The 56012-nt window shown below is 71.0% G+C and carries 54 protein-coding genes (1 of these 54 cut by a window edge); 30 read left to right on the top strand and 24 right to left on the bottom strand.

Translation table 11 applies throughout. The features are described 5' to 3' along the window. Window positions 1–6: 6 nt before the first annotated feature. Window positions 7–1713: a threonine/serine exporter ThrE family protein gene (locus ACFWWR_RS11855; RefSeq protein WP_383864710.1), complete on the bottom strand. Its 1707-nt coding sequence runs from the start codon at window positions 1711–1713 to the stop codon at window positions 7–9. Between the two features lie 103 nt (window positions 1714–1816). Continuing rightward, the gene (locus ACFWWR_RS11860) at window positions 1817–2308 is read right to left on the bottom strand and encodes an inorganic diphosphatase (RefSeq protein ID WP_217234996.1); all 492 of its coding nucleotides are present in this window, start codon (window positions 2306–2308) and stop codon (window positions 1817–1819) included. A 124-nt stretch (window positions 2309–2432) separates the two neighbouring features. Between ACFWWR_RS11860 and dacB the strand changes: the two genes are divergently transcribed. From dacB to folE, 6 genes are all read left to right on the top strand, one after another. Continuing rightward, entirely contained in the window at window positions 2433–4019 is a 1587-nt protein-coding gene (gene dacB / locus ACFWWR_RS11865; protein ID WP_384303078.1) for a D-alanyl-D-alanine carboxypeptidase/D-alanyl-D-alanine-endopeptidase, read from the top strand. A 62-nt stretch (window positions 4020–4081) separates the two neighbouring features. Continuing rightward, on the top strand, window positions 4082–5206 hold the full coding sequence (locus tag ACFWWR_RS11870; RefSeq protein WP_383864532.1) for a zinc-dependent metalloprotease: 1125 nt from the start codon (window positions 4082–4084) through the stop codon (window positions 5204–5206). Window positions 5207–5397: 191 nt separating this feature from the next. Beyond that, on the top strand, window positions 5398–6462 hold the full coding sequence (gene tilS / locus ACFWWR_RS11875) for a tRNA lysidine(34) synthetase TilS (protein WP_383864528.1): 1065 nt from the start codon (window positions 5398–5400) through the stop codon (window positions 6460–6462). Window positions 6463–6534: 72 nt separating this feature from the next. Then, entirely contained in the window at window positions 6535–7095 is a 561-nt protein-coding gene (hpt, locus tag ACFWWR_RS11880) for a hypoxanthine phosphoribosyltransferase (protein WP_383864707.1), read from the top strand. Between the two features lie 186 nt (window positions 7096–7281). Beyond that, window positions 7282–9321 (top strand): ATP-dependent zinc metalloprotease FtsH, encoded by a 2040-nt coding sequence (gene ftsH / locus ACFWWR_RS11885; RefSeq protein WP_383864526.1) that lies wholly within the window; start codon window positions 7282–7284, stop codon window positions 9319–9321. A gap of 149 nt (window positions 9322–9470) precedes the next feature. Further along, on the top strand, window positions 9471–10076 hold the full coding sequence (gene folE / locus ACFWWR_RS11890; protein WP_383864523.1) for a GTP cyclohydrolase I FolE: 606 nt from the start codon (window positions 9471–9473) through the stop codon (window positions 10074–10076). A 12-nt stretch (window positions 10077–10088) separates the two neighbouring features. On the opposite strand, the gene ACFWWR_RS11895 is transcribed toward folE, so the two are convergent. From ACFWWR_RS11895 to ACFWWR_RS11920, 6 genes are all read right to left on the bottom strand, one after another. Continuing rightward, window positions 10089–10574, bottom strand: a complete 486-nt coding sequence (locus ACFWWR_RS11895) for a DUF3180 domain-containing protein (protein WP_383864519.1) — start codon at window positions 10572–10574, stop codon at window positions 10089–10091. A 105-nt stretch (window positions 10575–10679) separates the two neighbouring features. Next, the gene (gene folK, locus ACFWWR_RS11900) at window positions 10680–11291 is read right to left on the bottom strand and encodes a 2-amino-4-hydroxy-6-hydroxymethyldihydropteridine diphosphokinase (protein WP_383864516.1); all 612 of its coding nucleotides are present in this window, start codon (window positions 11289–11291) and stop codon (window positions 10680–10682) included. Further along, entirely contained in the window at window positions 11288–11647 is a 360-nt protein-coding gene (gene folB / locus ACFWWR_RS11905) for a dihydroneopterin aldolase (protein WP_217235004.1), read from the bottom strand. The genes folK and folB overlap by 4 nt, the downstream gene beginning before the upstream one ends. Window positions 11648–11940: 293 nt before the next feature. Beyond that, complete coding sequence (locus ACFWWR_RS11910) at window positions 11941–12444, bottom strand: nuclear transport factor 2 family protein (RefSeq protein ID WP_383864511.1); 504 nt, start codon at window positions 12442–12444, stop codon at window positions 11941–11943. Then, window positions 12441–13349: a dihydropteroate synthase gene (folP, locus tag ACFWWR_RS11915; protein WP_383864508.1), complete on the bottom strand. Its 909-nt coding sequence runs from the start codon at window positions 13347–13349 to the stop codon at window positions 12441–12443. Before folP ends, ACFWWR_RS11910 begins: the two co-directional genes overlap by 4 nt. Before the next feature lie 176 nt (window positions 13350–13525). Continuing rightward, window positions 13526–15337: a phosphatidylglycerol lysyltransferase domain-containing protein gene (locus tag ACFWWR_RS11920; RefSeq protein WP_383864505.1), complete on the bottom strand. Its 1812-nt coding sequence runs from the start codon at window positions 15335–15337 to the stop codon at window positions 13526–13528. 188 nt (window positions 15338–15525) lie between these two features. Between ACFWWR_RS11920 and ACFWWR_RS11925 the strand changes: the two genes are divergently transcribed. Further along, entirely contained in the window at window positions 15526–16653 is a 1128-nt protein-coding gene (locus ACFWWR_RS11925; RefSeq protein WP_384303080.1) for an alpha/beta hydrolase, read from the top strand. Window positions 16654–16815: 162 nt separating this feature from the next. After that, the gene (locus tag ACFWWR_RS11930) at window positions 16816–18129 is read left to right on the top strand and encodes a hypothetical protein (protein WP_383864499.1); all 1314 of its coding nucleotides are present in this window, start codon (window positions 16816–16818) and stop codon (window positions 18127–18129) included. 29 nt (window positions 18130–18158) lie between these two features. Here the strand turns inward: ACFWWR_RS11930 and ACFWWR_RS11935 are convergent, their stop codons facing one another. Both ACFWWR_RS11935 and ACFWWR_RS11940 read right to left on the bottom strand, forming a co-directional pair. Next, window positions 18159–19496, bottom strand: coding sequence for a PH domain-containing protein (locus ACFWWR_RS11935; RefSeq protein ID WP_383864496.1), 1338 nt, complete (start codon window positions 19494–19496; stop codon window positions 18159–18161). Next, window positions 19493–19996, bottom strand: a complete 504-nt coding sequence (locus tag ACFWWR_RS11940) for a PH domain-containing protein (protein WP_383864493.1) — start codon at window positions 19994–19996, stop codon at window positions 19493–19495. Before ACFWWR_RS11940 ends, ACFWWR_RS11935 begins: the two co-directional genes overlap by 4 nt. A gap of 31 nt (window positions 19997–20027) precedes the next feature. Between ACFWWR_RS11940 and ACFWWR_RS11945 the strand changes: the two genes are divergently transcribed. Next, entirely contained in the window at window positions 20028–21179 is a 1152-nt protein-coding gene (locus ACFWWR_RS11945; RefSeq protein ID WP_383864490.1) for an NADH-quinone oxidoreductase subunit D, read from the top strand. Here ACFWWR_RS11945 and ACFWWR_RS11950 read toward each other — a convergent pair. Continuing rightward, on the bottom strand, window positions 21144–22250 hold the full coding sequence (locus ACFWWR_RS11950; RefSeq protein WP_383864487.1) for an SAM-dependent methyltransferase: 1107 nt from the start codon (window positions 22248–22250) through the stop codon (window positions 21144–21146). The two genes, ACFWWR_RS11945 and ACFWWR_RS11950, sit on opposite strands and share 36 nt — an antisense overlap. Window positions 22251–22368: 118 nt before the next feature. Here ACFWWR_RS11950 and ACFWWR_RS11955 point away from each other — a divergent pair, with 118 nt between their 5' ends. Both ACFWWR_RS11955 and ACFWWR_RS11960 read left to right on the top strand, forming a co-directional pair. Next, complete coding sequence (locus ACFWWR_RS11955) at window positions 22369–23571, top strand: sensor histidine kinase (protein ID WP_383864484.1); 1203 nt, start codon at window positions 22369–22371, stop codon at window positions 23569–23571. A gap of 73 nt (window positions 23572–23644) precedes the next feature. Further along, a complete protein-coding gene (locus tag ACFWWR_RS11960; protein ID WP_383864481.1) occupies window positions 23645–24316 on the top strand; it encodes a response regulator in 672 nt (223 codons plus the stop codon). Window positions 24317–24411: 95 nt separating this feature from the next. Here ACFWWR_RS11960 and ACFWWR_RS11965 read toward each other — a convergent pair whose 3' ends face one another. Further along, a complete protein-coding gene (locus ACFWWR_RS11965) occupies window positions 24412–25620 on the bottom strand; it encodes a threonine aldolase family protein (RefSeq protein ID WP_383864479.1) in 1209 nt (402 codons plus the stop codon). A gap of 185 nt (window positions 25621–25805) precedes the next feature. Here ACFWWR_RS11965 and ACFWWR_RS11970 point away from each other — a divergent pair, with 185 nt between their 5' ends. The 10 genes from ACFWWR_RS11970 (at window position 25806) to ACFWWR_RS12015 (ending at window position 34210) form a co-directional block, all read left to right on the top strand. Then, window positions 25806–26759, top strand: a complete 954-nt coding sequence (locus tag ACFWWR_RS11970; RefSeq protein WP_383864476.1) for a Rossmann-like and DUF2520 domain-containing protein — start codon at window positions 25806–25808, stop codon at window positions 26757–26759. Further along, entirely contained in the window at window positions 26756–27799 is a 1044-nt protein-coding gene (panC, locus tag ACFWWR_RS11975; RefSeq protein WP_383864473.1) for a pantoate--beta-alanine ligase, read from the top strand. Before ACFWWR_RS11970 ends, panC begins: the two co-directional genes overlap by 4 nt. After that, the gene (locus ACFWWR_RS11980; RefSeq protein ID WP_384303082.1) at window positions 27796–29523 is read left to right on the top strand and encodes an L-aspartate oxidase; all 1728 of its coding nucleotides are present in this window, start codon (window positions 27796–27798) and stop codon (window positions 29521–29523) included. Before panC ends, ACFWWR_RS11980 begins: the two co-directional genes overlap by 4 nt. 5 nt (window positions 29524–29528) lie before the next feature. Next, window positions 29529–30506 (top strand): carboxylating nicotinate-nucleotide diphosphorylase, encoded by a 978-nt coding sequence (gene nadC / locus ACFWWR_RS11985; protein WP_383864467.1) that lies wholly within the window; start codon window positions 29529–29531, stop codon window positions 30504–30506. Between the two features lie 5 nt (window positions 30507–30511). Continuing rightward, window positions 30512–31309 (top strand): type III pantothenate kinase, encoded by a 798-nt coding sequence (locus ACFWWR_RS11990; RefSeq protein ID WP_383864464.1) that lies wholly within the window; start codon window positions 30512–30514, stop codon window positions 31307–31309. A 187-nt stretch (window positions 31310–31496) separates the two neighbouring features. Continuing rightward, entirely contained in the window at window positions 31497–32210 is a 714-nt protein-coding gene (locus ACFWWR_RS11995) for a hypothetical protein (RefSeq protein WP_384303100.1), read from the top strand. A gap of 66 nt (window positions 32211–32276) precedes the next feature. Next, complete coding sequence (locus ACFWWR_RS12000) at window positions 32277–32462, top strand: hypothetical protein (protein WP_383864461.1); 186 nt, start codon at window positions 32277–32279, stop codon at window positions 32460–32462. 162 nt (window positions 32463–32624) lie between these two features. Further along, complete coding sequence (locus tag ACFWWR_RS12005) at window positions 32625–33032, top strand: BlaI/MecI/CopY family transcriptional regulator (RefSeq protein ID WP_383864458.1); 408 nt, start codon at window positions 32625–32627, stop codon at window positions 33030–33032. A 9-nt stretch (window positions 33033–33041) separates the two neighbouring features. Next, a complete protein-coding gene (locus tag ACFWWR_RS12010) occupies window positions 33042–33602 on the top strand; it encodes an amino-acid N-acetyltransferase (RefSeq protein WP_217235025.1) in 561 nt (186 codons plus the stop codon). 272 nt (window positions 33603–33874) lie between these two features. Next, complete coding sequence (locus ACFWWR_RS12015; RefSeq protein WP_383864455.1) at window positions 33875–34210, top strand: Lsr2 family protein; 336 nt, start codon at window positions 33875–33877, stop codon at window positions 34208–34210. Between the two features lie 16 nt (window positions 34211–34226). On the opposite strand, the gene ACFWWR_RS12020 is transcribed toward ACFWWR_RS12015, so the two are convergent. After that, entirely contained in the window at window positions 34227–34883 is a 657-nt protein-coding gene (locus ACFWWR_RS12020) for an SCO3374 family protein (RefSeq protein WP_384303084.1), read from the bottom strand. A 430-nt stretch (window positions 34884–35313) separates the two neighbouring features. On the opposite strand from ACFWWR_RS12020, the gene ACFWWR_RS12025 reads away from it, so the two are divergent. After that, window positions 35314–37839, top strand: coding sequence for an ATP-dependent Clp protease ATP-binding subunit (locus tag ACFWWR_RS12025; protein ID WP_383864448.1), 2526 nt, complete (start codon window positions 35314–35316; stop codon window positions 37837–37839). Between the two features lie 63 nt (window positions 37840–37902). Here the strand turns inward: ACFWWR_RS12025 and ACFWWR_RS12030 are convergent, their stop codons facing one another. Beyond that, window positions 37903–38538, bottom strand: a complete 636-nt coding sequence (locus ACFWWR_RS12030) for an HAD family acid phosphatase (RefSeq protein WP_383864446.1) — start codon at window positions 38536–38538, stop codon at window positions 37903–37905. A 458-nt stretch (window positions 38539–38996) separates the two neighbouring features. Here ACFWWR_RS12030 and ACFWWR_RS12035 point away from each other — a divergent pair, with 458 nt between their 5' ends. Continuing rightward, on the top strand, window positions 38997–39599 hold the full coding sequence (locus tag ACFWWR_RS12035; protein ID WP_383864443.1) for a M23 family metallopeptidase: 603 nt from the start codon (window positions 38997–38999) through the stop codon (window positions 39597–39599). Window positions 39600–39613: 14 nt separating this feature from the next. Here the strand turns inward: ACFWWR_RS12035 and ACFWWR_RS12040 are convergent, their stop codons facing one another. After that, complete coding sequence (locus tag ACFWWR_RS12040) at window positions 39614–40222, bottom strand: TetR/AcrR family transcriptional regulator (protein ID WP_383864441.1); 609 nt, start codon at window positions 40220–40222, stop codon at window positions 39614–39616. 136 nt (window positions 40223–40358) lie between these two features. On the opposite strand from ACFWWR_RS12040, the gene ACFWWR_RS12045 reads away from it, so the two are divergent. The 3 genes from ACFWWR_RS12045 to ACFWWR_RS12055 all read left to right on the top strand — a co-directional run bounded on the left by ACFWWR_RS12045 (window position 40359) and on the right by ACFWWR_RS12055 (window position 42974). Then, window positions 40359–41933 (top strand): MDR family MFS transporter, encoded by a 1575-nt coding sequence (locus tag ACFWWR_RS12045; RefSeq protein WP_383864438.1) that lies wholly within the window; start codon window positions 40359–40361, stop codon window positions 41931–41933. Window positions 41934–42038: 105 nt separating this feature from the next. Continuing rightward, complete coding sequence (locus tag ACFWWR_RS12050; RefSeq protein WP_384303086.1) at window positions 42039–42470, top strand: helix-turn-helix transcriptional regulator; 432 nt, start codon at window positions 42039–42041, stop codon at window positions 42468–42470. 57 nt (window positions 42471–42527) lie between these two features. Continuing rightward, on the top strand, window positions 42528–42974 hold the full coding sequence (locus ACFWWR_RS12055; protein ID WP_383864433.1) for a VOC family protein: 447 nt from the start codon (window positions 42528–42530) through the stop codon (window positions 42972–42974). A 1-nt stretch (window position 42975) separates the two neighbouring features. Here the strand turns inward: ACFWWR_RS12055 and cseC are convergent, their stop codons facing one another. From cseC to ACFWWR_RS12080, 5 genes are all read right to left on the bottom strand, one after another. Beyond that, a complete protein-coding gene (gene cseC, locus ACFWWR_RS12060; RefSeq protein WP_383864430.1) occupies window positions 42976–44346 on the bottom strand; it encodes a two-component system sensor histidine kinase CseC in 1371 nt (456 codons plus the stop codon). A 145-nt stretch (window positions 44347–44491) separates the two neighbouring features. Next, the gene (gene cseB, locus ACFWWR_RS12065; RefSeq protein WP_383864427.1) at window positions 44492–45199 is read right to left on the bottom strand and encodes a two-component system response regulator CseB; all 708 of its coding nucleotides are present in this window, start codon (window positions 45197–45199) and stop codon (window positions 44492–44494) included. A 102-nt stretch (window positions 45200–45301) separates the two neighbouring features. Next, a complete protein-coding gene (locus ACFWWR_RS12070; protein ID WP_383864424.1) occupies window positions 45302–45898 on the bottom strand; it encodes a hypothetical protein in 597 nt (198 codons plus the stop codon). A 104-nt stretch (window positions 45899–46002) separates the two neighbouring features. Next, entirely contained in the window at window positions 46003–46542 is a 540-nt protein-coding gene (locus tag ACFWWR_RS12075) for a SigE family RNA polymerase sigma factor (protein WP_383864422.1), read from the bottom strand. 225 nt (window positions 46543–46767) lie between these two features. Beyond that, the gene (locus ACFWWR_RS12080; RefSeq protein ID WP_383864419.1) at window positions 46768–47697 is read right to left on the bottom strand and encodes an A/G-specific adenine glycosylase; all 930 of its coding nucleotides are present in this window, start codon (window positions 47695–47697) and stop codon (window positions 46768–46770) included. Between the two features lie 278 nt (window positions 47698–47975). Here ACFWWR_RS12080 and ACFWWR_RS12085 point away from each other — a divergent pair, with 278 nt between their 5' ends. After that, window positions 47976–48524 carry a phosphatase PAP2 family protein gene (locus ACFWWR_RS12085; RefSeq protein ID WP_383864416.1) on the top strand — a complete coding sequence of 183 codons (549 nt, stop codon included), beginning with the start codon at window positions 47976–47978 and terminating at the stop codon, window positions 48522–48524. A 3-nt stretch (window positions 48525–48527) separates the two neighbouring features. On the opposite strand, the gene ACFWWR_RS12090 is transcribed toward ACFWWR_RS12085, so the two are convergent. After that, a complete protein-coding gene (locus tag ACFWWR_RS12090; protein WP_383864413.1) occupies window positions 48528–48824 on the bottom strand; it encodes a hypothetical protein in 297 nt (98 codons plus the stop codon). A gap of 175 nt (window positions 48825–48999) precedes the next feature. Here ACFWWR_RS12090 and ACFWWR_RS12095 point away from each other — a divergent pair, with 175 nt between their 5' ends. Further along, window positions 49000–49848 carry a hypothetical protein gene (locus ACFWWR_RS12095; RefSeq protein WP_383864410.1) on the top strand — a complete coding sequence of 283 codons (849 nt, stop codon included), beginning with the start codon at window positions 49000–49002 and terminating at the stop codon, window positions 49846–49848. A 34-nt stretch (window positions 49849–49882) separates the two neighbouring features. Here ACFWWR_RS12095 and disA read toward each other — a convergent pair whose 3' ends face one another. Together disA and radA are read right to left on the bottom strand one after the other, a co-directional pair. After that, window positions 49883–51007, bottom strand: a complete 1125-nt coding sequence (gene disA, locus ACFWWR_RS12100) for a DNA integrity scanning diadenylate cyclase DisA (protein WP_383864407.1) — start codon at window positions 51005–51007, stop codon at window positions 49883–49885. Between the two features lie 81 nt (window positions 51008–51088). Further along, entirely contained in the window at window positions 51089–52498 is a 1410-nt protein-coding gene (gene radA / locus ACFWWR_RS12105; protein WP_383864404.1) for a DNA repair protein RadA, read from the bottom strand. Between the two features lie 227 nt (window positions 52499–52725). Here radA and ACFWWR_RS12110 point away from each other — a divergent pair, with 227 nt between their 5' ends. Further along, window positions 52726–54453 (top strand): hypothetical protein, encoded by a 1728-nt coding sequence (locus tag ACFWWR_RS12110; RefSeq protein WP_383864401.1) that lies wholly within the window; start codon window positions 52726–52728, stop codon window positions 54451–54453. Window positions 54454–54477: 24 nt separating this feature from the next. On the opposite strand, the gene ACFWWR_RS12115 is transcribed toward ACFWWR_RS12110, so the two are convergent. Continuing rightward, window positions 54478–55326 carry a hypothetical protein gene (locus ACFWWR_RS12115; RefSeq protein ID WP_383864398.1) on the bottom strand — a complete coding sequence of 283 codons (849 nt, stop codon included), beginning with the start codon at window positions 55324–55326 and terminating at the stop codon, window positions 54478–54480. An 83-nt stretch (window positions 55327–55409) separates the two neighbouring features. Between ACFWWR_RS12115 and ACFWWR_RS12120 the strand changes: the two genes are divergently transcribed. Continuing rightward, window positions 55410–56012, top strand: partial view of a Ppx/GppA family phosphatase gene (locus tag ACFWWR_RS12120; RefSeq protein WP_383864395.1) — the 5' portion only. It continues 330 nt past the right edge of the window; the window shows 603 of its 933 coding nt (coding positions 1–603); the start codon lies at window positions 55410–55412; its stop codon lies beyond the right edge, outside the window.

Below are 56012 nucleotides of genomic sequence, written 5' to 3' on the forward strand. Positions count from 1 at the left end.
CGGCGCTCAGAACCCCCGCGTCCGTTTCGCGGCCCTTCGCCCCGCCGCACTCCCCGCCCCCGGCAACCGCAGGAACAGACGCGAGATCTCCGACCCGAGATTGACCCCGATGGCGATGGCCATCGCCAGCGCCGCCGCCTTCGACAGCGACACCAACCCCTCGTCGACCTGGTTCTGCGCGATGGACAACAGCCCGAAATACGTCGCGGAACCCGGCAGCAGGGGCCCGATCGCCGCCGTCGTGTAAGGCAGCGCGGAAGCGAACCGGTACCGGGACAGCATCTGGCCGAACAACCCCACCAGCCCCGCCGCCACCGCCGTGGAGGCGACCGGCGAGAGACCGCCCGCGTAGTGCATCGCGCCGTACACCGACCACGCGACACCGCCGTTCAGGGTCACCGCCAGCACGGTGGATCGTTCCTGCTGGAGCAGCACCGCGAAGGTCAGCGACAGCAGCATCGACGCGCCGATCTGCCACAGCGGCCGTTCGGAGTCGCCCAGTCCGGCGTCCGGGTTGAGGTGGGCGCCCAGTTGCACACCCACGTAGAGCATGATCAGCACCCCGACGACGATGCCGACGAAGAAGTACATGACCTCCAGCAGGCGCGCGGACGCGGTGATGTAGAAGCCGGTCAGACCGTCCTGGACGCCCGCCACGAGCGCCCGCCCGGGCAGCAGGGCGAAGAGTCCACCGGTGACGACCGCGGCGGCCTGCACGTCCACGTGCGCGAGCGTCAGGGCGATCCCGATCGCGGCCGGCGGCATCGCGGCGACGGTGAACTGGTAGAACTCCGGCAGTCCGCGTCCCGCGCACAGCCACGCCAGCCGGTCGCCGAGCATCGCGCCGAGCGCGGCCGCGATGAAGACGATGTAGTCACCGCCGACGAGCACGGAGGCGGAACCCGCCAGCAGACCGCTCGCGGTGGTCAGCACCCAGCCGGGGTACGGGTGCCGGTTGCGCCGGATCTCGGCGAGCCGCCGGTAGGCCTCCTCCAGGGAGATCGCCGTGTCGGGGTCGCTGAGGTCGTCGACCAGCCGGAACACGGCCGCCAGGCGCGTGTAGTCGGTGCCGCGGCGGCGGACCGTCCGGGACGCCGTCACCGGGTCCTCGACCAGCGACGGCTGGTACGAGATCGACAGGAGGGTGAAGGTGACGTTGGGCTCGCAGCGGTCCAGGCCGTAGGACCGGCAGACGGCGAACATGGCCGCCTCCACGTCCTCGGCGCCCTCACCGCCGGCCAGCAGCAGCTCGCCGATACGCAGCGTCAGGTCGAGCACGCGCGGAACGGCCGGCCCTTCCTCCTCGACCTTCTGCAAGAGCTCCGGCGCGGGCCGCTCGGCCACCGGCATCCGCAGCATCGTGCGCATCCGGTCCTGCCAGGGCGCGTTCTTGGTGAGGCTGATCACGGGGATGCCGGTCGCAGGGGTGAACGCCGGCGGGGCGTCCTTCGCGCTGTAGGTGCGCGGGTTGCTGAACGCCGACCCCTCGGAGTCCGCCGGCGGCGTCTGCGCGACGTCCAGCCCCTTGGGCAGGGCGAACTCGGAGGTGACCTCGGACTCCGTGCCGACGCCTCTGGGAACGGCCAGCCCCTGCGGAATCGCGAACTCCGACGTCGTGGAGGAATCGGCCGAATCCCCGACGACTGCGGTGGGGGCCGTGAACCGGCTCCTGGCCTCGTCCGACCGCGGCTTGCGGTCCTCCGCGTCCCTCACTCCGTAGCGCTCCCTGTACGACACGTTCAGCAAGCCTCAGTATGCGCACACATACGCGAAGGGGCCGCACGCGCATGCGTGCGGCCCCTTCGCAACAGCAGGATCAGTGACCGCCCTGGTCCTTGAAGCGCTTGTACGACCGCTCGATCTCGATCTCGGCGTCCGTACGGCCCACCCAGTCGGCGCCCTCGACCGACTTGCCGGGCTCGAGGTCCTTGTAGACCTCGAAGAAGTGCTGGATCTCCAGGCGGTCGAACTCCGACACGTGGTGGATGTCGCGCAGGTGCTCGACACGCGGGTCGGTCGCCGGGACGCACAGCAGCTTGTCGTCGCCGCCGGCCTCGTCCGTCATCCGGAACATGCCGATCGCACGGCACTTGATGAGGCAGCCCGGGAATGTCGGCTCGTCAAGAATGACCAGCGCGTCCAGCGGGTCGCCGTCCTCGCCGAGGGTGTTCTCGACGAAGCCGTAGTCGGTCGGGTAGGCGGTCGAGGTGAAGAGTCGACGGTCCAGGCGGATCCGACCGGTCTCGTGGTCCACCTCGTACTTGTTCCGCGAACCCTTCGGGATCTCGATCGTGACGTCGAACTCCACCGGTGACTCCTCCATGATCAACACATAGTTCTGGTGGTTAAGTGTCCCTCACGCAGGTGTGTGATCGCGAAAGGGGCTGGTGGTCGTGCCAGAGCTGAGGCCTTGGCGAGCCGCGAGACCGCGTGTGACGCGGGTCGCGAACGCCGTACGACCGCGTCTGGCACGGGCCGCGGGCGCCGTACGACCGCGTCTCGCGCGAGCCACCGCGGCCGCGAAACCGCGGGTCACACGGATCGCGCGGGCCGCGAAGCCGCAGGTCGCGCGGATCACGAGGCCGAAGACCTGGCAGTACACCGCGGGCGCAGCCACCGCCGGACTGGCGCTGGCCGGAGCAGTGGTGACCGCCGCCGGCCCTTGGGACTCCAGCGGTCAGCGTACGGCGGAGCGGGACCGGGCGGTTGCCCTGGAGCACACGGGTGGCGCAGATCACGATGGCTCGACCGGCACGTCCTCCGACACGGCGGGAGGGGCGCCCCGGCCGGCGCCCAGCGCGGCCTCCGTCCTCGCCGGCCTCGGCGGCGCCACGAACCGGGCCAAGACGGCCCCGACCGGACCGGCCCTCGCCGAGGTCCTGAACCCCCTCCTGAAGGACGCGGCACTCGGCTCCCGCCGCACGGCGGCGGTCGTCGACGTCGCCACCGGCAGGCGGCTCTACGGCACGGGCGCCGAAGAGGCCCTGACCCCCGCCTCCACCACGAAGATCGCCACCGCGGTCGCCGCCCTCTCCGCCCTCGGCGCCGACCACCGCCTCACCACCCGCGCCGCCCTCGAACCCGACACCAACGAACTCGTCCTCGTCGGCGGCGGCGACCCCACCCTCACCGCACACGAGGACGCCGGGGACTGGGCGAGCCTGCGCACCCTCGCCGACGACACGGCCGCCGCCCTGAAGCAGCGCGACATCAGCGAAGTCACGCTCTCGTACGACACCACCCTGTACGCCGGTCCCGAACTTCACCCCATCGGCGTCAACGACAACCTCGCCCCCGTCAGCGCCCTGATGGCCGACGAGGCACGCACGGACGACTCCGCGAGCGGACCCGCGCCGCGCGTGCCGGACCCGGCGGCGGACGCGGCCCGCACGTTCGCCGGCCTCCTCAAGGAGCACGGCATCAGGACCACGTCTCCCGGCCCCTCCAAGGCCACCGGCCGCGCCGAGTCCCTCGCCACCGTCTCCTCGCCCCCGCTCTCCGCACTCGTCGAACGCATGCTCACCAACAGCGACAACGACATCGCCGAGGCCCTCGCCCGCCAGACAGCCGTCGCGGCAGGCGAACGCGCCGACTTCGACGGCGCCGGCCGGGCCATCGGCGCCCGGCTGAAGCAGCTCGGACTGCCCGTGTCGGGCGCCGGCTTCAAGGACGGCAGCGGCCTGAACCGCGGCGACAGACTCACGGCGGACCTGCTGACGTCCCTCCTGGCGAAGGCCGGCGACCCGGCCCACCCGCAACTGCGCCCGGCCCTCACCGGCCTTCCGGTGGCCGGCTTCACGGGGACCCTGACCAGCCGTTATACGGACGGCGCGGCGGGAATCGTACGAGCAAAGACGGGCACTCTGACGGGCGTGAACACGCTGGCGGGAACGGTGGTGGACCAAAGCGGCCGCCTCCTGGCCTTCGCCTTCCTGGCGTCGAACACGACCGACCCGGCGGCGGCACAGTCGGCGCTGGACCGGACGGCGACGGCCCTGGCGGCGTGCGGTTGCAGGTAACCAGGCCCCGTCAACCTCGCGCGGCCCTGCCCCAAGCGGTGGCGCTCACGTACGGTTGACGCATGACGAGCATCGGTGGTGCCGAGATGGTCGACTGGAATCTCGCGGTGGCGACCGCGACCCGGCTCGTGCGGCCGGGCCCCGAGGTGAGCCGCGACGAGGCCCGGGCCGTCGTCGCGGAACTGCGCCGACATGCCAAGGCCTCGGAGTCACACGTCCGGGGCTTCACTCGTTTGGGGACGGAAGACACCCACGACACCCCGGTCCTCGTCGTCGACCGTCCCGGCTGGGTCCGGGCGAACGTCGCGGGCTTCCGGGAGCTTCTCAAGCCCCTGCTCGACAAGATGCAGGAGCGGCGCGGCAGCACTCCCGGCGGCGCGGTCCTCGGCGCCGTCGGCGGCAAGGTCACGGGCGTCGAGCTGGGGATGCTGCTGTCCTTCCTGTCCTCGCGCGTCCTCGGGCAGTACGAGACGTTCGCGCCGTCCACCCGCGACCTTCCCGCGGGCGAGAACGGCGGCGGCCGGCTGCTCCTGGTCGCCCCGAACATCGTGCACGTGGAGCGCGAACTCGACGTGCAGCCCCACGACTTCCGCCTGTGGGTGTGCCTGCACGAGGAGACGCACCGCACGCAGTTCACGGCCGTGCCCTGGCTGCGGGACCACCTGGAGGGTGAAATCCAGTCGTTCCTGGGGGAGACCGAGGTCGACCCCATGACCGTCCTGGAACGCATCCGGGAAGCCGCCCAGTCCCTCGCCGGCGGGCGCCCCGAGGGCGAGGAGGACGAGGGCGGCAGGTCCCTCGTGGAGATCGTGCAGACGCCCGCCCAGCGGGAGATCCTCGGCCGCCTCACCGCCGTGATGTCCCTCCTGGAGGGCCACGCCGACTTCGTGATGGACGGGGTCGGTCCGGACGTCGTGCCGAGCGTCGCCGAGATCCGCGAGAAGTTCCAGCAGCGTCGCGCCAAGGGGGCCTCCCGACTCGACATGGCGCTGCGCAAGCTGCTGGGACTGGACGCCAAACTCCGGCAGTACCGGGACGGCGAACGCTTCGTACGGGCCGTCGTCGACGAGGTCGGCATGGACGGCTTCAACCGCGTGTGGACGTCCCCGAACACCCTCCCCACCAAGACGGAGATCGCCAAACCGGCGGACTGGGTCGCGCGGGTGCACCGCAAGCCCGAGTCGTGAACAGGGCGCCGGGGTCGTGAAGCGATTCCGGCCGACGGCAGGCGAACGCCCCTCCAATCACCCGTCCGAGGGACCGTGAGCGATGGGTAGGCGTGCAATGCTCGGGGAACGGCCCGGTTCTGTCACCATCTACACACTCTGAGTGACCGAGCTCGGGCTCACCCCCGACAATTTCATGAAGGGAACCGGACATGGGTCCCCATCCTGCGGTCGCGGCGATACGCCTGGCGGTCCGCCGCGTCCTCCACGACATCCTCACCGACCACGGCCGAACGACCGGAGAGCCCGGCGCCCCGGACGGCGCCCCGGACAGCACCCCGCACGAGCGCCGGCCGTCGCCGCTCGTGTTCGTGGCGTGCTCCGGCGGAGCCGACTCCATGGCCCTCGCCTCGGCCCTCGCCTTCGAGGCCCCCAAGCTCGGCATCCGCGCCGGTGGCGTCACGGTCGACCACGGTCTGCAGCCGGGCTCCGACCTGCGCGCCGCTGAAGTCGTCCTGCGCCTGCGCGAACTGGGCCTCGACCCGGTCGAGGCCACCGCCGTGACCGTCGGCCGCGAAGGCGGACCCGAGGCAGCCGCCCGCGATGCCCGCTACGCCGCGCTGGACGCCGCCGCCGAACGCCATGGCGCCCTCGCGGTCCTGCTCGGCCACACCCGCGACGACCAGGCGGAAACCGTCCTGCTCGGCCTCGCCCGCGGCTCGGGCATCCGCTCCCTGTCCGGTATGGCCGCTGTCTCCGGAGGGCCGGGGGCCGCCCGCCGCTACCGCCGCCCCTTCCTCCAGCTCGACCGGCAGACCGCCCGCAAGGCCTGCATGGTCCAGTCGCTGCCCGTCTGGGACGACCCGCACAACGCGGATCCGGCGTATACCCGCTCCCGGCTGCGCCACGAGGGTCTGCCCGCCCTGGAGAAGGCGCTCGGCAAAGGAGTCGTGGAAGCCCTCGCCCGTACGGCCCGGCTCTCCCGCGACGACGCCGACGCCCTGGACGCCTGGGCCGGTCAGGCCGAGGCCTCCGTCCGGGACGCGGCCGGTCTCCTGGAGTGCGCCAAGCTCTACGCCCTGCCGCCCGCCGTACGCCGCCGCATCCTGCGCCGCGTCGCCATCGAGGCCGGCGCTCCGGCGGGCTCGCTGTTCGCCCGGCACATCGAGGAAGTCGACCGGCTGATCACCGGTTGGCGAGGCCAGGGAGCCATCAATCTCCCGGGCAAAGTCGTCGCCCAGCGGCAGGGTGGCAGACTGGTGATTCGGCAAGGCTGAATCCGGACCCCCGCCATCGGATCGCTTACGGCTCGTGGGCGGTCCGAACGGCCGGTGGGACGACCGAAAGTGATGCGGGTGGACGCGAACGACATGGGTGCCGACCTCAAGACGGTACTCATCACCAAGGAAGAGATCGACGCGAAGCTGGTCGATCTGGCCGCGAAGATCGACGCGGAGTACGCGGGCAAGGACCTGCTCATCGTCGGCGTCCTCAAGGGCGCGGTGATGGTCATGGCCGACCTCGCCCGGGCGCTGTCCACCCCCGTCACCATGGACTGGATGGCCGTGTCCTCGTATGGGGCGGGCACCCAGTCCTCCGGTGTGGTGCGGATCCTCAAGGACCTCGACACGGACATCAAGGGCAAGCACGTCCTCATCGTCGAGGACATCATCGACTCCGGCCTGACCCTGTCCTGGCTGATCTCCAACCTCGGCTCGCGCGAGCCCGCATCCCTCAAGGTGTGCACCCTGCTGCGCAAGCCCGAGGCCGCCAAGGTCGCCATCGACGTCGAGTGGGTCGGCTTCGACATCCCGAACGAGTTCGTCGTCGGTTACGGCCTCGACTACGCCGAGAAGTACCGCAACCTCCCGTTCGTCGGTACGCTCGCGCCCCACGTCTACGGTGGCTGAGAGCCAGTCGGCCCAAGCCCTGTAAGACGATCGGGAACCTCAGCGGGTTTCGCGCCGTTGGAGCATGCAGACGGGCTCGCCAGCCCTCCCGTGCGGCTTCGGTCCACAATGCTGGGGTACCGTCAGAAGAACTGTCTTATCAAACTCACTATGGCAGGAGGGACGGGGCGTCATCGCTCCGTATGGATGGACGTGAAGCGATACTTCCGTGGGCCGGTCATGTGGATCGTGCTGGCCGTCCTTGCCGTGGTCGTGTTGATGCAGGTCGTCGGCTCGTCCGGTGGCTACAAGACGGTGGACACCGGCCAGGTGATCCAGGCGATCAATGACAACAAGGTCGAGTCGGCCAAACTGACCACCGGCGACGAGTCGACCATCAAGGTCGAACTCAAGGACGGCGAAAAGGTCGAAGGCAGCTCGAAGATCCAGGCGAGCTACATCGGCGACCAGGGCGTGACCATCGCCGGCACGCTGCAGACCAAGTACCAGGACAAGCAGATCCCGGACGGTTACACCGTCTCGCCGACGAAGCAGAACGCCTTCGTCGGGATCCTGCTCTCCCTGCTCCCCTTCGTCCTCATCGTGGTCGTCTTCCTGTTCCTGATGAATCAGATGCAGGGTGGCGGCTCCCGGGTCATGCAATTCGGGAAGTCCAAGGCGAAGCTCATCACCAAGGACACCCCGAAGACGACGTTCTCGGACGTCGCGGGCTCGGACGAGGCCGTCGAGGAGCTCCACGAGATCAAGGAGTTCCTGCAGGAACCGGCGAAGTTCCAGGCCGTCGGGGCGAAGATCCCCAAGGGCGTACTGCTGTACGGCCCTCCCGGCACCGGCAAGACCCTGCTCGCGCGTGCTGTCGCGGGCGAGGCCGGCGTGCCGTTCTACTCGATCTCCGGTTCCGACTTCGTCGAGATGTTCGTCGGTGTCGGTGCCTCCCGAGTCCGTGACCTGTTCGAGCAGGCCAAGGCGAACGCCCCGGCGATCGTCTTCGTCGACGAGATCGACGCGGTCGGCCGCCATCGCGGCGCCGGCCTCGGCGGTGGTCACGACGAGCGCGAGCAGACGCTGAACCAGCTGCTCGTCGAGATGGACGGCTTCGACGTCAAGGGCGGTGTGATTCTCATCGCCGCGACGAACCGACCGGACATCCTCGACCCGGCTCTGCTGCGTCCCGGCCGTTTCGACCGCCAGATCGCGGTCGACCGTCCGGACATGCAGGGTCGTCTGGAGATCCTCAAGGTCCACCAGAAGGGCAAGCCGGTCGCGCCGGACGTCGACCTGTCGGCCGTCGCCCGCCGCACCCCGGGCTTCACCGGCGCGGACCTGTCGAACGTGCTGAACGAAGCGGCGCTCCTGACGGCGCGCAGCGACAAGAAGCTCATCGACAACCACTCGCTGGACGAGGCCATCGACCGTGTCGTGGCGGGCCCGCAGAAGCGGACCCGGATCATGTCGGACAAGGAAAAGAAGATCACCGCGTACCACGAGGGCGGACACGCCCTGGTCGCGGCGGCTTCCCCGAACTCCGACCCGGTCCACAAGATCACGATCCTCTCGAGAGGCCGTGCTCTGGGCTACACGATGGTCCTGCCGGACGAGGACAAGTACTCGACCACGCGCAACGAGATGCTGGACCAGCTGGCCTACATGCTGGGTGGCCGCGCGGCCGAGGAACTGGTCTTCCACGACCCGACGACCGGCGCTGCGAACGACATCGAGAAGGCCACCGCAACGGCCCGCGCGATGGTCACGCAGTACGGCATGACCGAGCGTCTCGGAGCCATCAAGTTCGGTGGCGACAACACCGAGCCGTTCCTGGGCCGGGAGATGTCGCACCCGCGTGACTACTCGGAAGAGGTCGCCGCGCTGGTCGACGAAGAGGTCAAGAAGCTGATCGAGACGGCGCACAACGAGGCCTGGGAGATCCTGGTCGAGAACCGCGACGTCCTCGACCAGCTGGTCCTCCAGTTGCTGGAGAAGGAGACGCTGAACAAGGAGCAGATCGCCGAGATCTTCGCTCCCATCGTCAAGCGTCCCCCGCGGCCGGCCTGGACCGGCTCCTCCCGCCGTACGCCGTCCACCCGTCCGCCGGTGCTCTCCCCCAGGGAGCTCGCACTGACGAACGGTGCCAACGGCGCCACGCCGGCGATCTCCACGGCGAAGTCCACCGCGGCGGAGCCCGCCCCGGTGACCGAGCCCGCACCCGAGGAGCGTCCGGAGAGCTGACTCCTCGGGCACCTCGGCCCCGGTGACCTCACCAGGCCCGGAATGGATTGCCGCGCCCCCCAGGTTCTAGCCTGGGGGGCGCGGCATTTGTATGCCCGCAGTGACGCGCGTGGCCCACATGCGCGAGAGGCACAGGAACGAGGCACCAGATGACCGACCCCGTGATGCTGGACGGCGAGGGCTCCATCGGCGAGTTCGACGAGAAGCGGGCCGAGAACGCCGTACGTGAACTGCTGATCGCGGTCGGCGAGGATCCGGACCGGGAGGGCCTCAGGGAGACGCCGGCTCGGGTCGCGCGGGCGTACAAGGAGATATTCGCGGGGTTGTGGCAGCGCCCGGAGGACGTGCTGACGACGACGTTCGACATGGGGCACGACGAGATGGTGCTCGTGAAGGACATCGAGGTGTACTCGACGTGTGAGCACCACCTCGTGCCGTTCAGGGGCGTCGCCCACGTCGGATACATTCCGGCCACCACCGGAAAGATCACCGGCCTGTCCAAGCTGGCCCGCCTGGTGGACGTCTACGCCAGGCGCCCGCAGGTGCAGGAACGACTCACCACGCAGATCGCGGACTCCCTGATGGAGATGCTGGAGCCGCGTGGCGTCATCGTGGTCGTGGAGTGCGAGCACATGTGCATGTCGATGCGGGGCATCCGCAAGCCCGGCGCCAAGACCCTCACGTCGGCCGTGCGCGGGCAGCTGCGGGACGCGGCGACGCGGAACGAGGCGATGAGCCTCATCATGGCCCGCTGACGTCCACCGGCGTCACGCCGCCGAAGCCGCCCCCGTGTTGTGGTCGTCGTCCTCGGGGAGCCTGCACACGCGCTCCAGGAAGATGGCGGCCGCTATGACGGCGATGCCCGCGAGGACCGAGAAGCCGGCGTAGATGGCCTGGTCGCGGCGGGCGGGGATGTCGAGGGACTCGAGCAGGAAGACGCCGGTGCCGCCGTACATCCCGGAGACCAGGGCGGCGACCAGGGCGCTTGCCTGGCCGAAAACGACCGCGCGGGCCGCCATGAGCGGGTCGACGCCCTTGGCCTCGGGGCGGCGCTCCCGCTGGGCCTTGAGGCGGGCGCGGATGGAGAGCGCCGTGGCCAGCAGGACCGCGGCGATCAGGGCGAGGACGATGGGGGCGGCCAGGGGGACGCTGGGGAGGGTCCCGACCGAGTTCCACAGGCGGGCGCCCGCCCAGGACAGGATCCCGGCGATGGCGAAGACGCCGGCCAGCAGCCTGATGCGCAGCTCTCTCACGGTGTCCCTTCAGGTCCCCGGCCGTGGTCCCGGACGGTGGTCGTGACGACCCGTCCGGTCCGGCCGGCATGTCCGGCCGCCCCGGGGTCGTCTTGACCTTAACGGCTACTCGGGCAGCCGGAGTTCCAGGTCCTTGCGGGGTTCTACGCCGTGGCGGGTGAGGGTGTCGAGGAGGGCGGCGATCGCGCCCCGCCCGGGCAACTGGGCCTCGGGTTCCACGTCGTGCCAGGGGGCGAGCACGAAGGCGCGTTCGTGGGCGCGCGGGTGGGGGAGGGTGAGGTGCGGGTCGTCGGTGACGACGTCGGCGTACGTGACGATGTCGACGTCGAGGGTGCGCGGGCCCCAGCGTTCGTCCCGTACCCGGTTGAAGGCCTCCTCGACGGCGTGCGCCCGCTCCAGGAGGGAGGACGGGGGCAGGGTGGTCTTCAGGACCACGACCGCGTTGAAGTAGGACGGCTGACTGCCGGGCTCGACGCCCCACGGCTCCGTCTCGTACACGGGGGAGACGGACTTGATGCGGACGCCGGGGGTGTCCTCCAGGGCGTCGATGGCGCCCTGGAGGGTCTCCAGGCGGTTGCCCAGGTTGGAGCCGAGGGAGATCACGGCTCGTTTCGGGTTGTGCAGGGTGGTGTCGGCGGCGTCGACCTTCTCGACGACGGAGGCGGGTACCGGCTGTACGGTCGGGTCGCTCTGACCCTCGGTGAAGAACGCGGTCATACTCGGCTCCGGGTGATGGTGACGGTCACGTCGTCGAAGGGGACGGTGATCGGCGCGTCCGGTTTGTGGACGGTGACCTCGACCTCCTGGACCCCTTCGTGCTTCAGACAGGCCTGGGTGATGCGCTCGGCGAGCGTCTCGATGAGGTTGACGGGCTCGCCCTCGACGACGGCCACGACCTCCTCCGCCACGATGCCGTAGTGCACGGTCTTCGCCAGGTCGTCGTCGGCGGCGGCCGGTCGGGTGTCCAGGCCCAGGACGAGGTCCACGATGAAGGTCTGGCCTTCCTCGCGCTCCTTGGGGAACACACCGTGGTGCCCGCGGGCCTTGAGGCCGCGCAGCGCGACACGATCCACGCGAATCACTCCTGCAATCGTCGGTGACGGCCGGTTCGTACCGCGTGCGGGCGGTACACCGGCCTCGAACGAATCTACCTGCGAGCACTGACAAGGCCGGGCCACGGGGGCGCGGCCGGGCCGGGTTCAGGAGGGTTCACCCTGCGTTTCCCCTGGGGAACCCGACGGCTCACGGGCTGGTAGCCGCCCCTACCCAGGGTCCGTGATTCCAACCACTTCCCCATCCTTCGCGGGCGGTCCCGGGTGGCTCGCGGGAGTCCCCGGGGGCGCCGTCCTATGAGTCGCCTACCCGCTCAGGCGGGCGTCTCGTCGCTTTCGTCCTCGTCGTTTTCGGCCAGGACGGGAGAGGCGTGATGGGACCAGATCTTCCAGCCGTCGGGGGTACGGCGGAACACGTTCGTGGCGACGACCAGCTGGCCGACGAGCGGGCCGAGCTCTTCGCCGCCCTCGGGGGCCGGGCCGCCGCTGAGGATGTTCTCCGTACAGGTCACCAGGGCGGTGTCGCCGGTGACGGACACATGTACGTCGGTGAGGAAGAACTGGATGTAGTCCGTGTTCGCCATGATCAGGGCGTACGACCTGAGGACCTCGCCGCGGCCGGTCAGGACCGGCCAGCCGGGGTGCACGCAGGAGACCACGCCGACATCGGCCGGGTCGTGGTACTCCTCGTCGACGCCCAGGTCGGCCGGGGTGAGCCAGAGCGACTCCAGCGCTTCGAAGTCACCGCCCTCCAGGGCCTCGTAGAAGGAGGTGTTGGCGAGTTCGACCGCTTCCACGTCGGTGTGGGGGGCGCTCACCGGTCTCCCTCTGCACCGTTGTCCGCGGCGCGTGCGCCTTCCGCGGACCGCGCGCTCTCCACGGCGCGCGCGACCCGTACCGCGTCCGCCGTCGCGCGCACCTCGTGCACGCGCACCGCCCATGCGCCGGCGTGCGCCGCGAGGGCGGAGACGGCGGCCGTCGCGGCGTCGCGCTCGCGTGCGGGCGGGGGAGCGGCCTCCGGTCCGGCGAGGACGCGGCCGAGGAACCGTTTGCGGGAGGCCGCGACGAGCAGCGGGTGGCCGAGGCCGAGGAGGCGGTCGAGGTGGGCGAGGAGGGTGAGGTCGTGTTCGGCGTCCTTGGAGAAGCCGAGGCCGGGGTCGACGACGATGCGGTCGGGGGAGATGCCGCCCGCCAGAACGGCCTCCACGCGCGCGTGGAGTTCGTCGGCGACTTCGGCGACCACGTCGTCGTACACGCCCTTGACGTTGGCGCCTTCCAGGAAGCCGCGCCAGTGCATGACGACGAAGGGGGCGCCGGCCGCGGCCACCGCCGGGACCATCGCGGGGTCGGCGAGGCCGCCGCTGACGTCGTTGACCAGGGCTGCGCCGGCCGCGAGGGCCCGTTCGGCGACGGAGGCGCGCATGGTGTCGACGGAGACGGTGACACCCTCGGAGGCGAGGCCGCGGACGACCGGGACGACCCGCTTGAGCTCCTCGGCCTCGTCGACCCGGGTGGCGCCGGGGCGGGTGGACTCGCCGCCCACGTCGACGAGGTCGGCGCCCTCGGTGACCAGGTCGAGGCCGTGCTTGACGGCGGCCGTCGTGTCGAAGAAACGGCCACCGTCGGAGAAGGAATCCGGGGTGACGTTCACGACTCCCATGACCGCGCAGCGGCCCCATTCCGGAAGGCCCGCGACGCGCCCACGTCCGCTCTGCTTGCTCATACGTTCAGCGTAGGCCCAGGGGCGGGGCCGTAAGGCCGAGGCCCGCCTGTCGCGACAGCCGGGCACGTGCGGCCCGAGCGGAAGTCCTCGGGCTGGAGGAGGGGGCGGGGCTCCCGCTCGGGCCTGTCCTGGAGGCCGCGGTCCGTGCCGGTCGGTCGGCACCGCGGCCCTGCCCGTCACGCCGCGCGGACGTCCCGTTCCGCGACGGCGTGGGCGCACGCGCGCGGGCCGGCCGGCCGGCGGCGGAGGAGGCGTGGCAGGGGGAGGGCCAGGTTGACGAAGCCCTCCGCCTGCATGGCGGCGAAGCCGATGCGGGGCAGGTCTCCGGAGGCGCGGTAGACGACGAAGCGGGGCTCCCAGCGGGGCTGGAACTTCGCGTTGAACTTGTACAGGGACTCGATCTGGAACCACCGGGAGAGGAAGACCAGCAGCCCGCGCCAGGCGCGCAGCACCGGACCCGCGCCGATCTTCTCGCCGCGCGCCAGGGCGGCGCGGAACATCGCGAAGTTCAGGGACACGCGTGCGATGCCGAGCCTCGGTGCCGCCTGGAGTGCCGCCACGATCAGCAGTTCGTTCATGCCCGGGTCCGCCGAGCGGTCCCGCCGCATCAGGTCCAGGGACGCGCCGTCGGTGCCCCACGGCACGAAGTGGAGGATCGCCTTCAGGTCGCCGTACTGCCCCGGCCGGTCGTCGGCCTTGTGGGCCGTGGCGACGAGGCAGTCGCCGTCGGCGGGGTCGCCGATGCGGCCCAGCGCCATGGAGAAGCCGCGTTCGGTGTCGGTGCCGCGCCAGTCCTCGGCGGCGCGGCGGATGCGGTCCAGCTCGGCCTCGCCGAGGTCACGGACGCGCCGCACCCGGGTCTCGTAACCGGCGCGCTCGATGCGTTTGACCATCTGGCGCACATTGCGCATCGCGCGGCCGGCCAGGGAGAAATCCGCGACGTCCACCACCGCCTCGTCGCCCAACTCGAGGGCGTCGAGACCGGTCTCGCGGGTCCAGACCTCGCCGCCGGTCTCGGAGCAGCCCATCACGGCGGGGGTCCAGGAGTGGGCCCGGGCCTCGTCCATGAAGCGCTCGATGGCGCCCGGCCAGGCCTCGACGTCGCCGATCGGGTCGCCGCTGGCGAGCATCACGCCGGAGACGACGCGGTAGGTGACGGCCGCCTTGCCGCTGGGCGAGAAGACGACGGCCTTGTCACGGCGCAGCGCGAAGTGGCCGAGGGAGTCGCGGCCCCCGTGCTTGTCCAGCAGGGCCCGCAGACGGGCCTCGTCCTCCGCCGTGAGGCGCGCGGCCGGGTGCTCGGGGCGCAGGGCCAGGTAGATCGTCGTGACGGCGGTGAGCAGGCCCAGGGCGCCCAGGGAGAAGGCGACCGTCCAGGAGGTGTTGCCCTGGTAGTCGACCGGGCCCTCGAAGCCGAACAGGCCGTACAGGACGTGCGCGATGCGGTCGGCCAGACTGGGGTCGCCCACCATGCGGTTGGGGTGCGCGCTGACGATGACCAGTCCGAGGGCGAGCGAACCGGCGCCCATGAGGACGAAGTTGGCGAGCGCCCGCCACCGGCTGCGCGGGTCGGGCAGAGCCGCGAACTGGTCGCGGTGGCGCAGGAGGGGCGCGAGCAGCGCGAGCGAGATGAGCACGCCCACCAGGGAGTGCCGGTAGGTGAACTGCGCCACCGCGCCGGCCGGGAGCAGGATCACGGCCGCGCGCCAGGCCCGGCGCTTGTGACGCCTGAGCCCATGGGCGAGCAGCAGCAACAGGACGCCGGCACTGAGCGAGAGCGCGGCGGCGAACGGTCCGAGCGCGCCGGGCAGCACCTCGGCCATGGTGTGCATACGGCTGTGCCTGAAGCGCGGGAAGACGCCGGCCGCGATGTCCACGAGGCCCACGAGCGCGCAGGCTCTGCCGACGAGGGCCGGGACGGCCTCGGGGCGCGGACCACTCAGGGCGCGCCGCACCCGGTGTGATCCGGTCGGAACCTCGCCCGACATTTCCTCATCTGTCCTGACAGACATCGCATCCCGTTGTTCTGCGAGAGACCTTGGATCCGGGCCCGATTCGGGCATCCGGCGACATTGCGCCCTCTAGGACGGTGTCTCAGGGGGAGAGGTTCACTCAACTCCTCAAAGCCGTTCCAAAGTCCAGGGAAAGTCCCGGGCAAGCCCTCACGAAGGAATCCATGGGTCTCACGAGCAACAAGACACTGGTGCTGGCGGTGCTCTTCGCGGTGCTGCTGTTCGTCGGCACGGTGTGGCTGTGGCCACGACTGGCGCAGCGGAACTGGCGGGCCGTCGGCGGACGCGTGGGCCTGCTGTTAGCCACGCAGTTGGCGCTCTTCGTGTCGGTGGGCCTCGCCGCCAACCAGGCCTTCGGCTTCTACGCCTCCTGGGCGGACCTGTTCGGGCGGGAGACCGGCCAGGGTGTGGTCGTCGACCACACCGAGGGTCTCGGGTCCGGCGGCCCTCTCCAGGTGGTCGACACGCGGAGGGTGTACGAGACGGGCGGTCTGAGGCCGCAGGCCGGCGGGCAGATTCAGAAGGTCGCCATTGCGGGCCGTACGACGCATATCAACACGCCCGCCTACGTGTATCTGCCGCCGGAGTACTTCCAGCCGGAGTACCGCACGCGGACGTTTCCCGCGGCCGTCGTCCTCACCGGTTATCCGGGTACGGCTCAGGCGCTGGTGAACAAACTCCACTTCCCGCGCACGGCCTGGAACCTCGCCAGGAACGGGCGTATGCAGCCGATGATCCTGGTGATGCTGAGGCCGACGGTGGCGCCGCCGCGGGACACGGAGTGCGTGGACGTGCCGGGGGGCCCGCAGACCGAGTCGTTCTTCGCCAGGGATCTGCCCGACGCCGTACGGGCCCACTACAGGGTCGGCGCGAAGCCGGGCAGCTGGGGGATCATCGGCGACTCCACGGGCGGCTACTGCGCGCTGAAGCTCGCCATGCACCACCCCGAGGTGTACGCCGCCGGGGCGGGATTGTCCCCGTACTACAACGCGCCGAGCGACCCGACCACGGGCGATCTCTTCCACGGTGACAAGGAACTGCGCGATCGCGCGAACCTGTTCTGGTACCTCAAGCACATGCCCGCACCCGACACTTCACTGCTCGTCACCAGCAGCAAGGTCGGCGAGGCGAACTACAAGGACACGTTGAAGTTCATCGAGCGGGTGAAGGGCACCGGGCGGACACGGATCTCCTCGATCATCCTCGAAAGCGGCGGCCACAACTTCAACACCTGGCGGCGGGAGATTCCCGGGACGCTGCAGTGGATCAGCGGGCGGCTGGACGACCACTGAAAATGATCTTGCGGTTCTCGGTGCCCTTGTCGTTCCCGTCTTGCCGATCCTGCCGAATTCGGTGGCGGATCTGATTCCTGATGACGTGTGAAGGCATCGGGATGGCTGTGTTTTTACGGGCTGGGGCACCATCATTCGCCTACGCGCGGTAAGTTTCTGGCCATGCCACGTGGACGTCACCGCCATTCACCGCCCTTGCACAGGATGCTGCCCCCGTCGGCCATCGCAGGCGTTTCTCTCGTCTGTGCGCTCGGCCCCTGGGTGTTCACGGAACAGATGGTGCTCCGTGGTCTGGCCGCGGCCGCCGCGGCGACGGCGGTCGTCGGAGCGGTTGTCATGCGTCACTGGGACACGCAGGCGGGCAAACAGGTCGCCGACCTCACGCGCGCGCGTGCGAGCGACGAGTGGCGCTTCGAGGAGCGGGTGGCCGAACTGGAGACCGACCTCGACGAGTCGCGCGAACTGCGCGTCAAGCTGGAGCAGCGGCTGCGGGCCAAGCGCGCGGAACTCGCGGGCCTGCGCAACGAACACGCGGCCCTGCTGCGGCGGTACGCCACGGCGGAGACCGAGCGCGCGAGCGCCCTGGAGGGCCGCCGCCTGCTGGAGATAGAGGCGACCGGTCCGACCCGTGAGCTGCTGCCGGCACAGGCCGCGCCGGTGGCCGAGGCGGGGGTCGTGGCTGCCCCGGCCGACAAGGAGACCGACGAGACGGGCGAGGCCGCCGAGGCCGTACCGGCGGCGGAAGAGGGATCCGAGGCTCCGGCGATCTTCTCGCCCGAGGGCTCCAAGTTGTTCCTGCGGGCGAAGGGGGCGCTGGCGCGCCTCGGCGACCACGGCGACGGCACGGCGGTCAAGGCCGAGCCGAAGAGCGAGCCCAAGGACGTCACGCAGGGCGAGCCGAAGAGCGAGCCGAAGGATGCGACGACGACCGAGCCGAAGGGCGAGCCCAAGGACGCGACGAAGGCCGGCGCCAAGGACGCCGTGAAGGACGAGCCGGTGAAGGCCGGTTCGGCCGGGGAGACGGCCGCCGAGGCCGTCGGCGGCACCGAGGCGGAGGCCGCGCAGGAGGACGAGGTGCGGGGGAAGCCCGTGGCGGTCGACGAGCATGAGCGCGCGGCCGCCACCACGACGGCGAAGACCGCCCAGCCGGGCCGGCGGTCCTCCGGACACTTCGTCGCGCCGACCGCGGTGGCGGTCGCACCGGCGACCCCGGCGCGGCGCCCGCTGGTGGAGGGCGGCTTCGACTTCTTCGGTATGCAGAAGGGGGCGGCCCCGGCAGCTCTTGCCGCCGTCCAGAACGAGGACCTCGCCGACGTCGTCGGCCAGGAGGCGCTCGCCCTCCACAAGGCCGAGTCCGAGGCGGAGTTCAAGCCGGTGGACGAGGAGTCCCGTGGCGTCGGCCAGGTCATCGACCTGACCGCCCACGACGAGACGGAGCAGATCGACCTCCAGGGCCTGCGAAGCGCGGTCTCGTGACATCCGTCCGCAGGCGGGCCCTGGAGGACCTAGGACGCCATCCAGCGGTCCGGTCGCGCGACCTTCCGACCCGTCCGTGACCTCTCGGCCTGCCCCCGCAGCAGTTCGGCAGCCTCCTGAGCGTCCCTCAGCCGCGCTGTGACCGTCTTGTTGGCACCCGTGTCCACGTGGACGTCGGCGACGCGCCACACGCGCTTCCAGGGCCCCTGCGCGAGTCGCACGCTCTGCACCTTCGCGTGCGGAACGAGCGACAGACTCCGCCGCAGCAGGCCGTGCCGGGCCGCGAACACCGCGTCGGTGACGACGAGTCCGTAGCCGCGCCACCACCACGGCACGCACCGGGCGGCCCGCCGCGGTGGACGGGACAGCGCCGACAGGGGCGGCACGGTCACGCCGGGCAGCACGCGCGCGACGACCGACTCGGCGACCTCCCGCGGAGCGACCGGCACCAGTACGGAGTTGGACGACCCTGCCACGTCCAGCTCCACCCGCACCCAGCCGCGCCGCCGCCACAGCAACGGCTCCACGATCCGTACGGTCTGCACGCGCCCCGGAGGCACCGTCTCGTGCGTACGGTCCAGCAGCCCGTGGTCGATCCGCAGCCCGTCCGGCGACTCGCCCACCGTCCAGTCGTACTCGGCGACGAACCGCCCCACGCTGCTCGCGCCCGCCGCACCCAGCAGTGGCAGCGCGGTCGCGAGGACCGTCCACACGCTGTGGGTGGCCAGCCACAGCACCGGCGGTACGACGAGCGCGGCGACCAGCGTGCCCCAGGTCGCGCCGGTCAGCACCAGCGAGACGGCGAGCACACCCGGCGGCACGCGCAACAGCTCGCGGGAGGGCGCCTCGCCGACCTCGTGCGCCGTCTCGGGCGCGAAACCGGCGGCGCGGGCGAGGAGTTCCGCGCGCAGGGCCCGCGCCTCGCCCTCGCCCAGGAAGGCGAGTTCGTCCTTCTTGTCCGCGCCCACGACGTCGAGTTTGAGTTTCGCGACCCCCGCCACCCGTGCGAGCAGCGGCTGGGTGACGTCGACGGCCTGGATGCGTTCGAGCCGGATGTGCGCGGCACGCCTGAACAGCAGGCCGGTACGGATGCGCAGTTCGGTGTCGGTCACCGCGAAATGGGTGAACCACCAGGTCAGAAAGCCGTAGAGAGCGGCGGCCGGCACGAACACGGCGAGCCCGATCACCAGTGTGGTCGTCGTGAGCCTCGTCAGCTGTTCCTGAGCCTGGTTGGGGTCGTGCGCCGCCCACCCGATGATCACGGCGATCGGCGCCCAGGCTCGCCTGAGCGGCGTCACAGGGTGCAGCCGTCGCTCGGCGACGGGCGGCTTCTCGCGTATCGCGTCGCCCACGCCCGGCGCCGTCACAGGCCCGCCGATCGGGCCTCGCCGAGTTCGGTGAGCCGGTCGCGCAGCCGTTCCGCCTCGGCCGGGTCGAGGCCCGGGATGGTCGCGTCGGTCGCCGCGGCCGCGGTGTGCAGCTGCACGCTGGCCAGCCCGAAGTGGCGTTCGACGGGCCCGGAGGTGACCTCGACCAGTTGCATCCGCCCGTACGGCACGACGGTCTCCTCCTGCCAGAGCACGCCGCGGCTGATCAGCAGGTCGTCGGCGCGCTCGGCATAGCGCCAGGAACGCCAGTTGCGGCCGAGCATCACCCAGCCCCAGGCCGTCAGGGCCGACGGCAGCAGCGCGAAGACCGACCAGACCGGAGCGACGAGCAGGCCGAGCAGCAGCCCGAGTCCCAGAGCCAGCAGCCCCAGCCACACCACCAGCAACAGACGTCGCATCCGCAGCAGCCCCGGTGGCAGCCCCGTCCACACCGGCTCGTCCCCCGTGGTCCCCGTGTCCGCCGTGCTCCCCGTCTCCATACGGTCAGCGTACGTAGGAGAGACTGTGTCCATGACTCCTACGACGGAGACCATGGTCGGTATCGGCGGCGCCGCGGAGAGCACCGACATGGTGCTCAACATCGGGCCCCAGCACCCGTCCACCCACGGTGTCCTACGCCTCAGGCTGGTGCTGGACGGCGAACGGATCCAGCACGCGGAGCCGGTGATCGGCTACATGCACCGCGGCGCGGAGAAGCTCTTCGAGGCGCGCGACTACCGCCAGATCATCATGCTCGCCAACCGCCACGACTGGCTGTCGGCCTTCTCCAACGAGCTGGGTGTCGTCCTCGGGGTGGAGCGCATGCTCGGCATGGAGGTCCCCGAGCGCGCGGTGTGGACGCGCACGCTGCTCGCGGAGCTGAACCGGGTGCTGAACCACATGATGTTCCTCGGCTCCTATCCCCTGGAGCTCGGCGGCATCACCCCCGTCTTCTACGCGTTCCGGGAGCGCGAGACGCTCCAGAACGTCATGGAGGAGGTCTCCGGCGGGCGCATGCACTACATGTTCAACCGCGTCGGCGGCCTCAAGGAGGACCTCCCGGCGGGATGGGCCTCACGCGCGCGTGCCGCCGTCGCCTCCGTGCGCTCACGGATGGACGTCTACGACGATCTGGTCCTCGGCAACGAGATCTTCCGGGGGCGCACCCGGGGCGTGGGCGTCCTCGCACCGGAGGCCGTGCACGCCTACGGCGTGAGCGGGCCGATCGCGCGCGCCTCGGGCGTCGACTTCGACCTGCGCCGCGACGAGCCGTACCTGGCCTACGGCGAGCTGCAGGACACGCTGAAGGTGGTGACCCGGAAGGAGGGCGACTGTCTCGCCCGCTTCGAGGTCCTCCTGGAGCAGACGCACAACGCCCTCGACCTCGCGGACGCCTGCCTCGACCGGCTCGCCGGCCTCCCGCCCGGGCCGATCAACCAGCGGCTCCCCAAGGTCCTGAAGGCGCCCGAGGGCCACACGTACGCGTGGACCGAGAACCCGCTCGGCATCAACGGCTACTACCTCGTCAGCAAGGGCGAGAAGACCCCGTACCGGCTGAAGCTGCGCTCCGCCTCGTACAACAACATCCAGGCCCTCGCGGTGCTGCTGCCGGGCACGCTGGTCGCGGACATGGTGGCGATCCTGGGGTCACTGTTCTTCGTGGTCGGGGACATCGACAAGTAGGCCGTCGACAGGTGGGACGCCGGCTGGCGGGCCGTCGGCGGCGGGACCGTCGACGGGTACGCCGCCGGCGAGCAGTCCGCCGAGGGGCGCTGCCGGGATCCTCACCGGCTGGATCAGCCACCCGAAGTCGCCGAGGCCACCCGTGGCCGTGAGCTCGGCGGCCTCTCCGGCGCTCGCCAGGGCGCGTACGTAGGCCGTGGGCTGGGTGGAGGCGAGCGCGAGCGGGGGGCGTGCGCCTGAGATGCCCAAGGCGCGCAGGGCGTCGCGCTGGGTCAGCACCCGCCCACCGGGGAGCGCGCACGCGTCCAGGGCGACATGCGCCGTGATGTCGCACGACCCGTCCGGTACGGGTGCCGTCTCGCGTCCCTCCAGAAAGCCGGTGAGCGTCCCGAACAGGGGCCGCGCGTCGGCGGTGTGCGCGTAGTCCACCGCCACCGCGAGCCCCCGGTCGAGGGTGGCGACCGCCGACGACCACGCCTCGTCCCTGGGCAGACCGATCTCGGCCCGCAACCCCTCCTCGGCCGGCAGGGGCCACCAGCGCGCGAGCCACTGCGCCGCCGGACCGGAGACCGGCTCCCCGAGTCGCTCGTGCCCGTCCCGCCGTACGAGAACCAGCCGCGGTACGCCCGCGGAGTCGACCTCGGCGATCTCCACCGGCACGTTGTCCAGCCACTCGTTGGCGAACAGCAACCCGGTGATTCCCTGCGGGGGCTCGGCCAGCCACTCGATCCGGTGATCGAGGCCGGCGGGCCGGTCGGCGATCTCGACGGCGTACCCGCGCGCGCGGGAGGCCACGTCCGCGGGCAGCGCGGCCAGCACGCCGGCGACCAACTCGCCCCGCCCCGCGGCCATGTCGACGAAGTCCAGCGTCTCGGGCCGCCCCAGCGCCTCGTCGACCCGGCACAGCAGCCGGGCCACGGCCTCGGCGAACAACGGGGACGCGTGCACGGACGTACGGAAGTGCGCGCCCGGCCCTTCCGGCCTGCGGTAGAAACCCTCCGGTCCGTACAGGGCGGCCTCCGTGGCCGCCCGCCGGCCGAGCCAATCGCCCACTGTCTCCTCCTGCGTCACGCCGTCAGGTTAGGCGCACAGGGGAACGGGGCCTCCACCTTGCGGAGTATGCGCGTGAGGTACGGATCGGTCCTCCGGTTGACCCCTGCACGCATCTCGCTTCCCTACGCTGGGTTACGTGCAACGCCTCTATGACTTCCTCCGCAGGCACCCGACATGGGTCGACAGCTTCTGGGCCGTCTTCCTGTTCGGGATCTCGGTGGTGGGTGAAACCGCCCGTCAGGAGGCGCGGGGTACCGACTCCCCGGCGGTCGTCGTACCCATCGTTCTCCTGTTGTGCCTGGTCATCGCGCTGCGTCGGCGCATGCCGGAGAAGATGCTGCTGTTGACCATCGGCCTGGGCGCGGCGCAGCTCGTGCTGGACGTGGAGACGACGGCCGCCGACTTCGCCATGCTGGTGATCGTCTACACCGTGGCCGCGACCGGTGCCCGCTGGGCGTCCCGGCTCGCCCTGGCCGTGGGCCTGAGCGCGGCGCCCCTGGCGACACTGCGCTGGCCGAACCAGGACACCAGCGTGCTGGGCAACCTCGCGTTGATGATCTTCCAGGCGGTGCCGTTCGCGCTGGCCTGGGTGCTCGGCGACTCGATCCGCACCCGCCGCGCCTACTTCGCACAGCTGGAGGAGCGGGCCGCGCGCCTGGAGAAGGAGCGCGAGGCGCAGTCGAAGGTCGCGGTCGCCGCCGAGCGCGCCCGGATCGCGCGCGAGCTGCACGATGTCGTCGCGCACAACGTGTCGGTGATGGTGGTGCAGGCCGACGGCGCCGCCTACGTCCTCGACGCTGCCCCCGACCAGGCCAAGAAGGCCCTGGAGACGATCTCCTCCACCGGCCGCCAGGCGCTCGCCGAGATGCGCCGCCTGCTGGGCGTGCTGCGCACCGGCGAGCACCAGGAGGGCGGCGAGTACGTCCCGCAGCCCGACGTCGAGCAGATCGACGAGCTCGTCGAGCAGTGCCGGGGCTCCGGTCTGCCCGTCGACTTCAAGATCGAGGGCACCCCGCGGCCGCTGCCGAGCGGCGTCGAGCTCACCGCCTACCGCATCGTGCAGGAGGCGCTCACCAACACCCGCAAGCACGGTGGGCCGAACGCGGGTGCGAGCGTCCGCCTGGTCTACTTCGACGACGGGCTCGGCCTGCTCGTCGAGGACGACGGCAAGGGCGCCCCGCACGAGCTGTACGAGGAGGGCGGCGCCGACGGCGCCGGTCACGGCCTGATCGGCATGCGGGAGCGGGTCGGCATGGTCGGCGGCACCCTGGACGCGGGCCCGCGTCCCGGCGGAGGATTCCGCATCAGTGCCCTGCTCCCGCTCAAACCGGCGCACTGACACCGACGCACGTCCTTCGTTGACACCTGTAACGACCCCTGCGAAAAACGACCCTGCAAAAAGAGAGGCCCCGATGACGATCCGCGTGATGCTCGTCGACGACCAGGTGCTGCTGCGCACCGGGTTCCGGATGGTGCTTGCCGCCCAGCCGGACATGGAGGTCGTCGCGGAGGCGGGCGACGGTGTCGAGGCCCTCCAGGTGCTGCGCTCGACCGCCGTCGACGTCGTGTTGATGGACGTGCGCATGCCGAAGCTGGACGGGGTGGAGACCACCCGCCGTATCTGTTTGGAGTCCGACCCGCCGAAGGTCCTGATCCTGACCACCTTCGACCTGGACGAGTACGCCTTCTCCGGGCTGAAGGCCGGCGCCTCCGGTTTCATGCTCAAGGACGTGCCGCCCGGCGAGCTGCTGGCCGCCATCCGCGCGGTGCACAGCGGTGACGCGGTGGTGGCGCCCTCGACCACGCGCCGCCTGCTCGACCGCTTCGCGCCGATGCTGCCCAGCGCCGGCAAGGAGCCGCAGTTCAAGGAGCTGGAGCGGCTCACCGACCGTGAGCGCGAGGTCATGGTGCTGGTCGCCCAGGGCCTGTCCAACGGCGAGATCGCGGCCCGGCTCGTGCTGTCCGAGGCGACCGTGAAGACCCACGTGGGACGCATCCTGACCAAGCTGGGGCTGCGGGACCGGGTCCAGGTGGTGGTCCTGGCGTACGAGACGGGACTGGTCCGGGCGGGCGGGCACGGCTGAGGCGGGCGGGCCCCGCCTCCAGCCGGCGTATCCCCTCCGGGAAGCCGCTGCCCAGCCGGGCCCGCGGGCCCAGGGCCGGTGGCTGCGCCCGCGTCCTACTCGCTGACCGCCTCGGCCGTTTCCTCCGGTTCGGCGGCCACCTCGGTCACCCGAGCGACGAAGTCCGCGACCGCCGCCTTCACGTCGTCGGCCGTCCACTGCAGGCCGTCGGCGCGCACGGTGACCTCGGTGACGCCCAGGCCCGGCCCGCCCCGGCCCCAGGGGACGCCGAAGAGCAGTGTCTTCGTCTGCTCGGCCTGCCGTACGGCCGCCTCGGCGAGGACGTCCGGGTCGTACGGCAGCCAGACCTGGAACTCGTGGGTGTGCGGCTGTTCGGGGAAGACGCGCGCCCACGGCACTCCGGTCCCGGCGAAGCCCTCCCGCAGTGCGGCGGCGACCACGCGCGCGTGGGCCACGTACTCCGGCAGCCGGGGCAGCTCGCGCTCCAGACCCACGAGCGCCGACAGCACCGTGGGGAACTGCTGGAAGATCATGCCGCCGTACCGGTGCCGCCAGGTCTTCGCCTCCTCCACGAGGGTCCGCGGGCCGGCCAGCGCGGCGCCGCCGAAGCCGTCGAGGGACTTGTAGAACGACACGTAGACGCTGTCCGCCAGACCCGCGATCTCGTCCAGGGGGCGACCGAAGTGGACGGTGGACTCCCACAGGCGTGCGCCGTCGAAGTGCACCACCGCGTCGCGCTCGCGCGCCGCCTCCACGACCTCCGTCAGCTCCTCCCAGGAGGGCAGCACGAACCCGGCGTCCCTCAGGGGCAGCTCCAGCATCAGCGCCCCGAAGGGTTCCTCGAAGTCGCGCACCTCCTCGGCGGTCGGCAGCCGGGGCTCGCTCGTCAGGCGGACCGGGCGCAGCCCCGCGACCTCGCTGAGCGCGCCTCTTTCGTGCACCTCGGGGTGGGCCAGCGCGTGCAGCGCCACGGTGGGGTTGCCGGTACGGCCCGCCCAGCAGCGCAGGGCGACCTGCTGGGCCATGGTGCCGGTCGGGAAGAACGCGGCCGCCTCCGTGCCCAGCAACGTGGCGACGCGGTCCTCCAGGGCCTCCACGATCCGGTTGCCGTACATGTCGCCGGGCTCGTCGAGGTCGTACACCCGAGGGGCCGCCTCCTGCAGCCAGGCGAGGCGTTCGCGCAGCGTGCCGCGGAAGCCCGCCCGGGACAGGACACGCTCCGCCCCCAGGCAGGCGGCCGCCCGCCGTTCCCGCAGCCGCTCCTGCGCCGACTGTTCCCCGCCCTGTTCCGCCGTGTCCGTCATGGTCCGGATCATGCCGTGCGGTGGTCCGCGGCGGCACGCGCATTTCCGTCGTCCCGTCAGGGACGCCGGGGTGCCGGGAAACCCACAGCCTGTGGACAACCGGACGCCTCCGGAACCGATCGCGTTAACATGACGAGAAATCGTCCGGTACCCAGAGCGGACTGGAACGGGAAGGCCGCCGTCGCGTGAGTACAGTCCACCAGCCAGATCCCAAGGACCGCCCCGCGCGGCTCACCGTCGGCGTCGTGGGCGCCGGACGGGTGGGCCCCGCACTGGCCGCGTCCCTGCAACTCGCCGGACACCGCCCGGTGGCCGTCTCCGGGGTCTCCGACGCCTCCAGGAGGCGCGCCGCGCAGCTGCTGCCCGACGTGCCGATCGTCACGCCCGCCGAAGTCCTCGGGCGCGCCGACCTGGTGCTGCTGACCGTCCCCGACGACGCACTGCCCGGCCTCGTCGAGGGCCTCGCCGAGACCGGGGCCGTGCGGCCGGGGCAGCTGCTCGTGCACACCTCCGGGCGGTACGGCGCGAAGGTCCTGGACCCCGCCCTGCGCGCGGGCGCGCTGCCGCTGGCCCTGCACCCGGCGATGACCTTCACCGGCACCGCCGTCGACGTCCAGCGCCTGGCCGGCTGCTCCTTCGGCGTCACCGCGCCCGACCAGCTGCGGCTGGCCGCCGAGGCGCTCGTCATCGAGATGGGCGGCGAACCCGAGTGGATCGCCGAGGAGAACCGGCCGCTCTACCACGCGGCCCTCGCGCTGGGCGCCAACCACCTGGTGACGCTGGTCGCCCAGTCCATGGAGCTGCTGCGCACGGCCGGCGTCGAGGCCCCCGACCGGATGCTCGGCCCGCTGCTCGGCGCCGCCCTCGACAACGCCCTGCGCTCCGGCGACTCGGCCCTCACCGGCCCCGTCGCGCGCGGGGACGCGGGCACGGTCGCCGCGCACGTCACCGAGCTGCGCAGGCACGCCCCGCAGACCGTCGCCGGCTACCTGGCGATGGCGCGCGCGACCGCGGACCGGGCGCTCGCCCACGGACTGCTGAAACCGGAACTCGCGGAGGACCTCCTCGGGGTACTCGCCGACGGGACCACCGGGACCACCGGGACCGGGACCGACGGCACCGAAGGGGACGCCCGATGACCACCGCCCTGCTGCGTACCGCCGACGAGCTGCACGCACGCGTGCGCGCGGGCCGCCGCGCCGTCGTGATGACCATGGGCGCCCTGCACGAGGGCCACGCCACCCTGATCCGCACCGCCCGCGAGATCGCGGGACCGGACGGCGAGGTCGTGGTCACCGTCTTCGTGAACCCGCTGCAGTTCGGCAAGGGCGAGGACCTCGACCGCTACCCCCGCACCCTGGACGCCGACCTCAAGATCGCCGAGAACTCGGGCGCCGACGCCGTGTTCGCGCCCGGCGTCGAGGAGGTCTACCCGGGCGGCGAGCCCCAGGTCCGCATCAGCGCCGGCCCCATGGGTGAGCGCCTGGAGGGCGCCTCGCGCCCCGGCCACTTCGACGGCATGCTCACCGTCGTCGCCAAGCTGCTGCACCTCACCCGCCCCGACGTCGCCCTGTACGGCCAGAAGGACGCCCAGCAACTGGCCCTGATCCGCCGCATGGCACGGGACCTGAACTTCGGCGTCGAGATCGTCGGCGTACCGACCGTGCGCGAGGAGGACGGCCTCGCCCTGTCCAGCCGCAACCGCTACCTCACACCGGAGGAGCGGCGCACGGCGCTCGCGCTGTCCCGCGCGCTGTTCGCGGGCCGCGACCGGCACGCGGCTCAGGAGGCGCTGCGCGCGCGGGCGCGTGAGGTGCCCGCCACGCACGCGCGTGCCGAAGCGCTGAGCGCCATAGGGGAGTCCCGCGCGGCGGCCGACACCCACGCCGTCGCAAAGGCCCGCACGTCCCCGACCACCGCTCCTGGCCAGGACGCTTCGCTTCGCCCCGCCTCCACGGGCGGTCCCGCGGCCGTCCGCTCGGCCGCCCGCCTGGTCCTCGACGACGCCGGCCGGCTGAGCCCGCCGCTCGCGCTCGACTACCTGGCCCTGGTCGACCCGTCCGACTTCACCGAGATCGAGGACGACTTCACCGGCGAGGCCGTCCTCGCCGTCGCCGCCCGGGTCGGGACGACCCGGTTGATCGACAACATCCCCCTCACCTTCGGAGCCGCCTCGTGACCAGCACAGGCATACGACTGCACGCGCCCGCCCCGGGCTGGTCCATCGACGCCGACGTGGTCGTCGTCGGCTCCGGTGTCGCCGGCCTGACCGCCGCCCTGCGCTGCGAGTCCGAGGGCCTGCGGACGGTCGTGGTCACCAAGGCCCGCCTCGACGACGGCTCCACCCGCTGGGCCCAGGGCGGCATCGCCGCGGCCCTCGGCGACGGGGACACGCCCGAACAGCACCTGGACGACACGCTGGTGGCGGGCGCGGGCCTGTGCGACGAGGAGGCCGTGAGGATCCTCGTCACCGAGGGGCCCGACGCCGTCCGCAGGCTCATCGAGACCGGCGCCCACTTCGACGAGTCCGAGGAGGGCCGCCTCGAGCTCACCCGCGAGGGCGGCCACCACCGCCGCCGCATCGCCCACGCGGGCGGTGACGCGACCGGCGCGGAGATCTCCCGGGCGCTCGTCGAGGCGGTACGCGCGCGTGGCTTGCGCACGATCGAGAACGCACTCGTCCTGGACCTCCTCACGGACGCCGACGGCCGCACCGCGGGCGTGACCCTGCACGTCATGGGCGAGGGCCAGCACGACGGCGTGGGCGCGGTGCACGCCCCCGCGGTCGTCCTCGCGACCGGCGGCATGGGCCAGGTCTTCTCGGCGACCACCAACCCGTCCGTGTCGACCGGCGACGGCGTGGCACTCGCCCTGCGCGCGGGGGCGGAGGTCTCGGACCTCGAATTCGTGCAGTTCCACCCGACCGTGCTGTTCCTGGGCGCGGACGCGGAGGGCCAGCAGCCCCTGGTCTCCGAGGCGGTACGCGGCGAGGGCGCCCACCTGGTGGACGCCGACGGCGTGCGCTTCATGGTCGGCCAGCACGAACTCGCCGAACTCGCGCCCCGGGACATCGTCGCCAAGGGCATCATGCGCCGCATGCAGGAACAGGACGCCGAGCAGATGTTCCTGGACGCCCGGCACTTCGGCGCCCACATGTGGGCGCACCGCTTCCCGACGATCCTCGCCGCCTGCCGCGCCCACGGCATCGACCCGGTCCACGAGCCCATCCCGGTCGCCCCGGCCGCCCACTACGCCTCCGGCGGCGTCCGCACCGACCCCCAGGGCCGTACGACCGTCCCCGGCCTGTACGCGTGCGGTGAGGTCGCCTGCACCGGCGTGCACGGCGCCAACCGGCTGGCGTCGAACTCCCTCCTGGAGGGGCTCGTCTACGCCGAGCGCATCGCCGCCGACATCGCGGGGCGCCGGGCGGAGAACGGCCTGCACGCGCGGGTGCCGGTCCCCGTGGAGCACCCCGAGAAGCCCGCGCACCCCCTGCTCGCCCCCGAGGCCCGGTTCCTGATCCAGCGGACCATGACGCAGGGCGCGGGCGTCCTGCGCTCCGCCGACTCCCTCGCGACCGCCGCGGACGCCCTCCATCGGCTCCACGCCGACGCCCGGGACGCCCTCGACGAGAACGGCAAGACCGCCGAGCCCGGCGTCGACACCTGGGAGGCCACCAACCTCCTGTGCGTGGCCCGCGTCCTGGTCGCCGCCGCGAGCCTGCGCGAGGAGACCCGCGGCTGCCACTGGCGCGAGGACCACGCCGAGCGCGAGGACACGACATGGCGGCGCCACATCGTCGTACGGCTGAATCCCGACCGGACGCTGGCCGTACACACCACGGACACCCCAGACTTCCCCCCGACCCGGCACCAGCAGCCCCACCGTCCCCAGGAGCAGTGACAGAAGTGAGCACCCCCGACCTTCCCCTCGCACAGAGCGGCGGCTGCGGCGACGGCTGTGCCTGTGGCGCGGACACCGACGAGGAGTACCTGGAGTGCGGGCTCGATCCCGCGCTCGCACAGCTCCTGGCCGACGCAGGACTCGACCCCGTGGAGGTCGAGGACATCGCCAACGTCGCCATCCAGGAGGACCTCGACCACGGAGTGGACGTGACGACGGTCGCGACCATCCCCGAGGCCGCCGTGGCCACCGCCGACTTCGTCGCGCGCGAGGCGGGCGTCGTCGCGGGCCTGAGGGTCGCCGAAGCGGTCGTCTCGGTCGTCTGCACGGACGAGTTCGAGGTCGAGCGGCACGTGGAGGACGGCGACCGCGTGGAGGCCGGGCAGAAGCTCCTGTCGGTCACCACGCGCACGCGTGACCTGCTCACCGCCGAACGCAGCGCGCTCAACCTCGTGTGCCGCCTGTCGGGCATCGCGACCGCCACGCGCGCGTGGGCGGACCTTCTGGAGGGCACCAAGGCCCGCGTGCGGGACACCCGCAAGACGACGCCGGGGCTGCGCTCCCTGGAGAAGTACGCGGTGCGCTGCGGCGGCGGCGTCAACCACCGCATGTCGCTGTCCGACGCGGCTCTGGTCAAGGACAACCACGTGGTCGCCGCGGGCGGCGTCGCGCAGGCCTTCAAGGCCGTACGGGAAACCTTCCCGGACGTGCCGATCGAGGTCGAGGTCGACACCCTGCACCAGCTGCGCGAGGTCGTGGACGCCGGGGCGGACCTGATTCTGCTGGACAACTTCACGCCGGGGGAGTGCGAGGAGGCGGTGGCCCTCGTCCACGGGCGTGCCGCGCTGGAGGCCTCGGGGCGGCTCACCCTCGATAACGCCAAGTCGTACGCGGACACCGGCGTCGACTACCTCGCCGTGGGGGCCCTGACCCACTCCTCGCCGATCCTGGACATCGGCCTGGACCTGCGCGAGGCGGAGTAGTCGCGATGCTCCTCACGATCGACGTAGGCAACACGCACACGGTTCTGGGTCTGTTCGACGGCGAGGACATCGTCGAGCACTGGCGGATCTCGACGGATGCGCGCCGGACGGCGGACGAGCTGGCGGTCCTCCTCCAGGGCCTGATGGGCATGCACCCCCTCCTCGGAGACGAACTGGGCGACGGCATCGACGGGATCGCGATCTGCGCGACGGTTCCGTCCGTGCTGCACGAGCTGCGCGAGGTGACGCGGCGGTACTACGGCGACGTGCCGGCCGTGCTCGTCGAGCCGGGCGTCAAGACCGGCGTGCCGATCCTGACCGACAACCCCAAAGAGGTCGGCGCGGACCGGATCATCAACGCCGTCGCCGCGGTCGAGCTGTACGGAGGGCCCGCGATCGTCGTGGACTTCGGTACGGCCACGACGTTCGACGCGGTGTCCGCGCGCGGGGAGTACGTCGGCGGTGTCATCGCGCCCGGTATCGAGATCTCGGTCGAGGCGTTGGGGGTCAAGGGGGCCCAGCTCCGGAAGATCGAGGTGGCTCGGCCGCGGAGCGTCATCGGCAAGAACACCGTCGAGGCCATGCAGGCGGGGATCATCTACGGGTTCGCGGGCCAGGTGGACGGAGTGGTGAGCCGTATGGCCCGGGAGCTCGCGGAGGATCCGGAGGAGGTGACGGTGATCGCCACTGGGGGACTGGCGCCGATGGTGCTGGGGGAGTCGTCCGTGATCGACGAGCATGAGCCGTGGCTGACGCTGATCGGGTTGCGCCTGGTGTACGAGCGGAACGTGTCACGCATGTGAGCGGGGCGGCGGGGCGGCGCCGGGTTCCTCGCCCCGCCGCCCCTGCCCGTGCTCGGCCGTGCGGGCCGGAAGCCGGTCGCGTCCGCCCGGGTGGCTCCGTGCGCCACACCCGGCTGACTTATGTCGAGTTTGTCTGATTAGCGCGTATCGTCGCCGCATGCCCACGCCATACGGATCCCGCGGCGGCATGGCGTTCGGTGCGGAGGAGCTGCGTGTGCTCCGCCGCGCTCTCGCCCTCGCCCTGCACCCCACGCCCGCCTCGGCCGAGGACGTTCAGGAATGCCTCCGCCTCGCCGAGTCCCTCGACGAGGCGACGCGCGAGGGCGCCCGGCTGCGTGCCTTCCTGGTGGCCGACCTCGCCCGCTATCGCGCCGCCCTGCCCGGCACCGCCACCGGGTATCTCACCATCCTGGAGGAGGCGCTGAGCGCCGGGTACCGCCCGGAACCCGATGACCTGGCCGCGCTTCGCGCCCTGCGGGGCAACCCGGTCGCGGCCACCCTCCTGCACCGCTGCCAGGGCCTCGCCGAGCAGGACGTACGCGCCCGCCTGGCCCGTCGAGGGGGGCGTACGGCGGTTCGGTCCGCCCCGACGGTGCCCGCCTCCCGTACCCGCCTTCTGGCGCTGCCAGGAGGGCTCTCCACGGCTCCCGAAGGCCCCGCCGCCGGCCGGGATGCCGGCCGTCTCGGTGGCGGGCTCGCCAAGGAACCCGCCCCCGGTCCCGTCAAGAAGCCCGCGGAGAGGCCCGGTGAGCGGCCCGCTCGGCCCGAGCGGCCTGCTCCCAAGCCGGCGGTGCCGGACGCCCCCAAGCCCGCGCGGCCCATTCCCACCCCGGGCGAGGTCTTCCCCCGACGCAAACCGGCGCCACCGCCCGCCGACCCGCAGGAGCGTGCCGCCGGCTGAAGCGTTCCGGCCCGTTTCGCCCCACCCCGGCCCGGCCGTCGTCCGGCCCGTGGCTACTCTGGACGTATGGACTACGTCTCCGCGCTCGTGCCCCCGGTCGTCATGGCCGTGTTCTTCATCGGCTTGATCCGGGTGATCGTGAAGACCCAGGGTGGCGCCAACAAGGCCAAGGAGGACGCGGCCGTGGACGCCGCCCTCGCGCGCGCGGAGGGTGACCGCCAGGCCTCCGCCTCTGCCGGCACCGAGGCCTGAGAGCACCGCTCTCACCGGCGTACGGCTCGTGGATTCCTCGAGCTGTACGCCCTTTTTGTGTTGTTTGTCGATGAAAGCGCACGTCCCCCACGCCAATGCCGGAAACTCCCACTATTGTGCTGAGCTGTGCCTCGCCCATTGGGAGAACTCGAAGACGCGGTCATGACGCGGGTGTGGAAGTGGAACCGCCCGGTCACCGTTCGAGAAGTCCTGGAAGACCTTCAGCAGGAACGGTCCATCGCCTACACCACGGTGATGACCGTTTTGGACAATCTCCATCAGAAGGGCTGGGTGCGCCGTGAGGCGGAAGGCCGGGCCTATCGATATGAGGCGGTCTCCACCCGAGCCGCCTACGCCGCCGCGCTGATGAACGACGCCTGGTCGCAGAGTGACAACCCCGCCGCCGCTCTCGTCGCCTTCTTCGGGATGATGAGCGAGGAACAGCGACTCGCCCTGAGGGACGCCGTCCGGATCGCGCAGGGACCGGAAACGCCCGAAGCCGCTCCGCCGGCCCCCACTGATACCGCCGAGGAGAACCCCGGCTCGGCGGCGGAGGACGACGGGCGATAGCGTCCGCACATGTCAGCAGAGAGCTCAGCGGAGAGTGCCTCCGCGGAGAGTCCCGAAGTCACCGCAAAAGCCATCACCGTCCGGCGGGCCCGCACCGGCGATGTCCAGGCCGTGCGACGACTCCTTGACGCGTACGTCCGCGGCGGCATCCTGCTCGACAAAGCGATGGTCACGCTTTACGAGGACATCCAGGAGTTCTGGGTCGCCGAACGGGACGACAACGCCGAGGTCGTCGGCTGTGGCGCCCTGCACGTGATGTGGGAAGACCTCGCGGAAGTCCGCACTCTTGCCGTGAAGCCCGGACTGAAGGGCGCCGGTGTCGGTCATCAGTTGCTGGAGAAGTTGCTGCACACCGCACGCTGGCTCGGCGTTCGTCGCGTTTTCTGTCTGACCTTCGAAGTGGACTTCTTCGGCAAGCACGGCTTCGTCGAGATCGGTGAGACACCCGTTGACACCGACGTCTACGCGGAGCTACTGCGTTCCTATGACGAAGGCGTGGCGGAGTTCCTCGGTCTCGAACGAGTGAAACCGAACACCTTGGGCAACAGCCGGATGCTTCTGCATCTGTGATCGCCCGGCGGGACAAGGCGCCAAGAGACGACAAGACAAGGGCCCGCAAGGGAGGCCTATTCCGGCTGGACTCGCCCTGCCCAGGTTCCCTATGTCCGAAACGCACATGTTTCCGGACTGGAGCGGGCCCGGCAGTCTCTGCCGGGGGTTTGTGTTTTTCCGGCAAAAGCGGTTTGCTTTCCGACGTACTGCAGTACTGCATATAACAGGGGACGGCGAAACGGCGGACGCCGCGACCCCCGACCCAGAAGTTATGGATGAAAGGAAATCCGGTGGCACAGAAGGTTCAGGTCCTTCTTGTCGATGACATCGACGGCGGCGAGGCGGACGAGACCGTCACGTTCGCGCTGGACGGCAAGACGTACGAGATCGATCTCACGACCGCCAATGCGGACAAGTTGCGCGGCCTTCTCGACCCTTACGTGAAGGGCGGTCGTCGCACCGGAGGCCGTACTTCGGGTGGGCGCGGAAAGGCGCGTGTCGCTTCCGGTGGCAGCCAGGACACCGCGCAGATTCGTGCGTGGGCCAAGGAGAACGGTTACGAGGTCAATGACCGTGGCCGCGTTCCGGCGACCATTCGCAAGGCATACGAGGACGCCAACGGCTGATCGCGGCCCACGGCACTTACCAGCAGGCGAGCTGCCGCGCGCATGCGCGTCGCAGTCGCAGGCGGTGGCACTGCGCTGCCATCGTGTCCACCACTCGTGCGAGATCGGGGGCGTTCCCTCCGCCCCCCACGGCCGACAACGTCGGCAGCGAGGCCTCGACCTCGTACCCGGGCTCGGGGGGCCGCAGCCATACGGCGGCCCCCTGCACGGCTCCTGAGCAGCGCCGGCCCGGCGGCAGCGGCGCGTCCATCACGCCGCCTTCGCCGATCGCCGTGAGGTCGAGCGTCAGCGCTCCCCACTCCAGCCAGTCCAGGACTCCGGGCAGTTCCTCCGCGCTGCCCGCGGCCACCAGCAGCCGCATCCGGTCGCCCTGAAGGGCCACCGGCGAACCCGGCGACAGGTGGCGAAGCGCCGCGTGACCCGCCTCGGCCGGCACGTCGAGCACGTCGAAGCGCAGGCCCACCGAGAGCCGTACCGGCGTCTCTGGCCTCCGTGGCGGACCCCCTGGCGTTCCCGGTGCCTGGTTTCCGGGCGATTCGGGGTGTGCGGGCACTGTCGGCCAACCCAGTTCGTTCTCGTACCACCGGCGGACCTGATCGCTCGAATCGAGCGGCCGCCGGGGACGGGGAACCGAGGTGAGTTCGGTGGGGACCGGAGGGAGGGTGCCAACCATGCCAAGTGCAACCGTCGAAAGAGGCCGCAAGTTACGCTGAGTGTGCTGGGGAATGCGCAGAGTGCCGGAAAATGTGGCGTGCGGGGGCGCTGGGAGGCACAAGGTTGTTCGCCCATAGCGGAGGGAATCATGCCGCGCGGCATGGAGTGCGAGCCCCAGCGGGTAAGACATCCCTAGTGGGAGGGGGCGAGACGGAGGACAGCCCGTCTCACGTTCGCCATCGGCGTACTGATGGTAGGGGTAACTGCTTGGCCTGCGGGAACATCGTCTCGCACCATCAGGTTGGAGCAGATGTCGGCGTTCGGGGTCAGGAGGCCAAGGACGGTGTCGGCAGTTGGAATGAGCGGTCCCCGCTTGCGGGACTAAGCTGCGGAAGGACAGGGAGGGGAAGTTCCCCCCACTGCCTGACCGCTCTGAGGAGCGATTAACGATGTTCGAGAGGTTCACCGACCGCGCGCGGCGGGTTGTCGTCCTGGCTCAGGAAGAAGCCCGGATGCTCAACCACAACTACATCGGCACCGAGCACATCCTCCTGGGCCTGATCCACGAGGGTGAGGGTGTCGCCGCCAAGGCCCTTGAGAGCCTCGGGATTTCGCTCGAGGCGGTCCGCCAGCAGGTGGAGGAGATCATCGGGCAGGGGCAGCAGGCCCCGTCCGGGCACATCCCCTTCACCCCCCGTGCCAAGAAGGTCCTGGAGCTGTCGCTCCGCGAGGCCCTTCAGCTGGGCCACAACTACATCGGCACGGAGCACATCCTGCTCGGCCTGATCCGTGAGGGCGAGGGCGTCGCCGCCCAGGTCCTGGTCAAGCTGGGCGCAGATCTCAACCGGGTGCGGCAGCAGGTCATCCAGCTGCTCTCCGGATACCAGGGCAAGGAGACCGCCACCGCCGGCGGGCCTGCCGAGGGCACCCCCTCGACGTCCCTGGTCCTCGACCAGTTCGGCCGGAACCTCACCCAGGCCGCTCGTGAATCCAAGCTCGACCCGGTCATCGGGCGCGAGAAGGAGATCGAGCGGGTCATGCAGGTGCTGTCCCGCCGTACCAAGAACAACCCGGTCCTGATCGGTGAGCCCGGCGTCGGCAAGACCGCCGTCGTCGAGGGCCTCGCCCAGGCCATCGTCAAGGGTGAGGTGCCCGAGACCCTCAAGGACAAGCACCTCTACACCCTGGACCTCGGCGCGCTGGTCGCCGGCTCCCGCTACCGCGGTGACTTCGAAGAGCGCCTGAAGAAGGTCCTCAAGGAGATCCGCACCCGCGGCGACATCATCCTGTTCATCGACGAGCTGCACACGCTGGTCGGTGCGGGTGCCGCCGAGGGCGCCATCGACGCGGCCTCGATCCTGAAGCCGATGCTGGCCCGCGGTGAACTGCAGACCATCGGTGCGACCACGCTGGACGAGTACCGCAAGCACCTGGAGAAGGACGCAGCCCTCGAGCGCCGCTTCCAGCCCATCCAGGTCGCGGAGCCGTCCCTGCCGCACACCATCGAGATCCTCAAGGGTCTGCGCGACCGGTACGAGGCCCACCACCGGGTCTCGATCACGGACGAGGCGCTGGTCCAGGCCGCCACCCTGGCCGACCGGTACATCTCGGACCGCTTCCTGCCGGACAAGGCGATCGACCTGATCGACGAGGCCGGTTCCCGGATGCGCATCCGCCGCATGACCGCGCCGCCGGACCTGCGCGAGTTCGACGAGAAGATCGCCGGCGTCCGCCGCGACAAGGAGTCCGCGATCGACTCGCAGGACTTCGAGAAGGCCGCCTCCCTGCGCGACAAGGAGAAGCAGCTCCTCGCCGCGAAGGCCAAGCGGGAGAAGGAGTGGAAGGCCGGCGACATGGACGTCGTCGCCGAGGTCGACGGCGAGCTGATCGCCGAGGTCCTCGCGACCGCCACCGGCATCCCGGTCTTCAAGCTGACCGAGGAGGAGTCCTCGCGCCTGCTGCGCATGGAGGACGAGCTCCACAAGCGGGTCATCGGCCAGGTCGACGCCGTCAAGGCGCTGTCGAAGGCGATCCGTCGTACGCGTGCCGGTCTGAAGGACCCGAAGCGTCCCGGTGGCTCGTTCATCTTCGCCGGCCCGTCCGGTGTCGGTAAGACCGAGCTGTCCAAGGCGCTCGCCGAGTTCCTCTTCGGTGACGAGGACGCGCTGATCTCCCTCGACATGTCGGAGTTCAGCGAGAAGCACACGGTGTCGCGTCTCTTCGGTTCGCCCCCCGGATACGTGGGCTACGAAGAGGGCGGCCAGCTGACCGAGAAGGTCCGCCGCAAGCCGTTCTCCGTCGTCCTCTTCGACGAGGTCGAGAAGGCCCACCCGGACATCTTCAACTCGCTGCTGCAGATCCTGGAGGACGGTCGCCTGACCGACTCCCAGGGCCGGGTCGTGGACTTCAAGAACACGGTCATCATCATGACGACCAACCTCGGCACCCGGGACATCTCCAAGGGCTTCAACCTGGGCTTCGCGGCCTCGGGCGACAAGAAGTCCAACTACGAGCGCATGAAGAACAAGGTCTCGGACGAGCTCAAGCAGCACTTCCGCCCCGAGTTCCTCAACCGCGTCGACGACGTGGTCGTCTTCCCGCAGCTGACGCAGGAGGACATCCTGCGGATCGTCGACCTGATGATCGGCAAGGTGGACGAGCGCCTCAAGGACCGGGACATGGGCATCGAGCTCTCCCAGTCCGCCAAGGAGCTGCTGTCCAAGAAGGGTTACGACCCCGTGCTGGGTGCGCGTCCGCTGCGTCGCACCATCCAGCGCGAGATCGAGGACTCGCTCTCCGAGAAGATCCTCTTCGGCGAGCTGCGTCCCGGTCACATCGTGGTCGTGGACACCGAGGGCGAGGGCGAGACCGCGACCTTCACCTTCCGGGGTGAGGAGAAGTCGGCACTGCCGGACGTTCCGCCGATCGAGCAGGCGGCCGGTGGGGCAGGTCCCAACCTGAGCAAGGACGCGTAAGCGTCACGTGCGAGAAGGGGCCGCCCCGGAACTTCGGTTCCGGGGCGGCCCCTTTTTCGGCTGTCAGGACAGCTGACCGTCGTAGTCCGGCAGCTTGTACGTCTTCTCGGCGTGCCCGCCCGACAGGTCGGTGGCGCTGTTGCCGATGTTCGCGATGATCGTGTAGCCCTTGGACTCGATGTCGACGCGCTGGGCGGTCTTGTAGGCGGCGACGTCCTTGAAGAGGTCGGTGAAGCTGCGGACGTAGAGGCCGGAGACCTCGTAGCCGACGTGCTCGAGGTTGTAGTCGGTCACCGAGTAGATGATCCCGGGCCTGGCCGTCACGAAGAACAGGGCGACGCCGTGCTCCTGGGCGTACTCGGCGACGTCGAGGACCGGCTGGTTGGCCGGCTGGGGGTAGCTGAAGCCGAAGTCGGTCTCCAGGGTGGTGTTGTCGATGTCGAAGACGATCGCCTGCTTCTCGCCCGGCTTCGTGTTCGCTATGCGCTGCTTCAGGTAGGGCAGGGCCTGGCCCATCAGGGCCTGGCAGTCCTGCTGCCAGGTCGCGTAGTCGACGTCGGCGGCGGTGGCCGTCGCGGTCGTGGAGGTGCTGCTGGTGGTCGTCGTCGCGGCCTCGGCGGGGACGGCCAGCGCCACGAGGGCGGCTGCGGAGACGGCGGTGACGGCTGCGCGGCGAGCCCAGGGGCGTCGTCGTGTCATGTGGGGGTTCCTCTCACGTCCGGACGTTCTGCAGTTGTCGGGTGCATGCTCTTTGGTACGGGTGGCGCGAGGGGAACCGTAGGGTTACCGAGTGGTAAGTAGCCAGAGACGCGCGTCACATGGGACGGGAATTCAAAGATCGGGTTCTCGCGGGCCCGGTGACATGCCGCACAGGCGATTTGTCCGTTACTACGGGGAATAGTGGAAGTCGTCAGGTAGGCAAAAGGGACTTTTGACTGGAAAGCCCACGGGAATTTGCTGCCATGGGTGGATTCATGACTGATTCATCCTGCATGGGCATTCTGTCAAGAAGCAGACACTTTTAGGGTCGGGTACTACCTTTCGTCGTAGATCACCGTTTTGTGGGTCCGTGGGGCCCCGGGTTACCAAGGGATGACCCACCCGGCAGTTGCCTGCCGCCGGGTGGTCTCTCTGTCCCCGTCCCCATGAGGTTTTCGATGTCCCAGCGTGTCTCGTCCCGTTCTGCCCGTACGTCCGTGCTCCGCACCCGTGCGGCCGTGCTGGCCACCGGCCTTGGAGTGTCGGTCGTACTGGGGGCCGGAGTCGCGGCCGCCGCCGACACCGGCACGGCCACGGTCGCCGCCGCCAAGGCCACCACCAAGTCCGCCGCAGCGAAGGCCCCTTCCTGGGTCGACCCGGTGAAGAAGTACAAGCTGTCCGCGAGCTTCGCCCAGTCCGGCGGCATGTGGCAGTCCACCCACAGCGGGCAGGACTTCGCCGTGGCGACCGGCACCAAGGTCCTCGCCGCGCACGGCGGCACCGTCGTCAAGGCGGGCGGCAACGGCGCGGGCGACGGCCCCGCGTACGGCAACGCCGTCGTCATCAAGCACGGCAACGGGACGTACTCGCAGTACGCCCACCTGTCGCGGATCGACGTGAAGGTCGGCCAGGTCGTCAAGACCGGTCAGCGCATCGCCCTGTCCGGCAGCACCGGCAACTCCAGCGGTCCGCACCTGCACTTCGAGATCCGTACGACCGCGAACTACGGGTCGGCCATCGACCCGGTCGCCTTCCTGCACGCCAAGGGCGTGAAGGTCTGAGAGGGCATCCGCCCTCAACTCCTCCCGGAGGACTTGCCGCTGCCCTGATGGGCCTGGGTCACCAGGCCCGTCGCCACCTCCAGGACCGCCTTGCGCTTGGCCTCCGGGTCGCCTTCGAGGTCCTGGAGGACGAACATCCCGGCGTGCATCGTGAAGATCGCACTGACGCAGCGGACCTGGTCGACCAGGTCCGCCGACGGGTCGATGAGGATGTCGCGCATGCTGAGCATGCGGGTCTTGAAGGTCTCGCCGATGCGCAGTTCGCGTACGGTCGCCTGGTTCTCCTGCATGAAGCGGAACAGGGGCGCGGCGCCGGCCAGGGCGTCGCTGTAGCGCCGTACGATCTCCTGCTTCGTCTCCAGGGTGTGCGGCTGGCCCTTGCCCCACTCGATGAGGTCCTCGATGGGCTTGGCCAGATCCTCGAAGATGCTGACGAGGATCTCTTCCTTGGTCTTGAAGTGGTAGTAGAGCGCTGCCTTGGTGACGTCCAGTTGCTCGGCGATCTCGCGCAGCGAGGTCTTCTCGTAGCCCTGTTCGGCGAAGAGTTCGAGGGCGATGTCCTGGATGCGCTGGCGGGTGTCCCCGCGGCGCCGCTGCCTGGTGCCGTCCATGGTGCCGCCCATCGTCGCACTCCTCGCGCTTTGTCAAAAACTTACTTGACGCCCGGCTAGTTACGGGTCTACTTTCCCGAGTGTAGTCAACTAGCCGGTCGGCAAGTAAGTAGCCGGCCGAGGCAGTACCCAGGGGAGTGGGAAACCGATGGCGGACACGAAGACGGTCGAGACCGAGCCCGAGAAACAACCGAAGAGCGTGCGGGTCGTGCTGCTCGCACTCATGATCACGATGATGCTCGCGATGCTCGACAACATGATCGTGGGCACCGCGATGCCGACGATCGTCGGCGAGCTCGGCGGACTCGAACACCTCTCGTGGGTCGTCACCGCGTACACGCTCGCGACCGCCGCCTCCACCCCGCTGTGGGGCAAGATCGGCGACATGTACGGGCGCAAGGGCGTCTTCATGAGCTCGATCGTGCTCTTCCTCATCGGGTCCGCGCTCAGCGGCATGGCCCAGGACATGGGGCAGCTGATCGGCTTCCGTGCCGTGCAGGGTCTCGGCGCGGGCGGTCTGATGGTCGGTGTCATGGCGATCATCGGTGACCTGATTCCGCCGCGGGAGCGCGGCAAGTACCAGGGCATGATGGCCGGCGTCATGGCGCTCGCGATGATCGGCGGCCCGCTGGTCGGCGGCACCATCACCGACAACTGGGGCTGGCGCTGGTCCTTCTACATCAACCTGCCGCTCGGCGTGGTGGCGCTCGCCGCGATCAGCGTCGTCCTGCAACTGCCGAAGAAGCGGGCGCAGGCGCGGATCGACTACCTGGGCGCCGGGCTGCTGACCGTGGGCATCACCGCCATCGTGCTCGTCACCACCTGGGGCGGTTCGGAGTACGCCTGGACGTCCGCGCGGATCATGGAGCTCATCGGGATAGGCGTCGCCGCCCTCATCGGGTTCGTGTTCTGGCAGACCAAGGCCGCCGAGCCGGTCGTACCGCTGCACATCTTCCGCAGCCTCAACTTCACCCTGATGTCGGTCATCGGCTTCATCACCGGCTTCGTGATGTTCGGCGCGACCCTCTTCCTGCCGCTGTACCAGCAGTCGGTGCAGGGTGCCTCCGCGACCAACTCCGGGCTGCTGCTGCTGCCGATGCTCGGCGCGATGCTCGTCACCTCGATGGTCGCGGGGCGGGTCACCACGAACACCGGCAAGTACAAGGTCTTCCCGATCGTCGGCAGCGTGCTCATGGTCGTCGGGCTGTACCTGCTCTCGCTGATGGACACGGACACCTCGCGGCTCACGTCCGGTGTGTACATGGCCGTCGTCGGTCTCGGCATGGGCTGCCTGATGCAGATCACCATGCTGGTCGCGCAGAACAGCGTGGAGATGAAGGACATGGGCGTCGCGTCCTCGTCGACGACCCTCTTCCGTACGCTCGGCTCCTCGTTCGGCGTCGCGATCATGGGCGCGCTGTTCAACAACCGTGTCCAGGACGTCATGTCCGAGCGGGCCGGTGCGCTGGGCTCCAAGGTGACCGAGCAGTCCGCGCAGTTGGACGCGGCGAGCCTGGCGAAGCTGCCGGAGGCGGTGAGCGACGCGTACAAGCACGCGGTGTCGGCCGGCACGCACTCGGCGTTCCTGCTGGGGGCCGTGGTGGCGTTGGTCGCGATGGTGGGGTCGTGGTTCGTGAAGGAGGTTCCGCTGAAGGGCGCGGGGCCGCAGAAGGGTTCGGCCGAGGAGACCGCGGCGCAGCCGCCGGTCGTCGAGATCGTCTGACCCGTACCTGAAGCGAGGGCCTCCCGGCGGTGTCCGCCCCGGGGGCCCTTTCTTCGTGCGCGCGTGCCGGCCCCGTTGTCAGTGCCCCGTGCCACCATCAGCCGTATGGACAGGACTCGGCGGGTGCGGCTGGCCAAGGACGCCATGGACCGTGACTGGGCCGACCCGGAGCTCGACCTGGACGCGGTGGCCGCCCACGCGGGGTACTCGCGGTATCACTTCCTCCGGGCCTTCAAGGAGGCGTACGGCGAGACGCCCGGCCAGTATCTGACGCACCGCCGCATCGACCGCGCCGAGGACCTGCTGCGCACCGCCGACCTCACGGTGACGGAGGTCTGCCACCTCGTCGGCTTCAGCAGTCTCGGCACCTTCTCGGCCCGCTTCAAGGCCTGGACCGGGCTGACCCCCACCGAGTACCGCAAGAAGCACGTGGGCCGCGGCGCGGCTCTCATACCGGGCTGCTACGCCATGCTCTGGGCCGGAGGCTTCAGATCGGCCCCCGGCAGGACAGAGCGCAATTCTGGAGAAGCGGACTGAGAGCGCCGGTGCCTACGGTGACGGGGCAGGGCACCGCCACGGCAGGAGGAGCACATCATGATCAAGGGTCTCGCCATCTCGACCGTCTGGGTCCTCGACCAGGACCGGGCCAAGGAGTTCTACACGGAGAAGCTGGGCCTGGAGGTCCGTACGGACATGACGATGGGTGAGGGCGGCATGCGCTGGCTCACCGTCGGCTCCCCGAACCAGCCGGACGTCGAACTGACCCTGATGGTCCCGGGCGGGGGCGCGATGGACCCCGAGTCCGCCGAGATGATCAAGAAGCTGGTGGCCAAGGGGGCGCTCGGCGCGGGCGTGCTGACCACCGACGACATCCACGGCGACTACCAGAAGCTCAAGGACAGCGGCGTGGAGTTCCTGCAGGAGCCGCAGGAGCGCCCGTACGGCACCGAGGCCCTCTTCCGGGACGACTCCGGAAACTGGTTCTCCTTCACCCAGCCTCGTGAAGGCGGCCTCGACACCGACAAGGACTGGTCGTGTTAGCTCACTTTCCCGGTGCTTTCCCCGGCGCCTTCCCCGATACCGGCATCATCGGATAGCTCCCCGTGGCCGTCGGCGCGTGCTCCGGCAGCCACAGCACCGCCACCGCCCCCTCCGCCGGTACCTCCTCCGGCGCGCCCGCCGGCCGTACGTTGCGGAAGGTCAGGCGGGCGCCGAGCACCCGTGCCTGCCCGGCCGCGATGGTCAGGCCCAGGCCGTGGCCGTGGCCGGCCCGGTCGGCGCTGCCGGTGCGGAAGCGGCTCGGGCCGTCGGCCAGGAGGTCCTCGGGGAAGCCGGGGCCGTGGTCGCGGACCCGGATGACCCGGCCCTCGACGGTGACCTCGATCGGCGGTTTCCCGTGCCGGGCGGCGTTGGCGAGCAGGTTGAACAGCACGCGCTCCAGGCGTCGCGGGTCGGTCGTGACCTCGGACTCGTGCACCACCCGGACCTCGATCGCGGGGTCCTTCGCCGCCACCCGCCGGCTGACGAACTCGCCCAGCATGATGTCCTGCAGCTCGGCCCGTTCGGAGGCCCCGTCGAGGCGGGCCACCTCCAGCACGTCCTCGACGAGCGTGCGCATGGCCTTGGCCCGGTCGAGGACCAGTTCCGTGGGGCGGCCCGGCGGCAGCAGTTCGGCGGCCGTCAGCAGCCCGGTCACCGGTGTGCGCAGTTCGTGCGCGATGTCCGCGGTGACCCGGCGCTCCGCCTCCAGCCGCTGCTGCAACGCGTCCGCCATCGCGTCCACCGCGCTCGCCAGATCGTCGGTCTCGTCCCGTACGACCCCGCCGATGGCGTCCCGCACCCGCACGTTCGACTCGCCGCCCGCGACCTGGTTCGCCGCGGCGGCCGCCTTGCGCAGCCGGCGCGACAGCTGCCCGCCGATGAGCACGCCGAGCGCGCTGCCGCCGAGGACGACCGCGATGGAGCCGATCACCAGGGCCTGGTCGAGGTCGTTGAGGATGTCCGTACTGCGGTCGGTGAAGCCGGTGTGCAGCGACAGCACGTGGCCGCCCTTGACCGGCACGGCGGCCCATATGTCCGGCACCCCGTCCGGCCGGTCGGAGACGTAGGTGGCCCGGCGTCCCTGCTCGACCTTCTGCCGCAGTGCCGACGGCAGCTCAGGGTCGTCGATCTTGATGTTGGGAAAGTTCGGCCGCTGGGCCACCTCGTAGTTGCGCTGTGCGATCTGGACGCGCTCGTCGGCGAGATCACGGGCGTTGTCCAGCATGGAGACCCGGGCCGCGTTGTGCACGACGAGGCTGAGCGTGATCGCCACCAGCGCGCCGACCAGCGCGATGGCCGCGCTCAGCTTCCATCTGAGTCCCGTACGCATGCCCGGCAGTCCCGTACGCACGCCCGGCAGGACCGTGCGCATGCCCGGCAAGCCTGCACGCATGCCCGGCAGGCCCGTGCGCGTGACCGGAAGCCCGGCACGAGCGCCCGCCCCCGTGCGTACGCCCGCGCGCTCCGGGACCGGGCGCCGAAGGTTCCCCCGCATAACCCGCTACCCCTACCCCTGCTCAGGCCTTCAACTTGTAGCCGAAGCCGCGGACCGTCTCGATCCGGTCCTGGCCGATCTTCGTGCGCAGTCGCTGCACATGGACGTCGACGACCCGGGTGTCACCGCCCCAGCCGTAGTCCCACACGCGCTCCAGAAGTTTGTCGCGCGAGAGCACCGTGCCCGGCGCGGAGGAGAACTCGAGGAGCAGCCGCATCTCGGTGGGGGTGAGCGCCACCGGCTCTCCGGCGCGGCGCACCTCCATGCCCTCGGTGTCGATCTCCAGTTCGCCGAAGGTCAGCAGGCCGCCGCCGGCAGCCGGGTCCGCGGAGCCGTTCGTACGGTCGCCGCCGCCGGCGTGCCCGAAACGGCGCAGCACCGCACGGATCCGGGCGACCAGGACCGCGCCGTCGAAGGGCTTGGTGACGTAGTCGTCGGCACCCGCCTCCAGGCCCAGTACGACGTCGATCGAGTCGGCGCGCGCGGACAGCATGATCACCGGGACGGTCGACTCGTCACGGATCCGTCGGCACAGGCTGACCCCGTCGAGCCCCGGGACCATGACGTCCAGCAGGGCGATGTCGGGGCGGTCCGTGCGGAACGCCTCCAGGCCCGACAGCCCGTCGGGCATGGCCGTGACCGCGAAGCCGTCCCGCTCCAGGGCGAGCTGGGTGGCCTCGCGGATGACGTCGTCGTCCTCGACGAACAGAACGTGGGTCTGGTCTGCCATCCCGTTGCTCTCTGCTCTCGGTCCTTGTGTCGTGCCGTCACCAGGTGATCGGTTCAGGGGCCCCGATCGGTTCACGACGACGTGGGTCGGTTGTGACGCGGGTCAGTTGTCCGGAAGCGGGGTGGGTTCGCCGCCCACGGCCTTGCTGTACTCCGTGCGCGTGCTGTACTTCCGCACGAAACGGTCCGCGGTCCAGAGGTACGTGGTGACCTCCTCGGCGGACGGACTCGACAGCGGGTCGCCCTTCTCGTACACCTGCCTGGTCACGACCAGGGCGCCGCGGTCGATCTCCGCGTAGAGCGGGGGCTCCTCGGCCTTGAAGACATTCTGGTACGAACTGCCCTCTTCGCGATAGACGTACGAGCCGATGCCGACCGCGTCACCGCAGGTCAGCACATTCACCACGACGTCGTCCGACGAGGCGCCGGTCAGGTCGCCGTACGACACGTCGACCGGGTACTCGTCGCCCGCGCACGGCTTCAGCTCGCGTTTGACCTCCGCGGAGACCGTCGGATCGTCCTTGACGAGCCGCACCGCGTCCACGCGCGCGGCCGTCGTGGAGACGGCGGGCGAGGGCGAGGCCGCGCCGGCCACCGAGTCGCTGCGGGCCGGCCCCTCGTCACGGGCGCCGGTGCCGCCGGTGCCGCAGGCGGACACGAAAAGGGTGAGGGCGGCGAGCACGGCCACAGCCGTGATCACCGCCTGAAGGGTCCCCCGGCCGGGTGGCACCAGCTCGGGCCGGGGGGTCCCACTGCCGCCGGAACCCTCATCCGTCTCCCGCCCGATGCCACCGGCCGTCGTGCCTAGGCCGCGCAACGCTCCCGCTCCTCACGCTCCAGCGCGCGTGCGTCCAGATCGCGGCTCTCCAGCTCCTCGCGAAGCCGGGCGAGCGCCCGGTGCAGCGTGCTCTTGACCGTTCCGGCCGACATGCCGAGGGCGGCGGCCGTCTCCTCCGTGGACATCTGCTCCCAGTGTCGCAGCACGACGACACTGCGCTGCTTCGGGGCGAGCACCTTCATGACGTCCATCAGCAGCGCCCGGTCCGCGTGCTGTTCGGTGGCGTCGTCGACCGAGGCGTCCGGGAGCTGCTCGGTCGGCACCTCGTCGAGCTTGCGGGCCCGCCACCACTCGGTGCGCGTGTTGATCATCACCCGGCGCAGGTAGGCGTCGGCGAGCCGCTTGTCCGCTATGCCGTCCCAGCGGCCGTACGTCCGCACGAGCGCCGTCTGGAGCAGGTCCTGCGCGTCGACCGGGTCCGGGACCAGCCGGCGGGCGCTGCGCAGCAGCGCCTCCTGCCGGGTGCGTACGTACTCCTCGAACTCGAGCACCTCGCCCTGCGCCATGGTGACCGCCTCCCGCTTCCCCGTTCCCGGCCGGCCTGGTCGCCGTCGGATTCATTTCCTGTCGTGCCTGTCGGGCACGGAAATGAAGTTACGGACGGGTTGTCACGGGGCTGTCCGAAGCAGCCTTCGGCCAGCGCTCGGCTGTCCGTCGGTTGTGTAACAGCCGTGAGGCCAGGGCTGGTTGTTGTGCGGAAAGCGGTAGAGCGAGGCGATTTGTCCTCGCCGTCAGGTCGACGGCAGCCGATACAAACCACCCGGCAGTGGCTCCACCAGACCGTCCGCGACCAGACCGTCCAGCGCCCGGGCGCGCTGCACCGGCTCGTGCCACACCCGGTCCAGGTCCGCCTGCGGGACGGGAACGGGCGCCTCCCGCAGAACGGCCAGCAGTTTGCCGCGGACCTGACGGTCGGTACCGGCGTACGTCTGTCCGCGACGCGGCGGACCGGCGTGCTCCGGCTTGCCCGCGAGCCGCCAGGCGCACTGCGCGGCGATCGGGCAGCGGTGGCAGTTCTCGTTGCGTGCCGTGCACACCAGCGCGCCGAGCTCCATGGACGCGGCGGCCCAGCGGGCGGCGATCCGCTCGTCCGTGGGCAGCAGCGCGCGGGCCAGCTTGCGTTCCGCGGCGGTGGTGGCGTTCGGCGGGTACTGCACACCGGTGACGGCCCGCGCGAAGACCCGGCGGACGTTGGTGTCCAGGACGGCGTGCCGCTGCCCGTACGCGAACGAGGCCACGGCCGCGGCCGTGTACTCGCCGATACCGGGCAGCGCGAGCAGCTGGGCGTGGTCCGTCGGTACGTCACCGCCGTGCCGTTCCTTTATGGCGACCGCCGCTCCGTGCAGGCGCAGGGCCCGGCGCGGATAGCCGAGCCGGCCCCAGGCGCGTACCGCCTCGCCGGGCGCCTCCGCGGCCAGGTCGGCGGGGCGCGGCCAGCGGGCCAGCCACTGCGCGTAGACGGGAAGGACGCGGTTCACCGGCGTCTGCTGCAACATGAACTCACTGACCATCACCCCCCACGGACCGGCCTCGGACCGCCGCCAGGGCAGGTCGCGGGCGTGCTCGTCGAACCAGTCGATGACGGGGGAGTGGAACGGCTCGCCGAGGGTGTCGCCGACAGGGCTGTTCATCGGGTGCGGGGACTTCGTGGGCACAGTCATGGCCTCCCGATCCTGCCATGGGGGGACGGTCCCTCGGGCGTACCGCCACCCCTGGGAGCGACAGGACCTGACGATCGACAGCAGCGCGGCCCGCCCGGCCGCTTGTAGCGCCGGGCGGGTGGAACGTCCTCGCCGGAGGGCCTGTCGCCGAGGCGGGCGACGGGCGCGAGGCGTTCGAACCGGCCCGCGCCCACCGCCCGGACGTCGCGCGGTACGTCCTCGACGGCCTCGGGGGCAACGGTGGCCGCCTGGGACGCGCGGCGGCTGCACGCGCGCGCGTGCAGGAGCTCAGCCCCCGTGAGCGCGAGGTCCTCGGCCTCGTCGGCGCGGGCCTGTCCAACCCGGAGATCGCCGCCCGGCTGCACCTCGTCGAGGGCACGGTGAAGGCGGACGTGAGCGCGGTTCTCGACCGGCTCGGGGTGCGCAACCGGGTGCGGGCGGCGATCGTCGCGTACGAGGCGGCCCCCTCCCTCGCCGCCTGCCCGCCGCCCGGCGACTGGTCCTTCCCCAGCAACCACGCCACGATCGCGGGCGCCGCGGCCGTCACCCTGGCCCTGGTCCGGCGCACGGCCCTGTGGCTGACGGCCCCGCTCGCCCTCCTGATGGCCTCCTCCCGCGTCTTCGTCGGCGTGCACTACCCGCACGACGTGGCCGCGGGGCTCGCCCTCGGAGCGGCCGTCGCGTTCGCGGTCGTAGGGCTGTGCAGGGGCCCGGCGGCGCGGTCGGCCGCCGCGATGCGCGCGCCCACGGCACCGGCCGCCGCACGGTGGTCCACCGGGCCGGGCTCACCCCTCACCCACGCCGAGTCGTACGGCCCGCGCCGCTGACCCTCACGACTCCACCGGGCCCGCGTCGGTGGCCGCCCGGCACGGACGTTCCTCGGCGAAGCCGGATTTCAGCACCTCACTGCACAGATACGCCACAGTCGTGGCCAGAGGTGCAAGGGCCGCGATCGCGAACGCGTGCGGGGTGCCGCGCCGGGCGCGCCACCACGCCGCCGCGAACAGGGCGACGAAGAACAGGATCCCCGCCTCCGTCCATGTCTGGACGGTGTGTTGTACCCACGTAGGGGTGCCATGGGCGGCATCGGTGATGTCGCGGTAGAGCTCGGTGTCCTCGAAATCCATGGTCACGGACGGTAGGCGGCGCGCCGATACCGTCACAGCTTGCGATCGTCGGGTACCGCACCTGACGAACGACGGGGGCGGAGCGGCCGGTTCCGGGATGATGATCCGGAAAAGTTGTCGACCCTGGCGGCGGGTGGGGCCAGCGAAGGCGCCGATCTCTCGTACAGTTTGCGCCGTGGGATCTCTGCGCAATCCGGTCGGGCCGCTTCCCTCCACCATCTACTGGCGACGGAGGGCCGTACTGCTGTCCGTGATGGCCTTGTTGGCGCTGCTGATCGCCTGGGTCGTGTCCTCGGGCGGCGGAGGCGGCAACAACGGTGCCGACGGCTCCAACGGCAAGAATCCCTCTCCCTCGACGATCACGCCGGGGCCGTCCGGCTCCGGGCCCGCGATCAGCCAGGCGCCGGGCGGGCGGGACGAGTCGAGTGGCGGTGACACCAGCGGGTCCGGGTCGGGCGACGGGTCCGGTGACGGCTCGGGGAGCGGTTCCGGGTCGGCCGAGGGCGCCGGTTCCGGTTCCGGTGGCGCGGGTGGGTCGGCGGGCTCCGCCGGCGGGACGGCCGATGGCGGTACGGGCGCCGGGGTAGGCAGCGGCGACGCGCTCCCGGCGGGCTCCACACTGCCCAACTGCACCGCGAGCGCCGTGAAGTTGACCGTGCGCAGCCTGCACAACGCGTACGAGCCCGGTCAGACGCCGACGCTGCTGCTCACCGCGACGAACTCCTCCGCCGGCGACTGCAAGGTCGATCTCGGCCCGAAGAACGCGGTGTTGACGATCACTCAGGCGGCCGGCGAGGACGCGTACTGGTCCTCCGCCGACTGCCCCAAGGTCTCGGGCAGCCTGGTCTTCCGGGCGCCCGCCGACGCCAGCATCACGTACACCGTGAAGTGGGACCGCAAGCCGAGTGCTCCGCAGTGTGCGACGCCCCCCGCGGGGTCGGCCGGGGCGGGGACGTATCTGGTGGAGGCGAAGGCTCCGGGGTTCGGTACGGCGCAGGCGTCCTTCGTGCTGGAGGACGACTAGACCCGCTCGGCGGCGCCGCCGGGGCGGGCCGCAATCAGACGTACCGCTCCAGGATCGACGACTCCGCCAGCCGCGAAAGACCCTCGCGCACGCTCCGCGCCCGCGCCTCGCCGACCCCGTCCACCGTCTGCAGATCGTCCACGCTGGCGGCGAGCAGCTTCTGCAGGCTGCCGAAGTGCTCCACCAGCCGGTCGATGATCGCCCCCGGCAGCCTGGGTACCTTCGCCAGCAGTCGGAAGCCCCGCGGCGACACCGCCGAGTCCAGTGCCTCCGGAGACCCGGTGTAACCCAAGGCTCGCGCCACCGTGGTCAGTTCGAGGAGCTCGGCATGGCTGAGGGCGTCGAGTTCGTACAGCGCCTCCTCGACCGTGCGGGAGCGCTTCGCGGTGGGCTCCGGGACGTAGTCGCGGACGACCAGTTCGCGCTCGGGCTCGACGCCGGCGATCAACTCGTCCAGTTGCAGGGCGAGGAGCCGTCCGTCGGTGCCGAGCTCGACCACGTACTCGGCGATCTCGGTGGCGATGCGGCGGACCATCTCCAGACGCTGGGCCACGGCCGAGACGTCCCGGACGGTCACCAGGTCCTCGATCTCCAGCGCGGACAGCGTGCCCGCGACCTCGTCGAGGCGGAGCTTGTAGCGCTCCAGGGTCGCCAGAGCCTGGTTGGCGCGGGACAGGATCGCCGCCGAGTCCTCCAGGACGCGGCGCTGGCCGTCCACGTACAGGGCGATGAGCCGCATCGACTGGGAGACCGAGACGACCGGGAAGCCGACCTGCTTGCTCACGCGGTCAGCGGTGCGGTGCCGGGTGCCCGTCTCCTCCGTCGGGATCGTCGGGTCGGGGAGCAGTTGGACGCCCGCCCGGAGGATCTTCGACAGGTCGGAGGACAGCACGATGCCGCCGTCGAGCTTGCACAGCTCACGCAGGCGCGTCGCCGTGAACTCGACATCCAGGACGAAACCGCCCGTACACATCGATTCGACGGTCTTGTCGGAGCCGAGCACCATGAGGCCGCCGGTGTTGCCGCGCAGGACCCGCTCAAGGCCGTCACGCAGGGGCGTGCCGGGAGCCACAGCGCTCAGTGAGGCGCGCATGAGGCCATCGGCACCGGAACTCCCGCCGGACTTTCCGGGAGCTGCTGCCCGGTCGTTGGCTGCCACTGCACTCCTCCGGTCGCAGGTTCTGGGGCGCTCCCGTTTCGCACACTTGGTTCGTACGGACGGGCGAGACCTGGGCAAAGTCTACCGGCGGTCCTCCTCGTCCCGTGGGGCCTCTCGCCGACGCGAGCGCGGAAGGACCCTCAGGGCGTCCCCTATGTCCGCTACCTCCAGCACCTTCATGCCGGGCGGGATCTTGCCCGGATCGCCCGGAACGAGCGCGTGTGTGAAGCCCAGACGGTGTGCTTCGGAGAGCCGGCGCTGCACCCCCGTCACCCTTCTGACCTCGCCCGCAAGGCCCACTTCGCCGATCGCGACGAGGTTCTTGGGCAGGGGGGTGTCGCTGGCCGCGGAAGCCAGGGCGAGGGCGATGGCGAGGTCCGCGGCGGGCTCCGACAACTTCACACCGCCGACCGTCGCGGAGTAGATGTCCCTCTTGCCCAGGGCGCTGATCCGGCCGCGCTGTTCCAGGACGGCCAGCATCATCGAGACGCGGGAGGTCTCCAGGCCGGAGGTGGTCCGCCTGGGGGAGGGGATCTGGGAGTCGACGGTGAGCGCCTGGACCTCGGCGACCAGCGGACGGCGGCCCTCCAAGGTGACGGTCAGGCAGGTGCCGGGTACCGGCTCGGCCCGGCGGGTCAGGAACAGGCCGCTCGGGTCGGCGAGGCCGGTGATGCCCTCGTCGTGCAGCTCGAAGCAGCCGACCTCGTCCGTGGTGCCGTAGCGGTTCTTGACGCCTCGCACGAGACGCAGGCGCGCGTGCCGGTCACCCTCGAAGCTCAGCACGACGTCCACGAGGTGCTCCAGCAGGCGCGGGCCCGCGATGGCGCCGTCCTTGGTGACATGTCCCACGAGGAGCGTGGACATGCCGCGCTCCTTGGAGGCGCGGATCAGGGCGCCGGCCACCTCGCGCACCTGGGACATGCCGCCGGGGGCGCCGTCGATCTCCGGCGAGGCGACGGTCTGCACCGAGTCGAGGATCAGCAGGGACGGCTTCACCGCGTCCAAGTGGCCGAGCACCGCGGACAGATCGGTCTCGGCGGCGAGATACAGATGGTCGTCGATGGCCTTGATGCGGTCGGCGCGCAGCCTGACCTGGCTCGCCGACTCCTCGCCGGTCACATAGAGGGTGCGGTGTTCGTCGCTCGCCGACTTGGCCGCCACGTCGAGGAGCAGCGTGGACTTGCCGACGCCGGGCTCGCCCGCGACCAGGACCACCGCACCGGGCACCAGGCCGCCGCCGAGCACCCGGTCCAGCTCGGGCACGCCGGTGGAGCGGGCGGTGGCCTGCCGGCCGTCGACCTGGCCGATGGGCACGGCGGAGGTGGTGACGCGGCCCGGGGCCGTCGTACGGACCGCGGGCGCGCCGTACTCCTCGATCGTCCCCCAGGCCTGGCACTCGGGGCAGCGGCCGAGCCACTTGGCCGTCTGCCAGCCGCACTCGGTGCAGCGGTAGGACGGGCGCTCCTTGGCGGACTTCGTACGGGCAGCCATGCACGAACCGTAACCGCCGCCACTGACAACGCGGGCGGCGGCCGCCGGAGGCACCCCGGGCGCCCCGCTCCCTCACCGTGTGACCCCTCCGAAACCAGCCACTCCCGTCGAGAACGAGCCACGGAACGAGGCGTTCCTGTCCCCTATTGAGGGATCGTTTCACCCGTACGGATTAAAAGTGCGCAAGGGTACCGAAGGGGCCAACTCCGGCCCCCTACGGTCCACGGGTGATGAGCAGCAGTCCGGAGACCTCGACCCGCACCACCGGCGCATACCGGTCGCACCGGGAGGCGCGCGACCGCGGAGAGGCGCGCACGCCGGCGCAGCGGCGGCCCGCGCGCTACGAGCCCTACCTCGACGGCCTGTTCACCTACTGCCTGTCCGTGCTGTGCGACCACGACACCGCGACCGCCGCCCTGGGCGAAGTCCTCGCGCTCGCCGACAAGCGCCGCGGCCCGGACGCGGCCGGCGACCGCCGGGCCTGGCTGTACGCGCTGGCCCGCTGGGCCTGTCTGCGCAAGCTGGCCGAGGCCAAGCAGAAACGTCAGAGCACGCACGCGGCGGGACGCGTCGGCGCCGAGCGCCGCCCGTCCGACACCCCGCCGGTCTCCGACGAGACGCAGGAGCAGCGCCGGCGCGAACTGGCACTGCTGGCCTGGCCGGAGGCGGCCGGCACCACCCCGGAGCAGCGCGAGGCGCTCGAACTCGCGGTGCGCCACCATCTCGCCGCCCAGGAGGTCGCCGCCGTCCTCGGCATGGACCTGGCCGCCGCCCGCGAACTGCTCGCCTCCGCCGCCTGCGAGGTCGAGCGCACGCGCGCGGCCCTCGCCGTCGTCGAGACCGGAGGCTGCCCGGGCGTGGCCCGGCTCACCGGCGACAACCAGCTGGTGCTCAGCGCCGCCGTGCGCCGCGAGCTCGTCCGGCACGTCGACGACTGCCCGCGCTGTCGTCGTACCGCCGAGCGCGCGGTGCCCGGCCGTTGGCCCGGTGCCGCCGTCACCCCCGCCGAGCTGCCCGTCCTGGAGGCGCCCCGCGCGGCGCTGCACGTGGTCCTGGCGCACCTCCCGCGCGCGCGGGGCGCCGCCGCTCCCCGCTTCGACCGGCGTGGCTTCCCGATGGATCCCAAGGACCGGGCGGCCCGAAGAGACCGGCTCCGCGCGCGTGCCGTCACGACGACCGTCGTCGCCACCGTCGTGGCCGCCCCGGTGCTCGCCCTCTGGGCCGCCTACCGGGGCGCCCCGACCGCCGAGGGCCCGGGCAGCACCACGGCCAGCGCCAGCGAGGCACACGGCGCGGACAGCCTCGACGGAGAGTCGGCGACCGGCGGCTACGAGAACGCCGGCAACGCCAGCACCCGCCCCGGCGGCCGCTTCACCAAGGGCGACAAGCCCGACGTGTCCGTGGAGGTCATCAGCGTCGTGGGCGTGGGCAAGAAGGGCGCCGGGCACCTGGAGGTGGCCGCCGCCAACCGTGGCGACACCACGCTGGTCACCCTCAGCGCGACCGGCTCCGGGCCGGTGCGCTGGTCCGCGACCACGGGAGCCTCCTGGCTCTACCTCAGCGAGTCGACGGGAACGCTCGCAGCGGGCGAATCATTGACGATCAGGGTGTACGTCGACCACCTGCGCGAGCCGTCCGGGTACTGGAGCGCGCGCGTGGCGATCTCACCGGCCGGCGCCGTCGTCGCCATCGAGGGCTACGGCACCGCACCCGGCCCCTCCGACCCCGATCCCGACCCGGGACACGGTCACGACCCGGGTCCCGGTCGTCCCAGCGACCCGCCCTCGTCCGAGCCCGACCCGACCCCGACGAACCCGGACCCCTCGGACCCCGCCCCGAGCGACCCGCCCTCGTCGCCCGACCCGCAGCCCACGCCCACCGACTCCACCTCGGCCGGCCCCGGGGAACCGACGCCACCGCCCGCCGACGGCGGCGACCCGAGCCCGCCCACGTAGTAGGCCGTGCGGTCTCACGCCCTGTCAGCCGACAGGGTCCGCCGGATGCGGTGCCAGCAGCGGCAGCTGCGCGGCCAGCCGCTCCTCGCACAGCTCGACCAGGCGGTCGTAGCCCGCCTTGCCCATCAGCTCGACCAGCTCCGGCCGGTAGGAGACGTACACCGGGTCGCCCGCGCCGTGCGCCGACGTCGCCGACGTGCACCACCAGTGCAGGTCGTGGCCGCCCGGACCCCAGCCCCGGCGGTCGTACTCACCGATCGACACCTGGAGCACGCGCGTGTCGTCGGGCCGGTCGATCCACTCGTACGTCCGCCGCACCGGCAGCTGCCAGCAGACGTCCGGCTTGGTCTCCAGCGGCTCGCGGCCCTCCTTCAGGGCGAGGATGTGCAGCGAGCAGCCCGCGCCGCCGGCGAACCCCGGCCGGTTCTGGAAGATGCACGAGCCCTGGTGGGGGCGGGTCTGGCGGTCGCCGTCCTCGTCCTCGGAGATCCAGCCGTTGCGCGTGCCCTCGTCGTGGTACTGCCAGAGCTCCGGCGTGAGCCTGGCCACATGCTCGGCGACCCGCTTCTCGTCGTCCTCGTCGGAGAAGTGGGCACCCAGGGTGCAGCACCCGTCGTCCGCGCGACCCGCCTGGATGCCCTGGCAGCCACTGCCGAAGATGCAGTTCCAACGAGAGGTCAGCCATGTCAGATCGCAGCGGAAGACCTGCTCCTCGTCCGCCGGATCAGGGAACTCCACCCATGCGCGCGCGAAGTCGAGCCCCTTCTCGTCGCCTGCCGGGGCCCGCTTCGACTTCTTCGGTGCTTTCGCCTGCGAAGAACCCGTGGCTGTTTTGGCCGTCTTGTCGTTCTTCGCCTTTTTCGTCTTTGGCACCCGTCCAGGGTAAGTCGCCCGGGAGCGCTTCAGGGACAGCTCCGGGGACGGCCTGCCGCGCAGGTGGCAGTAGCGTTCCCTACATGAGACTCGGTGTCCTCGATGTGGGATCGAACACGGTGCATCTGTCGGTGGTGGATGCGCACCCGGGGGCGTGCCCCCTGCCCGCGCACTCGCACAAGGTGGAGCTGCGCCTTGCGCAACTCCTCGACGAGGACGGGGCGATCGGCCCCGACGGGGTCGACAAGCTCATAGGGGTCGTCCACGAGGCGCTCCAGGCCGCCGAGGACAAGGGAGTCGAGGACCTGTTGCCGTTCGCGACGTCCGCGGTGCGCGAGGCCAGCAACGCCGACGACGTCCTCGCGCGCGTGCAGGCCGAAACCGGCGTGCAGCTCCAGGTCCTCACCGGCGCCGACGAGGCCCGGCTCACCTTCCTCGCCGCGCGCCGCTGGTTCGGCTGGTCCGTGGGCAAGCTCCTCGTCCTCGACATCGGCGGCGGCTCCCTGGAGATCGCGTACGGCATGGACGAGGAACCCGACGCCGCCGTCTCACTGCCCCTCGGCGCGGGCCGCCTCACCGCGGGCTGGCTCCCCGGCGACCCCCCGGACCCCGAGGCGATACGGGCCCTGCGCCGCCACGTTCGCGCCCAGATCGCCCGTACCGTCGGCGAGTTCACCCGCCTCGGC

The sequence above is a fragment of the Streptomyces sp. NPDC058678 genome (assembly GCF_042714835.1).
Lineage (GTDB): Bacteria > Actinomycetota > Actinomycetes > Streptomycetales > Streptomycetaceae > Streptomyces.

What these genes read in the sequence shown, in the direction of transcription:
- ACFWWR_RS11870 (WP_383864532.1), top strand. Translation starts at nt 4,082, where the DNA reads ATGACGAGCATCGGTGGTGCCGAGATGGTCGACTGGAATCTCGCGGTG.
- tilS (WP_383864528.1), top strand. Translation starts at nt 5,398, where the DNA reads ATGGGTCCCCATCCTGCGGTCGCGGCGATACGCCTGGCGGTCCGCCGC.
- hpt (WP_383864707.1), top strand. Translation starts at nt 6,535, where the DNA reads ATGCGGGTGGACGCGAACGACATGGGTGCCGACCTCAAGACGGTACTC.
- ftsH (WP_383864526.1), top strand. Translation starts at nt 7,282, where the DNA reads ATGGACGTGAAGCGATACTTCCGTGGGCCGGTCATGTGGATCGTGCTG.
- folE (WP_383864523.1), top strand. Translation starts at nt 9,471, where the DNA reads ATGACCGACCCCGTGATGCTGGACGGCGAGGGCTCCATCGGCGAGTTC.
- folK (WP_383864516.1), bottom strand. Translation starts at nt 11,291, where the DNA reads ATGACCGCGTTCTTCACCGAGGGTCAGAGCGACCCGACCGTACAGCCG.
- folP (WP_383864508.1), bottom strand. Translation starts at nt 13,349, where the DNA reads ATGAGCAAGCAGAGCGGACGTGGGCGCGTCGCGGGCCTTCCGGAATGG.
- ACFWWR_RS11920 (WP_383864505.1), bottom strand. Translation starts at nt 15,337, where the DNA reads ATGTCGGGCGAGGTTCCGACCGGATCACACCGGGTGCGGCGCGCCCTG.
- ACFWWR_RS11925 (WP_384303080.1), top strand. Translation starts at nt 15,526, where the DNA reads ATGGGTCTCACGAGCAACAAGACACTGGTGCTGGCGGTGCTCTTCGCG.
- ACFWWR_RS11930 (WP_383864499.1), top strand. Translation starts at nt 16,816, where the DNA reads ATGCCACGTGGACGTCACCGCCATTCACCGCCCTTGCACAGGATGCTG.
- ACFWWR_RS11940 (WP_383864493.1), bottom strand. Translation starts at nt 19,996, where the DNA reads ATGGAGACGGGGAGCACGGCGGACACGGGGACCACGGGGGACGAGCCG.
- ACFWWR_RS11945 (WP_383864490.1), top strand. Translation starts at nt 20,028, where the DNA reads ATGACTCCTACGACGGAGACCATGGTCGGTATCGGCGGCGCCGCGGAG.
- ACFWWR_RS11960 (WP_383864481.1), top strand. Translation starts at nt 23,645, where the DNA reads ATGACGATCCGCGTGATGCTCGTCGACGACCAGGTGCTGCTGCGCACC.
- ACFWWR_RS11965 (WP_383864479.1), bottom strand. Translation starts at nt 25,620, where the DNA reads ATGACGGACACGGCGGAACAGGGCGGGGAACAGTCGGCGCAGGAGCGG.
- panC (WP_383864473.1), top strand. Translation starts at nt 26,756, where the DNA reads ATGACCACCGCCCTGCTGCGTACCGCCGACGAGCTGCACGCACGCGTG.
- ACFWWR_RS11990 (WP_383864464.1), top strand. Translation starts at nt 30,512, where the DNA reads ATGCTCCTCACGATCGACGTAGGCAACACGCACACGGTTCTGGGTCTG.
- ACFWWR_RS11995 (WP_384303100.1), top strand. Translation starts at nt 31,497, where the DNA reads ATGGCGTTCGGTGCGGAGGAGCTGCGTGTGCTCCGCCGCGCTCTCGCC.
- ACFWWR_RS12000 (WP_383864461.1), top strand. Translation starts at nt 32,277, where the DNA reads ATGGACTACGTCTCCGCGCTCGTGCCCCCGGTCGTCATGGCCGTGTTC.
- ACFWWR_RS12005 (WP_383864458.1), top strand. Translation starts at nt 32,625, where the DNA reads ATGACGCGGGTGTGGAAGTGGAACCGCCCGGTCACCGTTCGAGAAGTC.
- ACFWWR_RS12010 (WP_217235025.1), top strand. Translation starts at nt 33,042, where the DNA reads ATGTCAGCAGAGAGCTCAGCGGAGAGTGCCTCCGCGGAGAGTCCCGAA.
- ACFWWR_RS12020 (WP_384303084.1), bottom strand. Translation starts at nt 34,883, where the DNA reads ATGGTTGGCACCCTCCCTCCGGTCCCCACCGAACTCACCTCGGTTCCC.
- ACFWWR_RS12025 (WP_383864448.1), top strand. Translation starts at nt 35,314, where the DNA reads ATGTTCGAGAGGTTCACCGACCGCGCGCGGCGGGTTGTCGTCCTGGCT.
- ACFWWR_RS12030 (WP_383864446.1), bottom strand. Translation starts at nt 38,538, where the DNA reads ATGACACGACGACGCCCCTGGGCTCGCCGCGCAGCCGTCACCGCCGTC.
- ACFWWR_RS12035 (WP_383864443.1), top strand. Translation starts at nt 38,997, where the DNA reads ATGTCCCAGCGTGTCTCGTCCCGTTCTGCCCGTACGTCCGTGCTCCGC.
- ACFWWR_RS12040 (WP_383864441.1), bottom strand. Translation starts at nt 40,222, where the DNA reads ATGGGCGGCACCATGGACGGCACCAGGCAGCGGCGCCGCGGGGACACC.
- ACFWWR_RS12045 (WP_383864438.1), top strand. Translation starts at nt 40,359, where the DNA reads ATGGCGGACACGAAGACGGTCGAGACCGAGCCCGAGAAACAACCGAAG.
- ACFWWR_RS12050 (WP_384303086.1), top strand. Translation starts at nt 42,039, where the DNA reads ATGGACAGGACTCGGCGGGTGCGGCTGGCCAAGGACGCCATGGACCGT.
- ACFWWR_RS12055 (WP_383864433.1), top strand. Translation starts at nt 42,528, where the DNA reads ATGATCAAGGGTCTCGCCATCTCGACCGTCTGGGTCCTCGACCAGGAC.
- cseC (WP_383864430.1), bottom strand. Translation starts at nt 44,346, where the DNA reads ATGCGCACGGTCCTGCCGGGCGTGCGTACGGGACTGCCGGGCATGCGT.
- cseB (WP_383864427.1), bottom strand. Translation starts at nt 45,199, where the DNA reads ATGGCAGACCAGACCCACGTTCTGTTCGTCGAGGACGACGACGTCATC.
- ACFWWR_RS12075 (WP_383864422.1), bottom strand. Translation starts at nt 46,542, where the DNA reads ATGGCGCAGGGCGAGGTGCTCGAGTTCGAGGAGTACGTACGCACCCGG.
- ACFWWR_RS12080 (WP_383864419.1), bottom strand. Translation starts at nt 47,697, where the DNA reads ATGACTGTGCCCACGAAGTCCCCGCACCCGATGAACAGCCCTGTCGGC.
- ACFWWR_RS12090 (WP_383864413.1), bottom strand. Translation starts at nt 48,824, where the DNA reads ATGGATTTCGAGGACACCGAGCTCTACCGCGACATCACCGATGCCGCC.
- radA (WP_383864404.1), bottom strand. Translation starts at nt 52,498, where the DNA reads ATGGCTGCCCGTACGAAGTCCGCCAAGGAGCGCCCGTCCTACCGCTGC.